The sequence below is a fragment of the Paenibacillus residui genome (genome assembly GCF_042677205.1).
In the GTDB taxonomy this organism is placed as follows: domain Bacteria; phylum Bacillota; class Bacilli; order Paenibacillales; family NBRC-103111; genus Paenibacillus_L; species Paenibacillus_L residui.
In genome coordinates this window covers 57,672-115,342 of sequence record NZ_JBHTIU010000031.1, presented here as the reverse complement: position 1 = coordinate 115,342, position 57,671 = coordinate 57,672, and the positions used below count along the sequence as shown (strand labels likewise).

General features: G+C 50.3%; 50 protein-coding genes and 1 riboswitch (2 of these 51 cut by a window edge). Of the genes, 32 read left to right on the top strand and 18 right to left on the bottom strand.

All coding sequences use genetic code 11. From position 1 onward, the window contains the following. Nucleotides 1–77: the 5' portion of a Dps family protein gene (locus tag ACFQ03_RS10560; RefSeq protein WP_379288018.1), read on the bottom strand. Its footprint begins 370 nt before the window's first position; only the first 77 of its 447 coding nucleotides appear in the window; its start codon is at nucleotides 75–77; the stop codon falls past the left edge of the window. Between the two features lie 384 nt (nucleotides 78–461). On the opposite strand from ACFQ03_RS10560, the gene ACFQ03_RS10555 reads away from it, so the two are divergent. The 4 genes from ACFQ03_RS10555 to ACFQ03_RS10540 all read left to right on the top strand — a co-directional run bounded on the left by ACFQ03_RS10555 (nucleotide 462) and on the right by ACFQ03_RS10540 (nucleotide 2,576). Next, nucleotides 462–815 (top strand): STAS domain-containing protein, encoded by a 354-nt coding sequence (locus ACFQ03_RS10555; protein WP_144934696.1) that lies wholly within the window; start codon nucleotides 462–464, stop codon nucleotides 813–815. Further along, nucleotides 812–1,264, top strand: a complete 453-nt coding sequence (rsbW, locus tag ACFQ03_RS10550) for an anti-sigma B factor RsbW (RefSeq protein WP_144934693.1) — start codon at nucleotides 812–814, stop codon at nucleotides 1,262–1,264. Before ACFQ03_RS10555 ends, rsbW begins: the two co-directional genes overlap by 4 nt. Beyond that, nucleotides 1,261–2,040 carry a sigma-70 family RNA polymerase sigma factor gene (locus ACFQ03_RS10545; protein ID WP_150960487.1) on the top strand — a complete coding sequence of 260 codons (780 nt, stop codon included), beginning with the start codon at nucleotides 1,261–1,263 and terminating at the stop codon, nucleotides 2,038–2,040. Before rsbW ends, ACFQ03_RS10545 begins: the two co-directional genes overlap by 4 nt. 242 nt (nucleotides 2,041–2,282) lie before the next feature. Next, nucleotides 2,283–2,576, top strand: a complete 294-nt coding sequence (locus ACFQ03_RS10540; RefSeq protein WP_144934687.1) for a hypothetical protein — start codon at nucleotides 2,283–2,285, stop codon at nucleotides 2,574–2,576. Between the two features lie 28 nt (nucleotides 2,577–2,604). On the opposite strand, the gene ACFQ03_RS10535 is transcribed toward ACFQ03_RS10540, so the two are convergent. After that, the gene (locus ACFQ03_RS10535; protein ID WP_260982033.1) at nucleotides 2,605–3,267 is read right to left on the bottom strand and encodes a thiamine diphosphokinase; all 663 of its coding nucleotides are present in this window, start codon (nucleotides 3,265–3,267) and stop codon (nucleotides 2,605–2,607) included. A 186-nt stretch (nucleotides 3,268–3,453) separates the two neighbouring features. Next, nucleotides 3,454–3,645, top strand: a riboswitch (cobalamin riboswitch). A gap of 164 nt (nucleotides 3,646–3,809) precedes the next feature. Between ACFQ03_RS10535 and metE the strand changes: the two genes are divergently transcribed. After that, on the top strand, nucleotides 3,810–6,104 hold the full coding sequence (gene metE / locus ACFQ03_RS10530; protein WP_379288015.1) for a 5-methyltetrahydropteroyltriglutamate--homocysteine S-methyltransferase: 2,295 nt from the start codon (nucleotides 3,810–3,812) through the stop codon (nucleotides 6,102–6,104). A gap of 568 nt (nucleotides 6,105–6,672) precedes the next feature. Here metE and ACFQ03_RS10525 read toward each other — a convergent pair. Beyond that, nucleotides 6,673–7,173 (bottom strand): DUF4825 domain-containing protein, encoded by a 501-nt coding sequence (locus ACFQ03_RS10525; protein WP_379288013.1) that lies wholly within the window; start codon nucleotides 7,171–7,173, stop codon nucleotides 6,673–6,675. 337 nt (nucleotides 7,174–7,510) lie between these two features. Here ACFQ03_RS10525 and ACFQ03_RS10520 point away from each other — a divergent pair, with 337 nt between their 5' ends. Both ACFQ03_RS10520 and ACFQ03_RS10515 read left to right on the top strand, forming a co-directional pair. Continuing rightward, complete coding sequence (locus tag ACFQ03_RS10520) at nucleotides 7,511–8,029, top strand: protease (RefSeq protein ID WP_150960486.1); 519 nt, start codon at nucleotides 7,511–7,513, stop codon at nucleotides 8,027–8,029. A 26-nt stretch (nucleotides 8,030–8,055) separates the two neighbouring features. Then, on the top strand, nucleotides 8,056–9,591 hold the full coding sequence (locus ACFQ03_RS10515) for a flotillin family protein (protein WP_379288010.1): 1,536 nt from the start codon (nucleotides 8,056–8,058) through the stop codon (nucleotides 9,589–9,591). Between the two features lie 100 nt (nucleotides 9,592–9,691). Here the strand turns inward: ACFQ03_RS10515 and ACFQ03_RS10510 are convergent, their stop codons facing one another. Continuing rightward, entirely contained in the window at nucleotides 9,692–14,725 is a 5,034-nt protein-coding gene (locus ACFQ03_RS10510; RefSeq protein ID WP_379288008.1) for a family 10 glycosylhydrolase, read from the bottom strand. A gap of 366 nt (nucleotides 14,726–15,091) precedes the next feature. Between ACFQ03_RS10510 and ACFQ03_RS10505 the strand changes: the two genes are divergently transcribed. Beyond that, entirely contained in the window at nucleotides 15,092–16,993 is a 1,902-nt protein-coding gene (locus ACFQ03_RS10505; protein WP_379288006.1) for an ATP-binding protein, read from the top strand. A gap of 139 nt (nucleotides 16,994–17,132) precedes the next feature. Here ACFQ03_RS10505 and ACFQ03_RS10500 read toward each other — a convergent pair whose 3' ends face one another. Both ACFQ03_RS10500 and ACFQ03_RS10495 read right to left on the bottom strand, forming a co-directional pair. Then, complete coding sequence (locus ACFQ03_RS10500) at nucleotides 17,133–18,428, bottom strand: polysaccharide deacetylase family protein (RefSeq protein WP_144934669.1); 1,296 nt, start codon at nucleotides 18,426–18,428, stop codon at nucleotides 17,133–17,135. A 36-nt stretch (nucleotides 18,429–18,464) separates the two neighbouring features. Further along, nucleotides 18,465–19,646 (bottom strand): MGDG synthase family glycosyltransferase, encoded by a 1,182-nt coding sequence (locus ACFQ03_RS10495; RefSeq protein ID WP_379288004.1) that lies wholly within the window; start codon nucleotides 19,644–19,646, stop codon nucleotides 18,465–18,467. A 708-nt stretch (nucleotides 19,647–20,354) separates the two neighbouring features. On the opposite strand from ACFQ03_RS10495, the gene ACFQ03_RS10490 reads away from it, so the two are divergent. Continuing rightward, complete coding sequence (locus ACFQ03_RS10490) at nucleotides 20,355–21,515, top strand: Gfo/Idh/MocA family protein (RefSeq protein ID WP_379288002.1); 1,161 nt, start codon at nucleotides 20,355–20,357, stop codon at nucleotides 21,513–21,515. Between the two features lie 254 nt (nucleotides 21,516–21,769). On the opposite strand, the gene ACFQ03_RS10485 is transcribed toward ACFQ03_RS10490, so the two are convergent. Next, on the bottom strand, nucleotides 21,770–22,114 hold the full coding sequence (locus tag ACFQ03_RS10485; protein ID WP_144934661.1) for a hypothetical protein: 345 nt from the start codon (nucleotides 22,112–22,114) through the stop codon (nucleotides 21,770–21,772). Between the two features lie 146 nt (nucleotides 22,115–22,260). Continuing rightward, a complete protein-coding gene (locus ACFQ03_RS10480) occupies nucleotides 22,261–22,740 on the bottom strand; it encodes a hypothetical protein (protein ID WP_144934658.1) in 480 nt (159 codons plus the stop codon). Nucleotides 22,741–22,991: 251 nt separating this feature from the next. Between ACFQ03_RS10480 and ACFQ03_RS10475 the strand changes: the two genes are divergently transcribed. Next, complete coding sequence (locus tag ACFQ03_RS10475) at nucleotides 22,992–23,891, top strand: hypothetical protein (protein ID WP_144934654.1); 900 nt, start codon at nucleotides 22,992–22,994, stop codon at nucleotides 23,889–23,891. A gap of 190 nt (nucleotides 23,892–24,081) precedes the next feature. Beyond that, a complete protein-coding gene (locus tag ACFQ03_RS10470) occupies nucleotides 24,082–25,275 on the top strand; it encodes a class I SAM-dependent methyltransferase (RefSeq protein WP_379287999.1) in 1,194 nt (397 codons plus the stop codon). A 408-nt stretch (nucleotides 25,276–25,683) separates the two neighbouring features. Here ACFQ03_RS10470 and ACFQ03_RS10465 read toward each other — a convergent pair whose 3' ends face one another. From ACFQ03_RS10465 to ACFQ03_RS10440, 6 genes are all read right to left on the bottom strand, one after another. Next, complete coding sequence (locus ACFQ03_RS10465; protein ID WP_379287997.1) at nucleotides 25,684–26,400, bottom strand: response regulator transcription factor; 717 nt, start codon at nucleotides 26,398–26,400, stop codon at nucleotides 25,684–25,686. Continuing rightward, the gene (locus ACFQ03_RS10460; protein ID WP_144934644.1) at nucleotides 26,372–27,631 is read right to left on the bottom strand and encodes a sensor histidine kinase; all 1,260 of its coding nucleotides are present in this window, start codon (nucleotides 27,629–27,631) and stop codon (nucleotides 26,372–26,374) included. Before ACFQ03_RS10460 ends, ACFQ03_RS10465 begins: the two co-directional genes overlap by 29 nt. A gap of 128 nt (nucleotides 27,632–27,759) precedes the next feature. Then, nucleotides 27,760–29,106, bottom strand: coding sequence for a GerAB/ArcD/ProY family transporter (locus ACFQ03_RS10455; RefSeq protein WP_379287995.1), 1,347 nt, complete (start codon nucleotides 29,104–29,106; stop codon nucleotides 27,760–27,762). Next, nucleotides 29,087–29,344 (bottom strand): hypothetical protein, encoded by a 258-nt coding sequence (locus ACFQ03_RS10450; protein WP_144934639.1) that lies wholly within the window; start codon nucleotides 29,342–29,344, stop codon nucleotides 29,087–29,089. Before ACFQ03_RS10450 ends, ACFQ03_RS10455 begins: the two co-directional genes overlap by 20 nt. 4 nt (nucleotides 29,345–29,348) lie before the next feature. Continuing rightward, nucleotides 29,349–30,530: a Ger(x)C family spore germination protein gene (locus ACFQ03_RS10445; protein WP_186328282.1), complete on the bottom strand. Its 1,182-nt coding sequence runs from the start codon at nucleotides 30,528–30,530 to the stop codon at nucleotides 29,349–29,351. Then, nucleotides 30,511–32,025, bottom strand: a complete 1,515-nt coding sequence (locus ACFQ03_RS10440; RefSeq protein WP_225312799.1) for a spore germination protein — start codon at nucleotides 32,023–32,025, stop codon at nucleotides 30,511–30,513. Before ACFQ03_RS10440 ends, ACFQ03_RS10445 begins: the two co-directional genes overlap by 20 nt. A gap of 166 nt (nucleotides 32,026–32,191) precedes the next feature. Here ACFQ03_RS10440 and cls point away from each other — a divergent pair, with 166 nt between their 5' ends. The 6 genes from cls to cdaS all read left to right on the top strand — a co-directional run bounded on the left by cls (nucleotide 32,192) and on the right by cdaS (nucleotide 38,521). Next, nucleotides 32,192–33,685: a cardiolipin synthase gene (cls, locus tag ACFQ03_RS10435; protein WP_379287992.1), complete on the top strand. Its 1,494-nt coding sequence runs from the start codon at nucleotides 32,192–32,194 to the stop codon at nucleotides 33,683–33,685. A 94-nt stretch (nucleotides 33,686–33,779) separates the two neighbouring features. Continuing rightward, a complete protein-coding gene (locus ACFQ03_RS10430; RefSeq protein WP_379287990.1) occupies nucleotides 33,780–34,235 on the top strand; it encodes a MarR family winged helix-turn-helix transcriptional regulator in 456 nt (151 codons plus the stop codon). Nucleotides 34,236–34,461: 226 nt separating this feature from the next. Beyond that, nucleotides 34,462–35,676 carry a stalk domain-containing protein gene (locus tag ACFQ03_RS10425; protein ID WP_379287988.1) on the top strand — a complete coding sequence of 405 codons (1,215 nt, stop codon included), beginning with the start codon at nucleotides 34,462–34,464 and terminating at the stop codon, nucleotides 35,674–35,676. A gap of 132 nt (nucleotides 35,677–35,808) precedes the next feature. Then, nucleotides 35,809–36,699: a PhzF family phenazine biosynthesis protein gene (locus tag ACFQ03_RS10420; protein ID WP_379287986.1), complete on the top strand. Its 891-nt coding sequence runs from the start codon at nucleotides 35,809–35,811 to the stop codon at nucleotides 36,697–36,699. Nucleotides 36,700–36,760: 61 nt separating this feature from the next. Continuing rightward, a complete protein-coding gene (locus ACFQ03_RS10415; protein ID WP_379287984.1) occupies nucleotides 36,761–37,369 on the top strand; it encodes a transglutaminase-like domain-containing protein in 609 nt (202 codons plus the stop codon). A 522-nt stretch (nucleotides 37,370–37,891) separates the two neighbouring features. After that, complete coding sequence (gene cdaS, locus ACFQ03_RS10410) at nucleotides 37,892–38,521, top strand: sporulation-specific diadenylate cyclase CdaS (RefSeq protein ID WP_379287982.1); 630 nt, start codon at nucleotides 37,892–37,894, stop codon at nucleotides 38,519–38,521. Nucleotides 38,522–38,532: 11 nt separating this feature from the next. Here the strand turns inward: cdaS and ligD are convergent, their stop codons facing one another. The 3 genes from ligD to ku all read right to left on the bottom strand — a co-directional run bounded on the left by ligD (nucleotide 38,533) and on the right by ku (nucleotide 41,256). Next, nucleotides 38,533–39,417, bottom strand: coding sequence for a non-homologous end-joining DNA ligase (ligD, locus tag ACFQ03_RS10405; protein WP_144934767.1), 885 nt, complete (start codon nucleotides 39,415–39,417; stop codon nucleotides 38,533–38,535). A 92-nt stretch (nucleotides 39,418–39,509) separates the two neighbouring features. After that, complete coding sequence (locus tag ACFQ03_RS10400; RefSeq protein ID WP_379287980.1) at nucleotides 39,510–40,424, bottom strand: ATP-dependent DNA ligase; 915 nt, start codon at nucleotides 40,422–40,424, stop codon at nucleotides 39,510–39,512. 1 nt (nucleotide 40,425) lies between these two features. Beyond that, nucleotides 40,426–41,256, bottom strand: a complete 831-nt coding sequence (gene ku / locus ACFQ03_RS10395) for a non-homologous end joining protein Ku (protein WP_150960470.1) — start codon at nucleotides 41,254–41,256, stop codon at nucleotides 40,426–40,428. Between the two features lie 460 nt (nucleotides 41,257–41,716). Between ku and ACFQ03_RS10390 the strand changes: the two genes are divergently transcribed. The 11 genes from ACFQ03_RS10390 (at nucleotide 41,717) to ACFQ03_RS10340 (ending at nucleotide 53,033) form a co-directional block, all read left to right on the top strand. Next, entirely contained in the window at nucleotides 41,717–41,920 is a 204-nt protein-coding gene (locus tag ACFQ03_RS10390; protein ID WP_144934611.1) for a hypothetical protein, read from the top strand. Nucleotides 41,921–41,978: 58 nt separating this feature from the next. Beyond that, on the top strand, nucleotides 41,979–42,158 hold the full coding sequence (locus ACFQ03_RS10385; protein WP_144934608.1) for an H-type small acid-soluble spore protein: 180 nt from the start codon (nucleotides 41,979–41,981) through the stop codon (nucleotides 42,156–42,158). Between the two features lie 324 nt (nucleotides 42,159–42,482). Further along, nucleotides 42,483–43,025: an RNA polymerase sigma factor gene (locus ACFQ03_RS10380; RefSeq protein ID WP_379287977.1), complete on the top strand. Its 543-nt coding sequence runs from the start codon at nucleotides 42,483–42,485 to the stop codon at nucleotides 43,023–43,025. Beyond that, the gene (locus ACFQ03_RS10375; protein WP_379287975.1) at nucleotides 43,018–43,335 is read left to right on the top strand and encodes a hypothetical protein; all 318 of its coding nucleotides are present in this window, start codon (nucleotides 43,018–43,020) and stop codon (nucleotides 43,333–43,335) included. Before ACFQ03_RS10380 ends, ACFQ03_RS10375 begins: the two co-directional genes overlap by 8 nt. Next, nucleotides 43,332–44,834 (top strand): hypothetical protein, encoded by a 1,503-nt coding sequence (locus tag ACFQ03_RS10370; protein ID WP_379287973.1) that lies wholly within the window; start codon nucleotides 43,332–43,334, stop codon nucleotides 44,832–44,834. Before ACFQ03_RS10375 ends, ACFQ03_RS10370 begins: the two co-directional genes overlap by 4 nt. A 594-nt stretch (nucleotides 44,835–45,428) precedes the next feature. Next, entirely contained in the window at nucleotides 45,429–46,448 is a 1,020-nt protein-coding gene (thiL, locus tag ACFQ03_RS10365; protein WP_379287971.1) for a thiamine-phosphate kinase, read from the top strand. Between the two features lie 3 nt (nucleotides 46,449–46,451). Further along, nucleotides 46,452–46,940, top strand: coding sequence for a tRNA (adenosine(37)-N6)-threonylcarbamoyltransferase complex ATPase subunit type 1 TsaE (gene tsaE / locus ACFQ03_RS10360; RefSeq protein ID WP_379287969.1), 489 nt, complete (start codon nucleotides 46,452–46,454; stop codon nucleotides 46,938–46,940). Continuing rightward, nucleotides 46,937–47,779, top strand: coding sequence for a tRNA (adenosine(37)-N6)-threonylcarbamoyltransferase complex dimerization subunit type 1 TsaB (gene tsaB, locus ACFQ03_RS10355; protein WP_379287967.1), 843 nt, complete (start codon nucleotides 46,937–46,939; stop codon nucleotides 47,777–47,779). The genes tsaE and tsaB overlap by 4 nt, the downstream gene beginning before the upstream one ends. Then, nucleotides 47,760–48,278, top strand: a complete 519-nt coding sequence (gene rimI, locus ACFQ03_RS10350; protein ID WP_144934584.1) for a ribosomal protein S18-alanine N-acetyltransferase — start codon at nucleotides 47,760–47,762, stop codon at nucleotides 48,276–48,278. Before tsaB ends, rimI begins: the two co-directional genes overlap by 20 nt. Then, the gene (tsaD, locus tag ACFQ03_RS10345; protein ID WP_150960463.1) at nucleotides 48,275–49,318 is read left to right on the top strand and encodes a tRNA (adenosine(37)-N6)-threonylcarbamoyltransferase complex transferase subunit TsaD; all 1,044 of its coding nucleotides are present in this window, start codon (nucleotides 48,275–48,277) and stop codon (nucleotides 49,316–49,318) included. Before rimI ends, tsaD begins: the two co-directional genes overlap by 4 nt. 895 nt (nucleotides 49,319–50,213) lie before the next feature. Then, nucleotides 50,214–53,033 (top strand): hypothetical protein, encoded by a 2,820-nt coding sequence (locus ACFQ03_RS10340; RefSeq protein ID WP_379287964.1) that lies wholly within the window; start codon nucleotides 50,214–50,216, stop codon nucleotides 53,031–53,033. 235 nt (nucleotides 53,034–53,268) lie between these two features. On the opposite strand, the gene ACFQ03_RS10335 is transcribed toward ACFQ03_RS10340, so the two are convergent. Beyond that, the gene (locus ACFQ03_RS10335) at nucleotides 53,269–55,194 is read right to left on the bottom strand and encodes an ABC-F family ATP-binding cassette domain-containing protein (protein WP_144934576.1); all 1,926 of its coding nucleotides are present in this window, start codon (nucleotides 55,192–55,194) and stop codon (nucleotides 53,269–53,271) included. Between the two features lie 312 nt (nucleotides 55,195–55,506). On the opposite strand from ACFQ03_RS10335, the gene ACFQ03_RS10330 reads away from it, so the two are divergent. From ACFQ03_RS10330 to tatC, 4 genes are all read left to right on the top strand, one after another. Beyond that, nucleotides 55,507–56,112: a 5-formyltetrahydrofolate cyclo-ligase gene (locus tag ACFQ03_RS10330; protein WP_379287962.1), complete on the top strand. Its 606-nt coding sequence runs from the start codon at nucleotides 55,507–55,509 to the stop codon at nucleotides 56,110–56,112. A 134-nt stretch (nucleotides 56,113–56,246) separates the two neighbouring features. Then, nucleotides 56,247–56,738: a MogA/MoaB family molybdenum cofactor biosynthesis protein gene (locus ACFQ03_RS10325; protein ID WP_144934570.1), complete on the top strand. Its 492-nt coding sequence runs from the start codon at nucleotides 56,247–56,249 to the stop codon at nucleotides 56,736–56,738. A 203-nt stretch (nucleotides 56,739–56,941) separates the two neighbouring features. Then, entirely contained in the window at nucleotides 56,942–57,196 is a 255-nt protein-coding gene (locus tag ACFQ03_RS10320; RefSeq protein WP_144934567.1) for a twin-arginine translocase TatA/TatE family subunit, read from the top strand. 126 nt (nucleotides 57,197–57,322) lie between these two features. Further along, nucleotides 57,323–57,671: the beginning of a twin-arginine translocase subunit TatC gene (gene tatC / locus ACFQ03_RS10315; RefSeq protein WP_144934564.1), read on the top strand. 404 nt of this gene lie beyond the right edge of the window; the window shows 349 of its 753 coding nt (coding positions 1–349); it begins with the start codon at nucleotides 57,323–57,325; the stop codon falls past the right edge of the window.

Here is a 57,671-nt window from a genome sequence, read left to right as displayed (position 1 = left end):
AGCTTCATGTACATCACCGACCAGTTGGCAACTTGCTGGTTCAGTACCGTCGTTACGGATGTCATCGTTTTTGGCATCTTTGTACCTCCTTGATAAGCTATATTGAACTTGCTTGACTGTTCTTTATTTACCCCAAAAACCGGTTTTTTAACCAAACCAGGAATCTTTAAGTTCTTTATTCGTGTTAATAAGATTGCGGGCTGCTGTCCCTTTTTACCAAAATTTCTTAAATAAAAAGAATGGCATGAAGAGTGAGAATGATTGACGAACCAGCTATAATTGAAAAGGAGGAAGAAGGCAGAAAATTACTATAAAAATTTACAGCCGCCCTGTTTCAAGCGACGTGAAATTCGTGTATATAATTATTGTCGGATTGTTTTGACGAAGGGAAATTTTTCAAGTGCATTAAGATGAAAAGTGTGGGGAAACAAAACTTCTAGCGGCATGGGAGGAAAACAGGCATGTATCCAGAGAAGAAGTTTAACATTTACAAGGAAGTGATGGCGGACGAAATCGTGGTGTACCTTAGCGGAGAATTGGATTTATCGGTAGCTGCGGAGATGCGTTCCGATCTGGAGCCGTTCATTAATCAGACCAAAAGAGCACTAACATTAAATCTTAAAGATTTAAAATATATCGACAGCACCGGCATAGGAATTCTGGTTTCCATCTTAAAAACCCGGGATGCGCTGCAAGCTCCTTTCGGAGTGGAGGAAATCCCGCCGAAAATTAATCGGTTGTTCGATATTACGGGAATTTCACAATATATTCACCCGATAGAGGGATCATCGGAAAGGAAAGAAGAAATCATATGAGCGACTTCCAAAATCACAGCGTCAGTTTAAAAGTTCCGGCAGACGCGGAATTTATAGACATTGTCCGGCTCACCCTGTACGGAATTGCATCAAAATGGGGATTTTCTTACGAAGAAATCGAGGACATGAAGGTGGCTGTGGCCGAAGCCTGCAATAATGCTGTTCTGCATGCCTATCAGGGAGAAGAGAAGGGGCAGATGGAAATCAGGTTTGAAATGCGGGAAGACGGCATTCGAATCAGCGTCAAGGACGAAGGAAGCAGCTTTGACTATGAGCAGAAAGAAAGCCAGGCCGAATCTCTGCATGACAAACCGTTAAGCGAAGTTAGCGAAGGGGGCTTGGGCATCTTTATGATGCAAGCACTCATGGATGAGGTCCAGGTGCATACACAATCCGGAACGGAGGTTATACTGACCAAATTTCTCCAAAGGAAAGAGGAATTGGCATGAAGCCAGAGCAAGCCACGCAAGACCCCAACAATAAAATAGCGGCTATACTTCAATACCAGCAGACGGAAGACAACGAGATAGCGACTGACCTGCTGCTCCATTACGAGCCTATTGTCAAGATGGCCGCCGGGAAAATGTCCCGGAACCGCCCCGACCTGTATGAGGATTTGTATCAGGTTGGGCAGATGGCTTTGCTGCGACTTTTCAAGCAGTACGACAGCACGCTCGGGATCCAATTTGAAGCCTATGCGATGAAGAGTCTGATCGGACATATGAAAAATTATTTAAGAGACAAGTCGTGGTACATTCAAGTTCCCCGGCGGATTAAGGAAAAAGGGCTGATGATTCAACAGGCGGTTGATGAGTTGACTATGAAGCTGGAGCGATCCCCGAACGTAGATGAAATTGCGGAATACTTGGAGCTGACGACGGAGGAGACGATTGAGGTGCTGGCCGGAAGGGAATGCTATAATTACGTTTCGTTGGATACTCCTCTGGCTAACGATGAAGGAAGCGCAACCATCGGTGATTTGATAGGCAGTGATGCGGACGACTTCGGAATGGTCGAGAAAAGGCTGGATCTGAACGAAGCGCTGCTTCTTCTGAAGGAAGAAGAGAAGAAGGTGCTGATGCTCGTCTTTAACGAAGGGCAATCGCAGAGGAGTATCGCCCAGGTGCTGGGAATCTCCCAGATGAGCGTATCCCGCATTCAGAAGAGAGCGATAGAAAAGCTGAAACAATATTTGAACGGACATCAATCATTGGTGGACAAGTAACAAGACACGTCATGGGGGAATGGCGTGTTTTGTGTTTTTTTGCACTGTTGTGGGGATTTACAGAGTTCCCTGCATGCGACTGCAGAGAAAAATGGGTGAAACAGATTCGACGAAATCGATTATAATGGGGATAAGGCTTTCAAGGATCCGATAAATACCGATAAATACTATTCATTCTGTCTATAATAGGAATAAAAATCCGGATCTGGCAAAAGGGCCGGTTAAGAAAGGATGTTGCTTCAATGGGCGTTAAATTCGGCCGAGAGTATGAGGAGATTATTGAAGAATTGACCGGAGCCATGTCCGGTGTAAGAAACTGCAACGAGCTGTTCGAGATGAGCGAAGAGGATTGGCGGGAGATGGACGAGCAGGAGCGGAAGGATTGTATAACGACATTAGCCGATGATATTTTTTATGGCTTGGGCGCGGAGCCGACGATGAGCTTCGGTTCCTGTCAAATTGTCTACGACCGGGACAATCACCTGATCAAAATTGCCGCAGAGGAAAAGGTCGTTCATATTATCCGGTTAATTTAACCGTTTACCGGGATGAGAAAAAGGAAGCCTAGTCTTCCTTGCTGCGGATGACCAGAAGCTTCCCTTCGGTAAGTGTAATGCGACCGGTATCAGCGGTCAGCACATTGCTGATTCCTAACGACTGGCCGGTCTTAAGCTGCGCGTCACACAGCGGGTACAGAAACCCTTCGAGGGTGATGCCTCTTACTTCTTCTGTGAAAGGAATAAGGGAAAGATAGGCGTATTCATTGCGATGGACAATCCATTCATCGTCTATAAGCGTGATTTCGTTATATGCATCCACGATTTTGCAAGGAACGCGGGCTTCCAGCCCTTTGGCCAGCAGTTGAAGGTTGGCCATGGAATGGTCAAGACGGGAACCCATGACGCCGACCAGGACGATTTCTTGCGGGTGAAGAGCCAGCGCTTCGTTGAAAGCCATCTCCGTATCGGTATAATCCTTCATGACCGGATCACATTCTACCCAGCGTTTGCTTGATTCACGGATCCGTCCGATCTCTTCGGGGCGAACGGAATCGAAATCGCCGATCGCCAGATCCGGGCTGTACCCATGCTGTACCAGGAAGGCCGCTCCCCGGTCTGCTCCAATCAGAATGTCTCCGCGTCCAATCTCGCGAAGGGCCCAGTCCCCCAAGCTTCCGCCGCTTACGATAACAACAATTCCGCCTGTCTTAGAAGATATGGCGTTCACAGCGCACCTCCTTCTGACCTTGATTTTCACTGAAACTAACGTATCATACGAAGGAAGACTTGAAAAGTGCCAATAAGGCTGGAGAGAGTGTTCCCGCTTTATTGCAGGCTGGACACCACTTAGAAAGATTAAGCTTGATAATATATACGAGTTGTTGTATGGTTATTACCAAGTCGCATTATTCCAATTGAATAAATGGGAATAGGTGCTTGTAGGCTATGCCTTGCAAGCTTAAAAGGGAATTCGGTGTAAGTCCGAAGCGGTCCCGCCACTGTAACAAGGAAGTCGCAGCAAGAACGCCACTGGTCGACAGACCGGGAAGGCAGCTTGTGATGATGATCTTGAAGCCAGGAGACCTGCCTGTTCCAACAACACTAAATGAAACCTACGGGAGATAGGCGGGTGTTAATTAATGTCCAGTTACCTGACATAGCTGGGACATTTTCGCCATTCATTCTTTTTCATTTAGGCGGGAATGTCCTTTTTTTGTTGCATGGATACGCGTTAGAAGGGATTTGAAAGTGAGAGAGGAGAAGAAGACGATGAATACGGAGAAGAGAAATGGGCTGACCAGCGGAAACCTCGGTTATCCGCGGATTGGCGAAAACAGGGAATGGAAGAAGCAGTTGGAGGCGTATTGGGGAGGCAAGCTGGAACAGGAAGAGCTGCTGGCTTCGATGAAGGAGATCCGTCTTAACCACTTGCGCAAGCAGCGGGAAGCCGGGCTGGATTGGATTCCGGTTGCCGATTTTACTTTATACGACACTATGCTGGATACCGCCGCCATGTTTGGGCTTGTGCCGGACCGGTTCGATTACACGGGGGGCCCCGTTCCGCTGGAAACTTATTTTGCCATGGCACGGGGCAACCGTTCGGCGGCAGCTTGCGAAATGACGAAGTGGTTCACTACAAACTATCATTACATCGTCCCGGAATTCGGCGAGCGCACACCTTCGCTTGTAGATAACCGGATTCTTGCCCTCTATAAGGAAGCGAAGGAAGAGCTGGGCATCGAAGGCCGGCCGGTTCTGATCGGTCCCTATACCTTCCTGAAGCTGTCCAAGGGATATGACCGCACTCGATTCCAGGAGGTTATGCAGAGCCTGCTACCGGCGTATGCCCAGCTTCTGCAGGAGCTGGAGCAGGAAGGAGTGCAGTGGCTGCAGATGGATGAACCGGCCTTGGTTATGTCGGTGACGGACGAGGAAATGCAGGCCGTTCGGGATAGCTACCATTATCTTCATTCGGCGGCGCCCCGGTTGAAGCTTCTGCTGCAAACCTACTTCGATTCCGCCGAGCGTTACTCGGAATTGGTGGCCTTGCCGGTACAGGCGATCGGACTGGATCTGGTATCCGGCCGCACCCGGCATTTGGACGCTCTAGAGCAATATGGATTCCCGGAGGATAAGCTTCTCGCTGCGGGTGTTGTAGATGGCCGGAATATATGGCGCACCGATTTGGATGACCGGCTGCAGCTGCTGGAATCCATCGCCCGCAAGGTGCCTTACGAGCGGATGATCATCCAGCCGTCCTGCAGCCTGATGCATGTGCCGATCAGCCTGGCGGCAGAGACGGCGCTGCCCCCGGAGCTGAGGAATGCGCTGGCCTTCGCCGATGAGAAGCTGGAGGAAATTGCGCTTCTGGCAAAAGCGATATGTCTGGGGGCGGAGCAGGAAGAGGTGAAGACTCGATTGCAAGCGAGCCGTGAGGCTCTGCGGGCATTGAAGGCATCGCCTCTGAGAGCGGCTCGGGCCGGTCAGCCGGCGGAGGCGATTCTTGCAGCGAAGACAAGGACGCCGTTCGCGGAACGCCGGAAGGAGCAGCAGAAGGCTTTTAATCTGCCGCTTCTGCCGACGACTACGATCGGCAGCTTCCCCCAGACGGCGGAGGTTCGCAGGGGAAGACGGCTGTGGCGCAAAGGTGAGTGGACGAAGGAGCAGTACGACCGGTTTATCCGTGAACAGATTCGCGAATGGATAGCCATTCAGGAGGAGATTGGCCTGGATGTGCTCGTACACGGGGAGTTCGAACGAACCGATATGGTGGAATTTTTCGGCGAGAAGCTGGCCGGCTTCGCCTTCACCGTCAACGGCTGGGTTCAATCCTACGGCTCGCGCTGTGTGAAGCCCCCGATTATCTGGGGCAATGTCGATTTCGAGGCGCCTATGACGGTGGAAGAGACGGTCTACGCCCAATCTCTAACCTCCAAGCCGGTTAAAGGTATGCTGACGGGGCCGGTGACCGTGTTGAACTGGTCCTTCGTGCGTGACGATATTCCGCGCAAGGAGGTAGCCGAACAGCTGGCATTAGCTTTGAGGAGAGAGGTCGAAAGTCTGGAACAGGCCGGCATACGCATGATCCAGGTCGACGAGCCAGCACTCCGCGAAGGGCTGCCGCTTAAGGAAGAAGACCGCGAGGAATATTTGGAATGGGCAGTGGGGGCATTCCGGCTGGCGACATCCGGAGTGAAGGACAGCACTCAGATTCATACCCATATGTGTTACTGCGAATTCAGCGATCTGATCGATGCTATCCGCCAGTTGGACGCTGATGTGATCTCTATCGAAACCTCACGCAGCCACGGAGAGCTTCTCGAAGCGTTCGAGACCGACACATATGATAAAGGAATAGGGCTGGGCGTCTACGACATCCACAGTCCCAGGGTGCCATCCGTTGACGAAATGACCGGCCTGATTGAGAAAGCTCTGCGGGTGCTGCCCGCTTCGCTGTTCTGGATCAACCCGGATTGCGGGCTGAAAACCCGGGCCAAGGAAGAGACGGTCCAATCCCTGAAGCATATGGTTCAGGCGGCCCGCCAAGCCCGCGAAGCTTTGTAGCCTATTTCATTATTGCGCTGCCGTTCCAGCCGTCGGCATCAGAAAAATAACGAAGTCTTCGAAGGTGCTTCGAAGACTTCAACGGCTTTTATCAGCAGCGAGCAGCGGGCTGGTCCACAAATTATTCTCCCATGCCTTTGGCAGCTATCCCTTTCGCTCAGTCAGATGTGCGGCAATCTATACTTTGTTCTCCCGTCCATTTGACTGTTATCCCTTTCGCTCAGAAAGATGTGGCTCCCATCCCCACACCGCTATGCCGGTCGGACTTTATTTAGGCCGGGAAAGCAGCCGCAATTTGCATAAAATCATAAGATTGATGGTCGCCTGCTCTTTACACTCCGAGTCGACTCAATTACTTTTTCTGAGTTGAAGGGATAACAGTCCAAAGGATGGCAGCAAAGATATATGCACCTGAATTGTAGAATGTGGTTAAAATACGTGGAAAAACGGCACGTAGAACCGAGTTTTTTTGCTTAGCTGTAGGTTTTCCGGTAAGTTTTAGTCTTTGCCCTTAGAGGAGCAAACTAGTTGTATGATTTCCGTTAGACGATTATGACGCCGGGCCCTGTTATTTAAAAAAATCATTCACTTTATTTTCATCTTCAAAGTATTTCTGAGTGAATTTACTGAGTTCATCTTCGCTTTTAAATTCGCTTAAATCTTTTCCGTACCAGGATTCTAATGATTCCCTCGTCACCCTATATTCTTTTTCAACGAATTTAAAATCAACCCAATCCGCATTTTTAACCAACGCAAATATAAATGTAGCATTGTATAACGCAAGCTCTTTGTAGTCCGCTGCTATTTGATCTGTTGTTTCTGCAGGCACATAATTCAAAACAATTCCATAAGGCGGTTCTGTCGTTTTCAGTTCCAACTCACTTATTTGTTCGCCTGTTGGACTTGGTAACTGTTTAGTAATATTGCCAACTGCACTGTTATCGCCAACGTAAGAATCTTTATATTGGAATAGATCTTCGTTTACGACGCCATTGGAATTAGAATTACATCCACTTAGGAAAAGAAATACCAATAATGAGATGAAGAATCCGGTTGTTATTTTTCGCATCAATTAATCCTCCTTAAAAATCGCCAGGCCTGACTACCGAGCCCCCTTATTAACATTGTCTGCTTCGTTGTTTGTACAAGGGCTGAATAATATTTTGGGTCAGGGGAAACAATCCGAAGTTATTTGTCATGTCAAATCCAATTGATATTTTCAAATATCATCTAAATAGTCTAACAGAACGTGTGTCAAAAAAACAGTTATTGTGCGGAAGGGCGAATTTTCGAAATGCTTACGCTCGAAAATCGTTTTTTTTGAAACATAATGTCGGGTAACACGTATTAATTTACAAGAAACGATCAACGACCCGCATAATATGTTCTGGAAAGAAGGGTTGATTATGCTGGAATTGTACTGGGGCTGCCTAATCTTCGGGCTGCTGTTTGCCCTCGTGACCGTTCTGCTGGGTGATGTGATGAGCCACGCTCTGGATGGACTGCTGGATTTCCTGTCGGTTGATTTTCTGCAGCCGATGGTGATTGCCGGGGGCGTAACCATCTTCGGAGGAGCGGGCATTCTGCTTACCCGGTATACCGGATGGGCGGTCTGGGCCGTATTGGCGCTGGCCGTTGGACTGGCGATTCTCGGAGGAGCGGTTATCTACCTCTTCTATGTGAAGCCTATGAACGAAAGTGAAAACTCCATAGGGTATTCCATTTACGATCTGAAAGGAAGTGTTGGCGAGGCTATCATTTCCATTCCGAAGGATGGATACGGGGAAGTCGTTCTTAAGGTAGGAGCCGGCGTAAGCAATCATACAGCAGCGAGCTTCGACGGAGAGTCCATTCCGGCAGGGGAGAAAATAGTTGTTGTGGAGGTGAAGGAGAGAACGCTGTTTGTTTCCCGATTTGACGCTTAACCATCCAGATGAGAGGAGAAGAAGCTATGGAGAATCTTCCAGATTTCTTAGTAATACCGGGTATTATTTTGGCGGTTATTGTTATTCTCGGACTCGCTTTCTGGGCCCGGTACAAAACGGTAGGACCCGATCAGGCGATGATTGTAACAGGGTCTTTCCTCGGATCCAAAAACATTCAGATAGATGAATCCGGGCGCAAGCTGAAGATCGTCCGCGGCGGGGGGGCCTTCATATGGCCGGTGTTCCAGAAGGCCGAGTTCCTGTCGCTGTTGTCTCACAAGCTTGACGTATATACTCCTGAGGTATACACCGAGCAAGGAGTGCCGGTTATGGCTGACGGGGTTGCGATTATCAAGATTGGCGGTGCAATTGAAGATATTGCTACGGCAGCCGAGCAGTATATGGGCAAGCCTATCGAATCCCTTAAGGGGGAAGCTCAAGAAGTTCTCGAAGGTCATCTGCGTGCCATTCTGGGAACGATGACGGTGGAAGAGGTTTATAAGAACCGGGAGAAATTCGCCCAGCAGGTTCAAGCGGTTGCTGCTAAGGACCTGATGAAGATGGGGCTGCAAATCGTCTCCTTCACCATCAAAGATTTAAGGGATAAACACGGATATCTGGAAGCTCTCGGTAAGCCCCGGATTGCGGCGGTCAAGAGAGATGCCGATATTGCCGAGGCCGAGGCGATCCGCGACGCCCGTATCCAGAAGGCTAAAGCCTCGGAAGAAGGACAGAAGGCCGAATTGCTGCGCGATACCAATATTGCGGAGGCGGAGAAGGAACGGGACCTGAAGGTGGCCTCCTTCAAACGGGAGCAGGATACGGCCAAGGCGGAAGCCGATCAGGCTTACTTCATTCAGGAAGCGAAATCCAAGCAGGTCGCTGTGGAAGAGCAGATGAAGGTAGAGCTTGTTAAGAAAAACCGGGAAATTGATCTTCAGGAGAAGGAAATTCTCGTTCGCGAGAAGCTGTATGACGCGGAAGTGAAGAAGAAAGCCGATGCGGACCGGTATGCGGTCATCCAGGCTGCTGAAGCGGAGAAAGCGAAGAAAATGCGCGAAGCGGATGCTCTTCAATACAGAATTGAGGCGGAAGCCAAAGCGGTTGCGGAACAGAAGCGGATGGAAGGTCTTGCTATCGCTGATGCGGAGCGGGCTAAAGGTTCGGCCGAGGCCGAAGTAGTCCGGCTGAAAGGTTTCGCCGAAGCGGAAGCGAAGGAGAAGCTGGCCGAGGCGTTCCAGAAATTCGGCGAGGCGGCTGTCCTTGACATCATTGTCAAGATGCTTCCGGAGTTGGCCGGCAAAATTGCCGAACCGCTGGCTTCGATCGATAAGCTGACGGTGGTGGATACCGGCAATGGCGAGGGAGCGACCCGTGTAAGCAATTATGTGACCCAGCTTATGGCTACCGCACCGGAGATGCTGAAGGATGTCTCGGGTATTGATTTGAACCAGCTTGTTCATCAACTGACCCACAAGAAGTCGGACAGCGCAGAAACCAAGCCGGTGCTGCCGGTTTCCGAAGCTCCGAAGTTCGATATAAATCCGACGGAAGACAAGTAGAGACGGAATCATTAGAATAAATCAAGATCGACGATGTATGAAAAATAAGCAACCTTAGCCCGGTTGGATTCCGGACTAGGGTTGCTTATTGGTTTGTTGCCTAGTTTAATGTATCCAGCATCCGCAGCAGCATCACTACAGCTTCTGCCCGTGTCGTATGTTCATTCGGTGCAAATTGATTGCCGTCCCGTCCACGGATGATTCCTTCCTGTACGGCTGCGGCTGCGTATCCTTTGGCCCAGCCGGGGATGTCGGCATCGTCGGCAAAGGACGTAGAATGGTCGGACGGTAATTCTACGTTCAGTGCGCGGATAATCATGGCCGCCATCTCCACGCGGCTGATCTGCGCATCCGGACGGAAGCTGCCGTCCTCATAGCCGTTGATTATACCTGCTTGCACCGCCAGGGAAATGGCCGGCTGCGCCCAGTCGCCAATCTGATTGCGGTCGGCAAAGGCCAGAGGCTTGGCATTGCCCTCCAACTGAAGCGCCCGTGCCAGCATCAACGTAAATTCCGCCCGGCTGACCGTCTTATCCGGTTGGAAGGTATGGTCGGGATAGCCATTGATTAGGCATTGCTGGACGGCATCTTTAATATGTTTATCTGCCCAATGTCCGTTGATGTCCGTAAAATTAACATCGACGCAGGCCGGCGCTTCAATTACCGGTTCCTCAACAGTCTTCTCAACGGCGAACACTGCGAATTTGGCGAAGTGATCGACTTCCGCAGTCACTTTTCCATCGTTCGCCGTTCCGCCAACTTCAACCCATTCACGTTTATCTTCATCGAAATAGAAGATAGACGGCATTTGGTTCTCGCCAACTTTGCTTGGATCATAAGCGATTGTAAGCGTCACTGGCTTCTTGAAATTGCCTTCAACATCCTTCACGATTTCGAAGACGGGACTGACGAGCTTATATTCAGGCATAGATACGTTTAACGGGGAGTTCCATTTCCGGATCGTTAATAATAAGTCTCGATCAAACGCGCCTTCCGGAAGGATAATGGATACTTCCTCACCGAGGCTGGCTGTTCCGCTGCTGCCTGCTTTCAACGTCACCGTGCTCGATGGCGGCAGATGGACAGCGCTCCAACTTCCGGAGCTTGCTCTTACGATGACGTTAACTGCGGCTTGGATATCATCCGGATTACCAACGCCATCCGGCAATTTCAGCTTGCCTACGAACACATATGTGCCGGCTTGATGGCCGTTGTAGGCCGGGGTGCCGTTATCCCAAGTGATTGCCGCATCTGTTGTCGTTTCATCGCTTAAGGTAACCTTAACGCTCGAAGGCAGGTTCAATTCTGAGCGTTGGGTTCCATATTGGACCGAGATATCGGCAATGGCCGATACTTCTTTCACAATAATCGGCTCAGCCTTAACGATCACCCGTACTTGTGCCTGTATATTGTCCGGATTACCAACGCCATCCGGCAATTTCAATTGGCCTGCGAACACATATGTGCCGGCTTTGTGGCCGTCATAGGCCGGGGTACCGCCATCCCAAATCACGGTTGCCTTCGTCGTGGATTCATCATTCAAAGTCACCATGACACTGGAAGGCAGCTTCAAATCGGTTATTGCGGTTCCATAGTTTACAGAAATATCATCCAGTTTTTCTGCTTTCTTCGCATAGACAGGGCCGGCTTTAACAATGACACGCACTATCGCTTGAATGTTATCCGGATTGTTGACTCCTTCCGGAATATCCAATGTGCCCGAGAATACATACGTGCCCGCTTGATTGCCGTCATAAGCGGGAGTACCGCCGTCCCAAGTCACCGCGACAGCTGCTTTAGTATCGTCGTTGAATGTGATTTCGACGCTGGCAGGCAGCTTCAAATCGGCCAACACAGTTCCGTGGTCTACAAAAATGTCGGCAAGCGCGGCAGCTTCTTTAACGATAGTCTCAGTCTCCCGGGCCTTAACGATCACCCGCACTTCTGCCTGAATTTTCTTAGGATTTTCAACGCCATCCGGCAATTCCAATTGGCCTGCGAACACATAGGTGCCGGCTTTGTGGCCGTCATAGGCCGGAGTACCGCCATCCCAGGTCACTTTGAGACTTGGCTTCGTACCGTCGTTTAAGGTCACTTGAACGGTTTTTGGTAAATCCAAGCTTTCCAATGCTGTTCCATATGCTGCAGAAATGTCGGACAATTCGGCGGCTTCTTCCACAATGGCTGCTGCTGTCGCGGTTACCGTCCTTGGTTCACTGAATTCACTTTCATTATGCAATCGGTCAACCGCTGTTACCGCATAGGTATACGTCTTGCCCAAGGTCACATCCCGGTCGACATAGGAGGCCAGATCGGACTTGCGCATTGTAGTTAAAATATGAGCAGGATTATTCCTGTCCGGCACTTGATCGCCGGAAGCACGGTAGATGACATAATAGGCCGTGCTGTCATCCGTATCTGTCCAGTTCAACTGAATGCCGCTCAGAAGAGAGAACGCTTCTATAGCGGGTGCTTCAGGCGCCTCTGTTTCCAACCAGGGCATGACCGGAACGAGTGACGGGTATTTATAGACCTCGGCGATCTTATTCCTTAAATCCGGCTTTCCTATCAAATCCCTTGTCGTAAAGTGGATGCTGCCCTTTACTTGCTCGTAGTTTAAGTTATAAATCAATTGATTCGGGATCTCGTAAGGATCCGTAAAGTTAGCGTCCGAGCCTACTTTATAATCGGCATGACCGATATAAAGATGAGTATTGGCGTTATGCTCCTCAATGAGTTCACTCCACCAGTCCACCAGAATTTCATACGCCGCAGGGGCAAACCCGAAGCTCCAATAGATTTGCGGAGCAACATAGTCTATCCAGCCTCCAATAACCCACTTGCGAATATCCGCATGGAGATTATCGTAGCTTGGCTGTCCGGCGTTCGTGTTCGATCCGTCGGGATCTACGCTTTTATTACGCCATACACCGAACGGGCTAATGCCAAATTTCACGTAATTCTTTTCCTTCTTAATTTCCCGGCTCAGGTTATAGATTAGAGTATCTACATTATGCCTGCGCCAAGCATTAATATCCCCGGGATAATCCTTTCCGTACTTGTCATATGTCGCTTGGTCGGGGAAGCCTTCTCCGTCAAATCGATTCGGGTAGAAATAGTCATCGAAATGAACGCCGTCGACATCGTATTTTTTTACGACTTCCATGACGCTATCCGTTATATATTGAATGGCCTCCGGGACGCCCGGATCGTAATACAATTTGCCGCCATAGGACATGACCCAATCCGGGTTCTGGCGTGCCGGGTGGTTTTCGACTAATTTGTCCATATCCGTATTCATGCTGATCCGATACGGATTGAACCAGGCATGGAATTCAAGATTGCGCTTATGCGCTTCCTCGATCATAAACGCTAACGGATCGTACCCGGGATCCTTCCCTTGGACTCCGGTGATCCAATGGGACCAAGGAGCCAGTTCCGATGAATAGAAGGCATCGGCCGTCGGTTTCACTTGTACGACCACCGCATTCATGCCAAGCGATTGATGAAAATCGAGCAGGTCGATGAAATCCTGTTTTTGCTGCTCAGGATCGTTTGATTTGGGCCAGTCGATCCTTTCTACGGTCGAAATCCAAGCGGCCCGCAGCTCTCTTTTGGGCGGCTGAAGATCGGGATTGTTCACGACGACAGTATAAGTGGCGTTCTTGCCGCCATACTTTGCGGTAATGATGGAAATGCCCAGCGATTTTCCTTGAATCCATCCGTTTTCGTCAATGGCGGCTACACTTGGGTTGCTGGAAGTAAAGGTGACGCCCTCCTTAAGCTCAACTTCAAAAGGTTCGATATTGTAGGTTCCTATCACCTTGGCTTGTTTCGAATCGCCAATCTCCATAGCCGTAAGTCCGGTTAACTTGATACTTTGCAGGATTGGAATCGGTATTCCGACGCTAAGCTCGAGAGTATCCGATTGGTTTCTGTAGGATGCGGTTAGAGTCGTTCTCCCTATGGAATGGGCCTCTATAAGCCCATTCTCATCGATCGTTGCCACTTTCTCATCGCTGCTTGAATATGTGACTCCGGTCAGAATTCGCACAGGCTCGGACACCCCCCTGAAGGTAGCGAACAGCTCCGTTTGAGCTTGCTCAAACATCTGCAATTCGGCGGCCCCGATCAAATCAAGATGTTCCACAAACGGGTCATCATCGGTTACGATCAATTCATAGGTTGCGTCAAAAACACCATAGGACGCTGTAATGGTCGTTACCCCCTTGCTTATCGCAGTAACGGTCCCATTCTCATCCACGGTGGCGACATTTTCGTCACTGCTTGTGAACACTATCGGCCCCTGAACTAATTGAGGAGCGGTATACCCTTCACGTGTCTCGAAGACTTGTGCGGTTTGAGTTTCGCCGGTCTTCATCGGAGTCAATCCAAGCAGATCTAATCCGTATAACCCTCCCGTATCGCCGTAGAATACGCTTACACGATCGAAGTAGGCGGTTCCCGCCGTTTTATTCAGATCGTTGGTTTGTGCTATATAGATCCGGCGAAGTTTAATCGGATCTGTAAATTCCGGTTTGGTCAGCTGTTGGGGAATGTTGACGGTCACGTATTTCCATCCCTTCCAGTTAAAGCCCGAGCTTGATGTAAAGTCGGCAACATCGGCTGTCGTATTAAACTCGGCGCGAAGCCAATGTTTATTATTCCCGTCCCCATAGACCCATAGGCCCAGCTTGGTCGGCTTGCCTTCTAAAGTCCTGTAATTTGCAGTTCCAGGATCCAAGAAGTTTACATATGCTGCTGCCGTACCGCTTTCTTGAATCAGGTTATAGGATAGTTTGGCCGAATGATTGCCATAGAGAACCGGCTCCGGTCGGCTTGCCGATTCTAATTTTCCCGTGGCTCTTATAAAAGAAGCTGTGACGTTCGCATTCCCAAAATCTTCGACCACTCGAACAATAGAAGGAGCGAGTTGGCTGTATGTAGTCTTGGTGACCGATTCCTCATCGGCTGTTTGTGGCAGGCCGTATGTAGCCATAGTAACTGAATCATCATTGGTGGATGCGGAACTAGCTGCAACAAAATTGGCACCGCTTACAAAAACGGAAAGTAAAAGTACTGAAACCATAACAAGCGAGATCGTACTTTTGGTTTGATGAAACCACTTCGCCAATGCTTATTCCCTCCCCATCTTTCACTTGTGCAGTTATTAAATTTAGTTAACTGCATAAAATTGTGAAACATTATTTCACCCCTTTGTTAGAATATAGTATATAAAACGGAAGTATTCAATCGTAAATTTCAAAATTATCCAATTTCTAGAATGAAGAATTTTACATGAAACAGTCGGTTCAACACCTTCAACGTGGAGGTACAGCTTTCTAGAATGGCTGCTGATTTATTCTATAAATGTCGAAAAGAAAACCTTAATGGTGGAATAAGAAGGATTTTGTAAAATTGTGTCGAACAATGCACATATCCACTTAATCTAATCGATGCTTTAAACCCATTATCATCTGTATGAGACGGAGTCCCCGAAATGAGACGATGGAGTAAATTTATCCGAATATTCATTTTATTTGCCGGTGTGGTTTGCATTGGTTTCTTGTTCATACGGGCAGATGCTGAAATAGCAGATCGCCTTCCATTGACGGAGTGGGAGTATTACTGGGGGGATTTCCCCATTGGCTCTGATGGAGATTTACAGTGGGAGAGCAGTGCGGATCAGGAAGGAATCCACGATAGCCATTGGCTCCCCGCTCAACAGACGATGAATCTTCCCGGAAGAGGGGACTGGAATGTACTATGGCTGAGAACGACACTTCCGGCCATCTCATGGAAAGATCCGAGTCTGATTATCCAAATATATGAAAATTTCAAGGTTTACGTCAATGAACAGCTGGTATATCAGTATGGGGACGTCGATAATAGAGGCTATAACGCTTATCAAGGGACTCCGGAAAGGGTAGTGCTGCTCCCGGCGGAGCAAGAGGGTGGAACACTTTATATTAAGATATATTCCGGGTCGCCCAATATAGGAATGCTGGATTACCCCGAATTGACGGGTTATTCGGATTATATTCTCTCACTGCATAAGCAGCAGGCGGCCCGCTTCATACTTGGCTGCTTTTACATCATTGCCGGGCTGCTGTCGCTATATCCGTTCTATAAATTGCGGCTCAAGCCGTTTCTGTCCTTCGGCGGGTTCGCGATCAGCTTCGGCCTGTATACGATCTGCCGGACGACGATTATTTATTTTTATTACGATAACCCTCAGGTATGGATGTATCTGGAGCTGGTTTCCTTGATAGCCGGAATGGCCTCGGCCATCATTCTAATTATTCAGTTGTTTGAGGATTCCCAAAGCGTCCGGCCCATGAAATGGCTTTGGAAGGTCCACCTGTTATATGGTCTCGTCTATATCTCATCGGCTTATATAGGGAAGGTGCATTTGCTGACGGGGCTGTTTTACTATCAGTTGTTATTGTTCGTCACTATGGCGGTAACTATTGTATACTTGTCGATTCTTTCCTTCAGGAGAAACAGGGAAGCGCAGATTGTGCTGCTGGGAACGGTGTGCTTCAGCCTGGCAGGAAGCATAGACATCTTGGACAGCATGTTTTTCGGTATGAATATTCCTTCGATTTCCTATCTGGGAATGCTGCTGTTGGTTCTATGCCTCGTGATTGTGCTGATCCGCAAATCGTTCCACATGATTAACCGGCTGAGATATACCGAGAAGCTGTCTCTGGTAGGCCAGTTAGCGACCGGTATAGCTCATGAAATCCGGAACCCGCTGACAGTCATCTCCGGAAATCTCCAATTGATGAACAAGCAGCCCAACAAGAGGGATACGGTGCCTCTAATGCTGGAAGAGGTTAATCGGATTAATGAAATTTTAAGTGAATTGTTATACTTGTCGAGAACGCAGCCTCCTACTTTTGAGAAATATGATTTGATTCTTGTGTTGAAATCGGTCGTTGCTTTATTCCGGAGCCAGTCCACGGAACAGCCCATCCATATTCATTTCCGGAATGAGGAGGAAGAGCCGCTATTGATTTGGTGCGATGCCAATCGGCTCAAGCAAGTCTTCGTCAACATTCTTAGAAACGGGATCGAGGCTATGCCCGAAGGCGGCAATATGGAGGTAGCGGTCCTCCGGGAGCGGGATGGGGTAAAGATCCAATTTATGGATGAAGGAGTCGGGATAGACGTTAATGATTTGCCGAGTCTCAGTATGCCCTTCTTTACGACCAAGGCTAACGGTACAGGATTGGGACTGGCCATTAGCCACAAGATTGTAGAAGAGCACGGAGGGGAGCTCGGTATGTTCAGCCGCCCCCAACGAGGGACAATGGTCGTCATTAAACTGCCGCTTCGCAGCAGAGTTAAAGAAAAGCAGGGAAGCTTGCCGATAAACGGAAGAACCTCGCAATCCTGAATCAGGAAACGAGGTTCTTTCTGTTTGTTCAAATATAAAAAAGTATAAGTCACCTTACACCGATAAACACGCGTTTTTTCCCCAGGAAGGCGGCAGCCATTTATCCTTGCTGCCAATATGAGCTTGGGGCGTTCGGTGATTATGCAATATACCGGTTTTCCAGCTCGCGGGTAGAGATGGCGATAATTTTCGGAACCAGAAGCTCATTCTTGGTTCTTAGTCTATCCCGGCCTTGCGGGTGAAGAACATACATCATAAATTTAAGATAGTATTGCGTAGCAAAGGAGAACATTCCTTTGGGCAGATCAATGACGGTAAATCCAAGCTGGCTGGTGCCCCGGTGAATGAGGCTTATTCCGTACAGCCCTTTGACGTCTTTATATTGAGGATCATTTTGTAATAAGTACAGAATTCTCGGAAGCATCGCTTCTGTCCGCCGGATCATTTGGATAGCCAGATGCACCGAGCTCTTCGACTGGCTGGTCAATTGAACGAGCAAATCGTTATTGAAATGCAGTTCGGCGATCCGGTCCCCTTTGGAAATAATAACGCCATCATTCAGCTTGATCGGGCTGCCATAGTATTCTCGGCAGCGCAATTGGAGGAGAGAGTCCTCCTCGGAAACAGGAACAATATGAAATAACCGGACAAAGCACCGCTCCCACAATAACCAGGCGGACAGCATCAGGCGTCTGATGAAGCCGAGCTCGCCGGCAGCGGGGACGGCCTTCTTCGTTTCGGGAAACATCTGATCCACTCGAACGAATTCGAAGGAATGATCCCACTCCGCCAAAGTCTCCTTCAGTGCCTCGAGCATATAATGCGGTGCCTCTTCATCGGCTCCGAAGGTATCACCGCTGTCATGGAGCAGGATGACCGATCCGTCCGTCACCCGGGTGAGCAGCAGCTTCTTCAATTTCTGCTTGGCCGCTTTGGCATTCCAGTCGCGGGCCATTAGCGACCATAATACAATCGAGTACTGCCGGCGCAGCAGAAAGTCGCCCAAGTTAAGAATCCCCCAAGGGGGGCGGTAATAAGTTGGGCGAACGCCCGTAATCCGCTCAACAATGTCGGCGGAACGATCAACGTGGTCTTTTCTTACTTTGCGGGGGGTCATCAGCCAATTGGACTTATGGGTATAGTTATGAATGCCAATTTGATGTCCTTCCTGATGAATTCTGCGGATCAAGTCCGGATTTCGCTCCGCTTTGGAGCCCAGCACAAAGAATGTGGCCTTGATATTGTACTGGTTCAGCAGATCCAGTAGCTTGGGTGTGTAATTAGGATCGGGACCGTCATCAAAAGTCAGGGCCACCTGCTTAAGCTTGCTGCCCTTGCGGTGGATTCCCCAACCGAAGACGCGTGATATGATCCATGGCAGGATCATATACAGTCCAAGGAAGGTTAACCCTACCCACAATATTTTCTCTCTCATTTCCCTTAACCCCTTCACTAAGGAAAATTAATACAGTTAGCGGACGGCGTAAACGGCTTCCGGAGGCTGATAAGCGTTCCAGGAAGTTTCCGTCCGGAGAATTTCATCCACGGCGTTAAGCGCCGCATTCTTGGCTCCGAACGTTCCGGCTTTAATCCGCATGTCTCTTAACAGCTGCGGATGGCGGAGAACGTGGGACAGCTGGGCATGCAGCTCGGCTTCCTTCCTGGCAAGAATCGCCACTCCGGAACGAACCCAGTACGCCGCGTTGTCCTGTTCTTGTCCCGGAAGCGGCTTATACAGCAGCATTGGAAGCTTCTGTGCTACCGCTTCGGATGTGGTCAGTCCGCCTGGCTTCGTTATGACAATATCGGATAGAGCCATCAGTTCGTGAACATAGTCGATATACCCGGTTAACATAACCCGATGAGGGGAATGAACCGTTTCCGACTCCAAATACTGCCTGAGCTTCTCGTTATGGCCGCAGACGACGATGAATTGGACCGGGCCGGGATGCAGCAGGTCAGACCATAGAAGAGAGGTCGATTCCTTACCGATCATACCCAGTCCTCCGCCCATAATAAGAACCGTCGGAATCGATGGATCAATTCCATATTTACGTCTTAATTCCTCCCGGTTCATCTCCTGGGAAAAATGAGGGCGAACGGGGATGCCGGTTATCGAGATTTGATACTCATGCACATGATGCCTCAGCAGGGCATCGCGCACTACATCAGAGCCTACCAGATAACGGTCGGTATACGGATGGATCCAATAGCTATGATCCGTATGATCCGTAATTGTCGTAACGGTGGGCACCTGGGTCAGACCGTGGCTTTTCAGCAATGACATAGCCGCAGCCGCCGGAGGAAATGTGCTGACTACTACCGTAGGCCGCTCCTCCTCTAACAATTTTATCATACGATTGAGATCAAACAATTTGATTTTCTTAAATAATTGCGACAAAGAATTGTCCGTTCGTGTTTTTTGAAAAAAGAAGCCGTATACGTTAGGGAAATGTTTGACCCATTGCGCATAGCAAAACTTGCCGATGTTATGAAGTTTTGTGTAATTCCATTCCATAAAATCAACAATCTTCACCTGTACATCAGGGCCGTAAAGTCGAGAAGCTTCCAGAATGGCTTTAGCGGCTTGTTTATGTCCATCTCCGAACTCGCCGGATAATATCAAAATTCTATGCTGTTGTTTTCCGTTCACTTCAAGAACACCCCATTTGCAACAATTCTCATTGCACTTATTGTAAAATACTTTTGGATGTCACGGTATTGACTTAAGACCATTTATAAACCTAGACTTAGGTCGGGTTGCCATGATGTGGACGATCAATAATTTATGTGGATGAGACGTTTGTCAGCCCCAGCGGTTTAAATTTCACATCTAAAGCTTAAGTTCAATATTAAGAAATGATTCGACGGTTCCAAAAGGAATCCTAGATACTTGATGTACACTATATAGTTCGGGAGTTCCCCGTAGATGATATGAATCAAAGGCCTCACGTCACTTCGTGGGGTAATTGTATTCTTCTACTTCTTATTTTAATACAAAATGTTAAACGAATTGCCTATCAAATCCTAAATTTTTTCTTAAGTCCATCATAAGCGGCAGGAAATTGAGGAAGGCTATTGTCAATTATTTCAAAAAAAGACCTCGATTATACTGGTTATTCTACCATAATTCCAATTATTAGGTTGAGATTCTTTTTAAACACCCGTTTGAAATGTTGGTATTCAACATTATTGTCTTACGCATGTTGCTTTTTTCCGGATGTTTTCGTTAGGGCATCTATACTAATCTTGGCTAATTTATGCCGATTCCCAAACTTAAATTATCTTTTCTTTGTTTACTGGGCGGCATGGTTTATAATGTAGTCGTAACTATTAATCATTATTAGAATAGGAGGTACCTATGGATAAGGTTCGATTTGGCATTGTCGGCATCGGGAATATGGGATCTTCCCATGCGAAGTATTTAGCCCAAGGAACCGTACAGGGAGCGAAGCTGACCGCTATTTGTGATAACAGACCGGAACGGCTGACCTGGGCCAAGGAAAATTTGGGCGAAGAGGTCCGTCTGTTTGACAATGTAGAGGCTATGTATGCTTCCGGAGAAATTGACGCCGTCCTGATTGCGACTCCGCATTATGATCACCCGACGCTGGCGATTCAGGCATTTCAGCATGGGCTTCATGTGCTGTGCGAGAAGCCGGCAGGGGTTTATACCAAGCAGGTTCGCGAGATGAACGAGGCGGCAGGGAAGACCGATAAAATTTTCGGGATGATGTATAATCAGAGAACGAATCCGCTCTATCAGAAGCTGAGAGACTTGGTTACTTCCGGCGAGCTGGGCGAAATCCGCCGTACGAATTGGATTATTACCAATTGGTATCGCCCGCAGAGCTACTACGATTCCGGCGGTTGGAGAGCAACTTGGGCCGGGGAAGGCGGCGGAGTGCTGCTGAACCAGGATCCGCACCAGCTCGATTTGTGGCAGTGGACGGTCGATATGATGCCGGTTCGGGTAAGGGCCTTCTGTGCCTTCGGCAAATACCACAATATCGAGGTAGAGGACGATGTGACGGCTTATGTGGAGTACGATAACGGAGCTACAGGCCTGTTCGTAACAACTACAGGCGAAGCGCCGGGAACGAATCGTTATGAAGTAACGGGAGATCGCGGCAAAATCGTTATTGAAGACGGCACTATGACCTTCTGGAGATTACGGGTATCGGAACGCCAGTTCAATGCGGAATATAAAGGCGGCTTCGGACAGCCGGAATGCTGGAAATGCGAAATTCCGATCGTCGGCAGAGAAACCGGGCATAGCGGCATCACCCAGAACTTTACCGATGCCATTCTGAAAGGAACGCCACTGTTAGCCCCCGGAGTCGAAGGAATTAAAGGATTAACGCTATCCAACGCAATGCATTTGTCCTCCTGGCTTGATGATTGGGTTCAACTGCCTATTGACGAAGACTTGTACTACGAGAAGCTGCAGGAGAAGATCCGCAACTCTAAATTTGTCAAGGTTACGAAAGAAATGACTATGAACACCGACGGAACTTATTGATTCCCAATTATAGTTAGTCTTCGCTTAAAGGGGCATTACGGCGATATGCCGTTATGGTTGCTTCCTTTTCTCATCAATGTTAACGTGTGCAATAAAATCGATTGTCCATTTTTTCATTTATCAGACCGATTCCTAATAGGAACCGGTTCTTTTTTTTGACAAAAGAAAAAGGAGCAATTTGCATTAATAGATTGGGATTCTCACTGAATGGATGGCAAATGAAAAAGGCGTCCGCGGACGCCTCTTACCGTAAGTTATTGTCTATAAGACGATTGACCGTAATAACGGGAACCCGCCTGCTGAGTGCTGTACGGCTGGTTCACCTGATTGATGCTGTGCATCACTTGTTCCAGCTCATTGCAAATTTGTTCAATGTGCTGCATTTGCTGCATTGCGGTATGGTGTCCTTGCAGTGCTGTTTGAATCATCTGCACCGCTTGCCGTTCTTTCTGGGCAATTTGCTCCAATTCTACAGCATTTTGCTGCTCCTGCTGAAGGAGCTGCTGATACATCATGCTGGCTTGCTCGGTTTGATGCATCATTTGACGAACGGTTTGACGACAATGGTTAAGCTGCTGGCCCGCTTGGAACGATTGCATGTAAGAAGCCTCCTAATAATATGATTGGTCCTTAGCTTGGTTAATTAACGATAACCGTTTGTATTATGGAGTGGAGCCCGTCAAAGTATACTGGTAAACGATGCCTGAGCCGTAAAAAGCGGAACCGCGCAAGATGTGGATCAGCTTCACTTATTGGACGGCTCTTCAGCGATGTGCTTCTTGCCGTTAAAAAGCGTCTCCGTTAACGACATTAATTTCTCGGCTATTTTTCCGTAACCTAGGCCTGCCAGGAAAGCAACGCCGATTCTGGCTTTTTCGTCCGGCGATACCAGAATGGGGAGAATACCGCTCTCCAGCAAAAGAATGACAAAAACAGCCGTGCCTGCACAGAGTAGAGGGCGGGAAAAATACCATAGAAACCATTGCATAGTCGATTGACAGCTATGAAATTGATGCAGCATCCTCACAGCATATAAAGTTCCTCCGTTCGCGCCGGCCCAGGCATAGATCAAATAGCTCCGGATTTCGGGAAGGCTGAGTCCCAGCCATTGCCCCTGCGGCGCTTTATTCCCCATCCAATAGAGCAGCCCGTACAAGCTGCCGGCAAACCATAGCAGAAGATAGACGAATAAGATGAGCTTCCATTTGCACCCCGTTTGAATCATCTTGTCCAACCCCCTCTTGCTATCATATTTATGATAGAGAACAAGCATTGGAATGGGACTAGTGTCCAGCAGCCGCAAAATATTAGCACACTGTAAAATGGCATGGGGGATGATCAACGTCACAGCGCCGTAAAGCGGGTCGGGAGAGTTCCGCTTTGAGCAAGAAAAAGAAGCAGCATAAAATCGGCAGGAAAATCGAATGCTAAGATTGCGTCATTATCCATTTCTCCAAAGAAAAGGGGGAAAGCAAAATGAATAAAAGCAATCGCGGAGGACGATGGCTGAAGGGGCCAATTATTCTTGCCGGCTGCCTGTGTTTATTGGCGGCTTGCTCGAGTTACCAGCAAAGTCATGGATTCAACGGATATCGGGGCAGGGAATTCAAGCAGGAGATCATGCAGGAGAATATCCGTAAACGACAAACTCCACGCATGAATGAATTAAGAAGAGCCCAGGGGGAAAGATCGGGAACCGGGCTGATTTCGCCTCATACCAATACGAGAATGGAATGGAGTCCTTATCTGGACGAACAAATTGCAGCTATGGACGAGGTCGATAACGCTAAGTCCGTCGTTACCGATAGATATGTCTATGTCTCTGTAGAGCTTAAGGAAGAGGCCAAGCGGATGGATGCGGGAACGGCGGATGGAGGAAGCGGTATGCTGAATCAGAGGGAAGAACCGTACCGTGAGCAGGTCGGCCCGGAGATACGCAGCGGAATTGCGGGCAACGGACATGACCTGGATACGAGAAGCTCCGGCTTTTCCAGAACAGGGAACCTGACCGCACACCCGCATGGCGAGCTTCATTCTTCCAGCTCGGACGCAGATTTATCCAATATGCCGGTAGCCGTTAAACAAAAAATTGTCCAACGGGTGAAAGAGCTCAGCAGTCCTTCTCTTCATCATGTATTTGTATCGGCGAACGATGAATTTCGGGCGCAGCTCATCAAGCTTCAGGAGATGGAACAACAGCAGGGACAGACCAAGGACCAAATTGTGCCCGCCCTGAATTCTTTAGCTACTCGGTTCTTTCCGGACACGGAAGGGACGGGATCTTACGGTGGCAGTTCCAGTGGCGGTAAAATCGGCCGCCCGATTACAGGCAGTGACGGAATGTACAGTCCCAGCACAGGAGTCAGACAAAGATAGCTTTGAGCGAGAGCATCCCCGCTTCACGGATGAAGGGAGGGGTGTTCTTTTCTTGCCTGGATTTCGTTCGAGGATTAAACCTGAACCTGCAATCATGTTATACTACTAATTGCAGAATGTTAACCTTTCCTGGCATGACTGGCAGGCGGAACCGTTCATACACGACCGAAAATATAAAGCGGGGAGACTTATGACAGACAATCTAAATGACGACAATCTATATCGGCTAGCCGTTGAGTTGATCCATAATGAAACACTCCTCCAAGCCACATTGAGCAATAAACGGAGGAAGGAGCCGCAGCATGCGGATAAAGTGAAGATGAAGCCGGTTATTCTCAAGGGAGAGCGGAAATACCAATTCACATATCAGGTCGGACCGAAGGTCATACATGAAAACCGGAATGCGGATCAAGCGGCAGGCCACTTAACGCAGCTTCTTCGTGAACAGTTCAAGCAAGGCTTGTGGCAAACAGCAGAGGCGGACTATCAAATTTTGGTGAATAAAAAAGGCAAGGCCGCTATTCTTAAAAAGCCGGCTACCAAAAAGACAATAGAATTATCTCATAACCGGAAGAAAAAATATTTGTTGGAGGAAGGAACGCCCGTTCCTTATCTGGTTGAGCTGGGTGTGATGAATGCCCAAGGGAAGGTTCTTGCGGCGAAATACGACAAATTCCGGCAAATCAACCGCTTCCTCGAATTGGTGGATGATGTTGTCAGTGAGCTGCCCCGCAACCGGCCTATAACGGTAATTGATTTCGGCTGCGGCAAATCTTATTTGACCTTTGCCATGTATCATTATTTAACCTACATAAAGAAATTAAATGTACGTGCCATCGGTCTTGATCTTAAGGAAGATGTCATTGCGCACTGCTCGGCTCTGGCGGCTAAGCTGCAGTATACGAACTTAAATTTCTATGTCGGCGATATCAGTCAATATAACGATATTAATGAAGTGGATATGGTCGTCACCCTTCACGCCTGTGATACGGCGACCGATGCCGCTTTGGACAAAGCTGTCCGCTGGGGAGCCCGGGTCATCCTGTCCGTGCCCTGCTGTCAGCATGAGCTGTTTAAGCAATTGGATAACCCGGTGCTGGCTCCCATGCTGGAGCATGGGATCATTAAGGAGAGGCTGTCGGCTCTGGCCACCGATTCCGTAAGAGCCAGACTGTTGGAGCTGGTTGGCTACAAATCGCAAATTGTAGAGTTCATCGATATGGAGCATACTCCCAAGAACCTGCTGGTTCGGGCGGTGCGGCAGGCTGTCTCCGAAGAGAGCCTCCGGAAGCTCGCAGCGGAGTATAAGCAATTCAAGCAGTTCCTGCACATTGATCCTTACCTGGAAAGAGCCTTGCAGGATCGTCTGGAGGGCCTCCTATAGGCGAAGGCCGGAGCAAGCTCCGGCCTTTATGTGCTTCCACGTCTTTTTGGAGAAAACCGCGGAGTGCCCTATTCTAGAGCAATAATGCACGTCTTTTTGGAGAAAAGCCGCCACATACCTGATTCTAGAGCAATAATGCACGTCTTTGGAGCGATTTTTGCGAAATGGCCCCATTTTGTGAAAAAGACCTGCACATTTGAGCGTCTTTCGCCTTCTTTTTGGAAAAAGGCACGATTTTAATGTATTTCTGCTCGTCTTTGCGATGTCTTTACTGACCCGGATGCGACGTATAGCTTTCCCTCAGGGCTCCGATAGGAGTTTTTCTCATAGTATAAGTTTTCGTCTATACCTGTTCTTATATTTCATCGGTAAACGCACCTGTTCTAAGGACGGCATAGCTGTTTATCCTCATAGTATTCCTTCGTCGTTCGCTTTTTTGGCTGCCTGCATCCGATCACGAACATCCATCTTGGAATAGATGCTGGAAATATAGTTCTTCACGGTGCCCTCGGATAAAAATAGCTTGACGGCAATTTCCCGGTTATTCAGGCCTGCGGAAATCAACTGAAGCACCTCCAGCTCCCGTTCACTAAGCCCGTAAGAGAGCTTGGGCAATTCTTGCGGTGCTTGCAGCAGTTGGGCGCTATGGCTTCCGTGTGAATCGGTGGCTGAGCTGTTTCTGCCTGCTTCGGCGGATTCGCCGTTTTTGATCTCTTTCACCAGCATTTTTGCAATATCCTGCGGAATGAGCGTTCCCCCGCTATGCACCCATTTGATGCCCGAGACCAGCTCCTTCGGATGAATGGCCTTAAGCAAATATCCTTCCGCTCCCGCATCCAGCGCCTGAACGACATAATCGATTTCCTGGAACGTAGTGAGGATGATAACCCGGATATCCGGCCACTGCTTCTTAATCTGCCGGGTAGCTTCCACTCCGTCCATCTCCGGCATATGAATGTCCATCAATACGGTGTTGGGCTGCTTGCTGGAGCACAGGTCCACAGCTATCCTGCCATTCTCGGCGAGCCCGACGACTTCGATCTCCGGATCCATGTCCAGTACGATATGGAGACTCTCGCGGATTAAATCCTGATCGTCAACCAGAAGTAACCGAATCTCTTTCATCTATGGTTCCCCCTTGTGATTTGATACCGGCCCGCGAATACGGGATAGTGCAGGTGACGGTCGTCCCCAGCCCTTTATGAGAGTGGATCTGCAAATTCCCCCTCCAGGCGGCGAGCCTTTCCTTCATGCCGTTCAGACCGAACCCCGTATGGATTTTGTCCGAGCCGAGGCCGTCATCCTTCACCTTCAAGGAAATTTGTTCATGGAGATAATTGATTTCAATGAGCACGGATGCAGCTTGTCCGTGCCTCTTGGCATTCGTAAGAGCTTCCTGTAAGCAGCGGATAATGGTCAGCTTCAGCTGCTGGGGGAATTCCCCTTCCTCCCCGGACGTATCTACTCTGACCGAGGTTCCGGTATGAACCGCGAATTCGTTGGCCAATCTGGAAATTTGCTGAGTCAACGGCGCGTTATCTTCCAGTGGAGCAATCTGGTGGATACTCTTGCGGACTTCGTCCAATCCGTTGCGCGTAACCTCCCGCAGCACCTCCAGCTTGGCCTTGGCTTTGTTCGGATCCAGCTCGATCAAATAGGATACGGCATCCATCCCCATAATGACAGAGGTGAACGTATGGCCTACCGTATCGTGAAGCTCCCTGGCCAAGCGGTTGCGTTCCTCCAGCAGGGTCAGGTTTTCCACCTGGCGGGCATACTGCTCCAAGGCTTTGTTTTGCTGGCGGATGAGATCGTATTGCTTAACGTTCTCTCCATACAACTGCTTCATTCTCAGGTGGGAGGTCAAGATTCTTTGAATCCCCAATCCCATCACAAAGCTTACTCCATAGGAAGTGAAAATTTGGAGAATAGCCAGCAGCCCGGGCTGATCCATCAACCAAATCGATATAGAAGGGTGAATGACGAGAAAGCAGGGCACTGTCCACCAAATATTCAACCGGTTAGAGAGAAATCCGACGATAATGAGCGGATAGGAGAGCAGGTCAATCATTTCCAGCTTATTGAAGTATAAATAATGCTGAAATCCCCCTACTGTCAGAAGAACGGTTAGGGGAAACCCCAGCATATGCACATAACCCGGTCTCCAGAAGAGAAGCGGGAGCATAAACAGGGTGAACAGCAGCGATGCATACTCCCAGGGCCGAAGCGTCGACATACTGCCCTTATCGAACATGAAGCATGTAGTGATACTGCCGATCACCCATACAGCGTAAAATCCGAGCATAATCCATTCGGACCAGTGCCATCTTCTGCGTTGAACCATTTCCTGAGCCATAAGCTGAACCACCCGAAGAACCGTTATTTCCTTTATTGTACTCGAAAAATAACGGTGGCCATAGTGATTCCGGTCACAAATCGTTTTCCTCCGTCATATGACTTTCGTGGCCAAAGAAATGCCGGGGGTTACCCGGCTTCCGCCCTTTTCTTCTCTTTGACGACACTGAACAAGGCTAGTATCAGGCAGGCTCCGTAGCCAATGGCACAGAAGGACCTAATCCAGGGGGAGATATAGGAGATGGTCATACCGAGTATTAGTAACAGCATAGAGGAGAGAATCGAAATATTGGTCACTCTGATCCAATAACCAAGCGGCTTCGGAGGCTTGCCCGACCGGTTGTTCCGCTGGTCCGCGGTTGACGATTTGGATTGGGATGCCGTCTGTGGAATCGGAACCGACGGATGCCGCTTCGCAAGAAAAAACAGCAGCAAGAACAACAGAGGCTGCACGACAATGACGTAGGCTGGATACGAGTAAAAGGTGAACCGGCCAAGCTCGACAAAATTAGTGAAGGTTATCAGTATGGTCAGCAGCAGAAACCATCCAGTCGAAAGAGAGAGCAGAGTCGGGTCGTTCTTGGAGGTAAAGGCGCTGATCCCGGTAATAAAAGCAGTAAAGGAGACCACGACGTTAATGATCGCTGCCGGGAAATAGATGCTGAAGGCAAATACATCTACCCGGTCCATGAAGTCCGTAATGTTGATCTGGGCGACCAAAGAGTATATCGGAAAATTCAATCGGGCCAAAATATCGGCCCCAAAGACGGCAATAGCTGTTGCAATAACGATGGTTAACGAAAAAGCCGACAGGATGACACCCAAACGGAAGCCGGTCAGCAGATGCTTCGCGTTCTGGACCGTATGGAGAAAAGCTCCAAAAACAATCAGATCCCCGAAGCGAATGGAATTTAAAATGCTCCCCAGCGCCAATTGTGCGGGGGTTTGGGTAAATACCGGCTCCCATTGGCTGACTTGAATTTCATTAACCAATAGAAGCGGAAAAAAGAGAATGATCACGAAGGCGAAAGGAAATACGATTTCATTCACCCTCGAGATGACCTCTATACTCGATTTTCCGTAATAAACCATGACCAAAATGAACAGCATGATCAAGATTTCCGGCGGTGTCTTCTGCAGGAGCGTAGCCCGCAAAAACATCGTCGTTGCGAAGGAATCCCGGGCAAAGATGAACCAGATGTTAAGCAGCACCAGGATGTTGATTATGCCGCCGCCCCATTTCCCGGCCACAATGAAGCTGATTTCGAACAGATTCTTGCCGGGAAATTTCTTGGACAGCGAATAGAAGAAATAACAAACTATGAAGGAGAGCAGCAGCGACAACGAATAGGTGAAAATAGCATCGTGGCCGGTGCTGCGCGCCAACTGCTGGGGATCGACAATGATCCCGGCCGTAATAATGGAGGAAGCGATAATTAAGGCCAGTTGGCGGCTGCTAATGACCTGACGTGACATAGTAAATTCCTCCTGTCCAGGCTTTGACCCAATAATATACCGTATTGTTCATTAGCGATACGGGAGTAGGAGGTCTATACTGCATAAATAAGGCGAAGAACAGCAGAAGGGTTAGCGTATTTATGGTAACGAATATAGCCATCATTGATTTCGATTTTGATTGTTTGATTTTACGGAAATCGATGGCGATCCAAATCAGAAAACCGATTATGAACAAAACTTGAAAAATCGGATCCATAGATTTACCCTCCTCTCACAATATTTTCGGAGATCAATCCGAACTCGCTGATGTCCGCCTTCACTTTGACGTCAAACTCCGCTTCCTTAAGTAATTCTCTCCAATTCGGCTCTAGCTTTTTCCATGTTATCGGATCTTTGCGGAACAGCTTCAATCCGAGTTCCGCGGAATCCGCCCCCGATTTCTGAATTAACCGGATCGTATCCATCACCTGAAGCCGTATATTGTCGGCAGCGTGTTTCTTCACCTTCTCCATGACCAGCCGGTTCGTCAAATCTTCCTTCGATTTATTCTCGTTCAATCGCAACCTGGCATCTATACGGATATCGAATCGGAGACGGCCGTCCTGCTCCACGATAGGCTCTATTTTGGCATTGGAACGAATAACGGTAAAAATAAGGTTCTCCGGTTTGTTCAAATTAACGACGACGGTGATCGGCCGAATGTTGTTTTTCAACCAGGATAATCCCATGGCGGATTCCCGCGCCATCACGTCTACCATTCGGTCCTCCAGAAATTGGGCGTACCCGAGCAGTTCAATTTCCTCGGTTCCCTTGCTGTCCTTTTCCTTCAGCTTCTTTACTCCCATATATGGGAGGACCGCATCGCTCCCATAATGGCTTAAGGACATGGCGGTATTCTTTACGTTAGTCGGCACGATTTCTCCCTGCTTAACCATTTCCCGGATGGCTTCGCCGGAGAACCTCTCCAGCTTGGGCTGGGATTTCATCAGGCTTTCTGCCGTCCCCTTGGCCACAATCATGTAGGAGGAAAGCCGGTTCTCCGGTCTTCTGGCAACGATATCGAAGACGTCCTCTATCCCGCTCCTCGCCATCTCTTCTCCTATAATGAGAACCCGGTAATGACCGAATTTCAGTCTGCGTGACATCCGGTCCTGTAGCTGGGCATAAGCTTGAACAAAAGTAGGGGCAATTTCCGAATCGATATAGTCGGCTCTGCCGCTACCGCCCGTGCCTCCCCCGCCGCCTTGAGTGCCTCCTAATTGGGAAGCCAACGGAATCTCTAGACTCACCCGTATGTTTCCATCCTTCTCCTTATCCACCGCAATGGCCAGTACGATGGCAATATCATTAATTTCAATGCGGTCCCAGCAACCGGTCAACAGGAGAGATATAGACAAGACCAGTGCCAGGAGCTTTCTCCGGTTAAGGGTTCGGATCATCATCGGAAGCTCCCTCCTGATCATTTTTCTGATGGGGGTGCGAAATGTTCTTCCCCTTTAAGCCATTATCCCGCTTAATAGTCTCGGGCAATTCTTGGCCGATTCGGATTTGATCCTGAGCCCCTACGAAGCTGGGACGGGTGGTAAGCTCCCATTGCGGCGCACGGATCAGAACGTCCTTGAGATCAGACCACTTGGTCGGGCCTAAAGGAGATAAGTAGGGGACGCCGAAGGAACGCAAATTGGCCATATGTCCGAGGACGATCATTATGCCGAACAGGATGCCGAAGATTCCGAAGATGGAGGCCAGAATCAGCATCGGAAAGCGCAGCATGCGGATAGCGATAGCCCCGTTGAATTGAGGAATCGTGAACGATGCAATTCCCGTAATCGACACTACGATAACCATAGGGGCGGAGACGATTCCGGCTTCGACCGCCGCCTGCCCGATCACGATAGCCCCAAGGATACCGACGGCGGAACCGACCGATTTGGGCAGGCGGACACCGGCTTCCCTCAAGGCCTCGAAGATGACCTCCATAATGAAGGCCTCGACAACCGCGGGAAACGGAATGGCTTCTCGGGATGCGGCTATACTGAGCAGCAGGGAGGTCGGGATCATATCCGGATGAAAAGTCGTAATCGCAACATATAGTGCCGGTGTAAACATCGACGCAAAAAGAAATAAATAGCGGAGCCAGCGAATTAAGGTTGAAATCTGGAACCGTTCGTAATAATCCTCCGCCGTCTGCATCAACTGCATGAATATGGTCGGAAGAATCAGGGCGAAGGGGGTACCGTCCACCATGATTGCTATCCTTCCCTGCAGCAGGGCGCTGGCCAGCACATCGGGCCTTTCCGTATACTGCATCTGCGGGAATGGAGAATAGGCGCTGTCCTGGATCATTTCTTCGATGTAGCCGGACTCCAGTATGCCGTCTAAATCGATTTTTTCCATCCTTTGCATGACTTCATCGATCAATGCCGGGTCCGTTAATCCGTCGATATAGGAGACAATTACGTTCGTATTGGTATGCTGTCCTAACACCAGGGGCTTCATTTTTAACCGCGGTGATTTGATCTTGCGCCGCACGAGAGCCGTATTCGTCCGCAGGTTTTCGATGAAGCCTTCGCGCGGCCCGCGAATGGTGATTTCGGTGTTTGGTTCCGAGACAGACCGGGTGTCCGGCCCCCGGATACCAAGCAGAATCGCTTGATCATTGTCTTCTACGAAGATTCCGGTATCCCCGCCCAGAACGGCGATCAGAAACTCGCCGTAATTGTCTTCCGTCGAAATCTGTGAAACCGGAAGCGTCGTAGCGACGATTCGTTCGATTTCCGACTCATTGCCCTCCATAACCATTAGAGACCGGAGAGCGTCATCCAGTACATCGGAGATGACCAGACCGTCGACAAAGACGGCAAGGGCTTGAATGTTTTTCTCGATGACAAAAGGACGGATGACCACATCCGAGCAATCGACGAACAGCTCCTTCATTAACCTTTTATTCTCTTCCAAAGAGGGGAGAATGCTCTTCTTTTTCAGGTCGTTGAGGAAATGATAATCGAGAATGTCTTCTATGGGCGATTTTTTATTTTGACGGTTTTTTGGGTACACTGGATAACCACCTAGCATTAAACTTCTTAGTTGTCGAGGTGAAGCTGTGATTTGGTTAGGCGTTCTGCTGCTTGTCATTTATCTCCAGGCCATCGTCATGGCGAGTCTGGAGTACCGCCATCCGGCCAAAGCCGTGGCATGGCTGCTGGTTCTGTTTATTTTCCCCATTGTTGGCTTTATTATGTATTATTTTATCTCCAGACGATTCTCTCACCGGCGCCATTTGCCCGTCCGGGGTACCAGCCACTTGGAGGCGGCAGCTTATGAAGGAATTACAGGAACCGAGGAGCCTGCCTCCGGGGCAGCGGGGAACTTGGAAGGGAACATAAAGGATAAGGACGGTTGTTACCTCGAGCATGGCGGTACTGCAAACCGCAAACCGGCCGCCGCAGGGGATCAGCAATTGGACAGGCTGCTGTGGTCGGTTCCCGGGCCCGGAATGACTTGTCATAATGAAGTCACCGTATTAACTAATGCTGAAGAAGCTTATAAAGCGATATTGGAAGCTATCGGAATGGCGGAAGATCATATCCATCTGGACTATTACACCATTCGCAACGACGGGATTGGCCGAAGGTTCAAGGAAGCCTTGATCGCGAAAGCGAGGCAGGGGATTGAGGTGCGGGTCATCTATGATGGAATCGGCAGCTACGAACTGGATGAGGCTTACCTCGGGGAGTTGCGGGCGGCCGGAGTAGAGACGAAATGCTTTCTTCCCGCACTCATTGCTTTCCTTGACAAAAGAATTAACTACCGGAATCATCGCAAGATTGTTGTAGTGGACGGCAAGGTTGGTTTCCTGGGGGGCATTAATATCGGAGATGAATATTTGGGCGGCAATCCGAAGCTTGGATTCTGGCGGGATACGCATCTTCGTATCAGTGGAGAGGCAGTCCTTTCTTTACAGGGGACATTTCTAAAGGACTGGGAATACGTAAGCGGCATTCGGATTAAGGACGAGCGGTATTTTCCTCCGCAAAGCTCAGAATCGAGCCAGCGGGTGCAAATTGTCAGCGGCGGGCCGGACGCGGAGGAAGATTCTATTCTGGCGGTCACTTTCGCAGCTATCGGGGGGGCCAAGGAACGGATTTATATTGCCACTCCTTACTTTATTCCGAATGCCGGTATCATTCAGGCGCTTAAGGTCGCTGCTCTAAGCGGAGTCGATGTCAGAATCATCCTTCCCGGAATTCCGGATACCCGGATCGTCTATTGGGCGTCTTTATCCTATGCCAAAGAATTGCTTGGGGCAGGGGTGAAGTTCTATCAATATCAGAAAGGGTTTATGCATGCGAAAGTCATCCTCGTCGATGATCGGCTGGCCTCGGTCGGAACGGCCAATATGGATTTGCGCAGCTTCTACAAAAACTTTGAACTAAACGCGATCATATTCGATCGATCGACGGTTCACAGGCTCGAGCGGGATTTCCTGCAAGATCTGAAGGATAGCAAGGAGCTGAGGCCCGAGCATTATGCCCGCCGGTTTGGTCTTCATTCATTCAAGGAAATCTTGGCACGACTGCTGTCCCCATTATTTTGAAGAGCGGCCGGATCCCCGGGACAGCTTGACAAGAGCCAAGGAGTAGACTTAAGATTACCCTTAATTCAAGATAACGGACAGGAAGGTATTGATTATGGATCCCATTCAGCAAGAATATGAATTGTCTTTAAAATTGTTTGTTGTCTTTTCCCGGGCCAACCGGGCGGTGGTGGACCGGATTAAGGAGGATATCAAAAATTATGGCCTCAACCCGACGGAATTCGCTGTTCTGGAGCTGCTATTTCATAAAGGAGACCAGCCCATTCAAAATATCGGCAAGAAAATATTGCTGACCAGCGGAAGCATGACTTACGTCATTGACCAATTGGAGAAGAAGGGACTGCTGACGCGAAAGCAGTGCAAGGAAGACCGCCGCATCACCTATGCTTCTATTACGGAAGAGGGACGGCTCTTAATGGAGGATATTTTCCCTAAACATCGGAACGTCATTCACGACATGTTCAGCAGCCTGAACAGAGAGGAACAGGAGCAGATGATTCATCTGTTAAAAAAGCTGGGCCTGCAGCTGGGCAGCCAAAGCATCGACTAAGGGATAAATATGCTTGGTTCGGAAAAAGGATAAGCTATTTCATCTAGCCTTTGAATAATGCAAATAAAGGGATTGGAGCCGTTTCCGTCGAAAGATAAGGAACCGGCTCTTTTTTCATGGCTCTTATTGGATTTCCTTTCTATTTACTTTCCTGTATGAATTGCGATAACTTAATCTCATATGCCCTATGAGCGATTGAATGGGAACAAGGAGGACACATGGGAAAATGCGGGTATCGAAAAGTATGCTTTCTATAATCGGGGGATGGCTTGCGTTGGCGGTTTGGGTCCTGCTGGTTCCATCCGCAACCTTCGCAAACTCGAATAATGTCGAACTGCTGCAGTCCGGGCATGAACTAGTGGACGGTAAAATGATGGTGACTGCCGACGTACGTGTGAAGTACGAGGAGAATGTCTCTCTCTTGGTGGTTGGGTACGACGCAGAGGGGGAGATCATAGAAATAAAGAAGGAAGACCACTTTATAGCGGGCGGCCAGACCAAGGCCATTCAACTGCCCATGGAGCATGGGGAGGAGCTTCAGAAAGTGGATGTCCGGGCACTGGGTTCCATTACAGAGCCGTATAAAGTGCTGGAGGAAACGACGGTGGCCAAGAGGGATCAGATGGAGGCCGTCGCAGCTATCAAGAATGGAGGCAAGCCCCAACTGATTAATGTGGTGGCTACGGCCTACAATGCAAACGGTAAGGTAGTGGAAGTGCGGGGGACCTCAAATTACGTAGTAGAGAATCGGGTATCCATTTTTAAGATCCATCTGGATTCAGTGCACGAAATCGACGAGGTTAAATTTACGGTGCTGACCGATGATCGAACCTATTTGGTTGATTCCGGGACCTACATGAAGGACGGACAGCTTGTTTTTACTTCCGTAGTCAAGAACGGGGATCAGCCGCAGAAGCTTACGGCCAGGGCAACTCCCTATTCGGCCGATGGCAGGGAGTTATCCATCCAGACCGCTGCGGACTTTATTGAAGCTAACCGTTTATTTAATCATCGCATGACGATTAAAGATTCTAACGCCACCAGGGTGGCTGCGAAATATTACGATGAGACGGGCAAACAGGAAATTGAAAAGAGAGGGACGCTGGTCACCGTAAACGGTAAGGGGGTGGCTATGGAGCAGTCACCCGTCAATTTGGAGGGGAATGTCGTTGTCCCGATAAGGGCCATTACTGAGGCTATGGGGGCGGGTCTGGAATGGGAGCAGGAAACCCGGTCGGTGACGGTTACCCGCGGGAGCAGAGTGATTAAGCTGCAGAACGGGTCGGATATAGCTTATGTAGATGGACAAGAAATCACCCTTGCCGTTCCACCCCAAATCATTAATAATCATACTATGGTCCCTGTAAGGTTTATCAGTGAAGCATTGGGGGCGCAGGTATTCTGGGATCAGAATTCCCAGATCGTGCTGATCGTCCGATAACATATTACCAAGATGCCGGCGTGAGAAAATTGACTATCGATGAAGCATCGATCCGGGAGGGTCCGGGGAAGGTCAGTTGCTCCGCCGGCTTTTTTGCCATATATAATGTTTAATACAAGAGGAGGACCTGTCATGAAGGAAGTAAATGTTTATCATTACGATGCTTTTTCTTCGATCCCCAACAAAGGCAATCCGGCGGGAGTGGTTCTGGATGCGAATGGATTAAGCGAGGATGAAATGCAGCATATTGCCCGTAAGGTCGGCTTTAATGAAACGACTTTTGTTCTCAAATCTGATAAAGCAGATGTCCGGTTGAGATTTTTCACTCCGGGTCACGAGATGAATCTATGCGGCCATGCTACCATAGCCTCTCTGTTCTGCCTGCAAGAAAGAGGAATGATTGACTCGGCGAATAATATCAATATTGAGACCAATGCCGGCATTTTACCTATTGAAATCATTAATGATATTAATGTAACCACTATAAAAATGAAGCAGGCAAACCCGCAATTCGGCTCCTTTAACGGAGATATCGAGCGGCTGGCCCACTCCATCGGTTTATCCGTTGAAGAACTGGACGACAGGAACCCCATCGTATATGGCAGCACCGGCATCTGGACGTTGTTAATCCCTGTGAAAAGCTTGAGCAGCTTTAGGCGGATGCTCCCGAAGAACGAATTATTTCCGGATATACTCACCGGGAATCCGCGATGTTCGCTTCATCCCTTCTGCCTCGAGACCATAGATCAGAATGCAAAGATGCATGCCAGACATTTTTCTTCCCCCTATTCGGGAACCGTGGAAGACCCCGTTACGGGGACCGCCTCCGGAGTTATGGGGGCCTACTATTTAACTTATATGGAGCCGGAGCTTCAGGAGGCCGCCTTCACCGTTGAACAAGGTCTGGAAATGAATAGGGATGGGAGAGTGAAGGTGGAAGTGCGCAGGGCTGGTCCGGGGCAAATGGATGTACACATATCCGGAACGGTCGTGAAGGTGAACGAGTTCCGGGTTAGTTTGTGAATGAATTGGTATAAGCCTGGGAGATGGGTTAGGGATGCCGCCCCCGGAAGGAGGAAAAGGTGTGGAATTAATATGTGAATCGGCCAACAAGGAGGATTATCTGCAGGAAACGGAGGAAGTCGATTTCGGTCACTTGGTCATAAGAGAGCAGGTCCGGAAGTGGGGCAGAATGGCGCTGAATGAGCCGGAGCTGGTGAAAGAGGTGTTTGAATATGTGCGTGACGAAATAGCGCATTCCTGGGATATTCAGAGCACCCGGGTTACACGGAAGGCTTCGGAGGTTCTCATATTTAAAGAAGGAATTTGTTATGCCAAATCGAATTTATTTGCCGCCTTTCTTCGCGCGTTAGGCATTCCCGCAGGGTTTTGCTACCAAAGACTGACCATCGGGGACGAGCCGGAGTCCGGATATTGCATTCACGCCTTGAATGCGGTGTACTTGTCGAGCCATAAGAAATGGGTCAGACTGGATTCCCGGGGAAATAAGGAAGGAGTTAACGCCCAATTTTCCATTGAAGAGGAAAAGTTGGCATTTCCGGTGCGAGCCCACTATGGGGAAGCCGATTATCCGACCATCTACGTCCATCCAAATCATAGAACTATGGAAGCTCTCATGAATCATTCGAATGCTCTAGATATGTATCTCCATCACCTTCCGACGGAAATTTAATGATGACTCCATGATTTTAGTGTGATTGGCAAATATAAGCTTGGTCATAGCCAATTGCCATAATAGAAAATGCTGATGAAAAGGTGTAACGGTTGCTGCAATCGTTATTCCGACAAAAATGCATTGGTGTACAACCAAATATCATGCGAAAACCTACACGGTTTGGTTTTAACGGATCTCAGAGACCTTAATTACCCCAGAAGAGCCTTTCGGTAATTTTAACGGAACCTGATGACCTTATTCCCAAAAAATACTCACGAAAGTAGGAGAATTCTAAGCAATAAGCGCAACTGTTTCCGTTAGTCTAAAAAAACCGCCTATTTTGACGAAATAGGTTCTCCCAGTTCCGTTACATTTTCGCTGTTTAACCATTACAAGAAGGTCATGATCAGGTGGGCCATAGGACTATGACAAACCTGCCGGTCTGCTGAGAAAATGGGTCTGAAACCAACATTCCTGCTGAATGTGAGTGATGGTAAACGGTCATACTGTCATAAAGGGCAAAAATAGGGATGTGATGATATGACCAATGAAGTAAAAACTCCGAAGGCGGACTGTGATTTTTCTCCCTTAAAAGAGCAGTTGAAGCTTGATTTACAGCAAATGAAGGAAGATATAGAAGCAAGTCTGGAAGTTTTCAACAACGAAGATCGATGTGTTCTGGGGCAAATTGAAACTTTCAAGGAACGGTTGATCCAGCTGGAATCCAGGGCCGCGACCTTTTATCTGAACTGTTATTTGGCTCCATTTACCGATAAATACGTCGATTTGTCAATAAGCATTAGACATTTGTCTGAGCGTAGGCACGGGGCCTTGATAGCGGTTGAACGCAGCGAGCCGCTGGAATGGTTAGTGCAGCCCGGTACACCGATCGGTGCGGCGATAACTTATACGCTTCTGGAATCGATTTTCTACCCGGGCAACCCGCTTCATGACGGGGCGGTGCTGGTACGGGCGAATCAAATTATTTCCGCTGCCAACGTTCTCCCGCTCACCAATACCATGTTCGGACAGAGGAAGCTGGGAACCCGGCATCGCGCCGCAATCGGCCTATCGGAGAAAAGCGATGCAATCGTTCTGGTCGTCTCCGAAGAAACCGGGCGATCCTCCTTTGCCTATAAAGGGCAGCTTTATCCGGTGATCAACCCTTAACCTCGCAGGAGTTAGGTAATAATTTTCAGAACATGATCCAATGACTGCGGTTCAACTCGCTCGATTAAATCCCCGTACTGCTTCAGCCGTTCCTCAATGGTCAACAGATTGAATTGACGGATATCGCAATCCCGGCGGACCTCCTCCCAGAGTAAAGGAGTAGAGACGGTGGCGTGTTCCCGAGCTCTGGGAGTGTACGGGGCCGACAGAGTCTTGCCGTACCAATGCTGCAGGTAGTCGACATAAATGAGATCGCCGCGATTTTTTTTGAGCCGTTCAATGGTAAATAAAGCGGGATACTTCTGCACCAAATATTTGCCGATAAATTCTCCGATGGCACGAAGCTGTTCGAAGGTGTACTTGGGAAGAATCGGGATGAAAATTTGCACGCCGGACGCTCCTGAAGTTTTGGGAACAGATCGGATGTTCATCGAATCCAGCACGTCACCGATCAGGCTGACGGCGTACATAATGCGGGGCTCGTGATCCAAAGACGGATCGATATCCAGAATCCACTCGGACGGCCGTTCGCTTCCTATATGATGGAAGGAAGAATGGAATTCCAGACAGGCTAAATTTCCGAGCCACAGCAAGGTGGGGACGGAATCCATATTGACATAGCGGATGCCTTGGAGCATGGCCGTCTTGACGAAAGCGGGAGTCGGCTCCGGGCAATTTTTCTGATAGAACGATTTGTCATGAATTCCATGGGGATACCGGATCGTAGTCAAATAGCGATCCCGGCAATATTTCAGCAAATAGGGAGAAAGGACAATGAGCTTCTGCAAATAAGTCAGCTTGGAGATGTTCTGCTCGGGCCATAAAATTTTGTCCGGGTTGGTAATCGTCAAGTCATGCCCTTCAATTTGAACCACTCCTTTGGTGGCGCTCTTCATAGGCATGGCGCCGTATCGCCGTGCGCGATGCGCTGGCAGGCGCCCCCCTCCTCTCATAGCTTTCTATACTGCCGGTTCAAGTCTGCAGCCTTTCACTGCCGGGTCATCGGACCGAAGGTAACGATTTTGGGATGGCGCAGCAGTCCGGCATCGGTAATTTCCAGGCCGGTGACTACAATGGCAAAAGGAGTCTGCAGCCAAATGAGCCGATCCCGCCTCAAATCGGAGGGCAAGGAGGCGAAGGGGGACTGCCGTGCGCTGTCCGCAAGAGCGAAATCTAGAAGCTGACGCTTCATCTGCTCATTTAGTCCCAGTGATACCTTGCCTAAATAAACTCCGTCCATCACCATAACGAGGCTGGCCAGACGTCCTTCTCTTATCGTTACGCCGACGATCATCACTTCCAGCTGCAGTGCTGTTTTTTTCTTGTACCAATCTCCGTGCTTCTTTCCTTCCCGGTAAGTGCTGGTCAAGCGCTTGCTGACAACGCCCTCCCATTGATGCTCTTCAACCCACTTCCATAAAGACTCGCCATCTTCATACAGGTCGGTAACGAAGAACAAGCCGTTCTTGTCCGGAAATTTGTTAAGCAGACGCTGATGTCTCTCCTGATAGGGAAGTCCGGACAGGTCCTCCGATCCGTCCTGAAGAAGATCGAACAGCACGTATTGCACCGGCTGCCTGGAACCGGCCTGGGAAATCGTCCCGGGGCTCCGCATTCTTTCCCTCTGAAGAACTTTCTGAAACACGGGACGCTGCTTGACCGGGTCGAATACTATCGCTTCCCCGTCGAGCACACACCTGCCGCCTACCGCGGACAAAGAAGCGGCAAGCTCCGGGTATACCGAGTTTTTGGAGAGCATTTTGCGCGAATACAGCTCGACCCGTCCCGCGTCGATATGGGCAATCAGCCGGACCCCGTCCCATTTCAGCTGATACCCCCAATCGGTTCCTTCGGGAAGCTGTTCGCGAAGAATGGGGGACATGGGATCAAACGGAGGGTGCATGTCAGGAAACGGTCTCCTTCGCTTTTTTGCCCCGCCCTTTGGGAGCCTTCGGCTTCGTTTCCTTAGGCTTGACGGCATCCAAACTGGCCTGCAGGGCGGCCATCAGATCGATAACATTGGTTTTAGGCTGCTCCGGAGCGACCCTGACCTCCTGGCCGGCGATTTTTTGCTGAATGGCATCCATCAGGGCGCTTCGGTAATTATCGCTGTACTTATCCGGCTCGAAAGGACCGGACAATTGCTCGATGAGCATTTTTGCCATATCCAGCTCTTTTTCATTAATGGACGCATTCTCGGGAAGGTTCGGCACTTGGGAAGTAGAGCGGATCTCGTCCGGGTAGAAAATGGTCTCCATGGCAATGCAATTGTTAATAATGCGGATGGCGGCAAGACTGCTCTTGGAACGGATGGAGACGGTCGCTATACCGATTTTGCCCGTTTGCTTGATCGATTCGAGCAGCAGGTTATAAGCGTTCGAACCGGTATCCCCCGGCGACAGGTAATAAGTTTTTTGAAAATAGATCGGATCGATGTCCTCCAAATCGACAAAATCCATGATTTTGATTTCTTTGTTAATCTCTGAGGAGAGACTCTCCAGCTCATCCTTCTCAAACAGAACAAAATGCCCCGGCTCATACTCATAGCCTTTAGTAATTTCCTCCCAATCAATCTCCCGGTCGCAGGACTTACACTTGCGGACGTAGGAAATAGGCGTACCGCATTCCTTGTGGATATACCGCATGCTGATATCTTTGTCTTCCGTGGCGGCGAACATTTTTACGGGAACATGGACAAGACCGAAGCTGATGGCTCCTTTCCAAAGCGTATGCATCCCTGGTACCCTCCTTTAAAACTAAATTGAAGTGAAGCGAAAAAGAATAAGGACTCGACATAAGTTCCGGGGCTCCCCGCAAAGTACCCGGAATAAGCTTCGAAGGCATACTTCACTTTGTGGGGTATTTACAGGGCTCCCCGCAAAGTACCCGGAATAAGCTACGAAGGCATACTTCACTTTGTGGGGTATTTACAGGGCTCCCCGCAAAGTACCCGGAATAAGCTACGAAGGCATACTTCACTTTGTGGGGTATTTATTATTATTTCCAAATAGAACGGCTTCTAAAAGCGGTAAGACCGGAATTCCTGCCCCTGGTCTGTCCGTCACGAAAGAGGCTCCGATGTTAGTATGTATCCGGCTGTCAGGATTATGAATGGTTCGGGTGGATCGGGGATAAAGTAAGCTATATTGGCACAGAAAATTTCAACTAAATGTTAATGAAAGGCGGGCTTAGAGTATGGCGGAAAATAAAGAGGATAAAAGAAAGCAGGATGAGTTAAACGAAGGAAGAGACGAACGCTTCATGGATATTGACCGGATGGTTAACGAAGGGTTAGGCGGGGGAAATGTAACGGTGGACAACGGATGGATTGACGAGTCGACCACGGATACTATGGACGAAGAGGAATCGTTCTTGAACCTGGAGGAAGACGAAGACTGAGGTTCTTTTCGCAGTCAACTCAACGATCCGGACATATCGAGAGAAAGGAGGGGATATCATGGATTTGCTAAGAGCCAAGGAAATTCTCGATTCCGAGAACAAAATTAATGTAGAAGTAAACGGCCAACGGGTCTGGATCGACAGTGTGGATACGGAGAGCCGGACGGCCAAAGTTCATGTGGAGCATAAGCCGGAAGAGATGAGGTTTGTTCCGCTGGAAGAGCTTCATGAAGTTTAGGGAGAAGATCCCGCGCCTTAATTGGCCGGGGTCTTTCTTTTTTTGAAATATAGAAGTATCAATTCCTGTTCTTACCACATTAGAAAATTTAAGTTCATAAAGCATTAAAGTGGAACAAACTTTCTAATTGGCATAAAAAGCTTCCTCTAATACCGGGTTATTCGTCTTCGAAGAGGCTCCGTTAGAAGCTTTTTTATATGTCATCGGTAAACGCGCCTTTCCAAAAGGACGGCGAGTCGTTTATCCTTGTTACGACTAAATTAAATTGCAACCGAAACAGAGGCTTACCCCGTCTAATATAGAGAAGGGGTGGGAGGGTAAAGGATGAACTCGGAACAGGAATGGATAGACAGACTTCAGAAGGGGGACGGTTCCGCATTAGCTTGGCTTATGGACCGTTACGGGACCAGCATATACCGGACTGCCGCGCTGCTCTTGAAGGATCGGCACCTGGCCGAGGACATCAGTCAGGAGGTCTTTCTCAAGGCCTATCAAAAAATAAGCCAATACAAAGGGCAGGGCAGCTTGCAAAGCTGGCTGACCCGGATCGCCGTTCATCTATGCCGGAGCAGGATGAGGCTGGCTTCCTGGAAGAGGCTGTTTATCCGGGATCCGATAGAACAAGAGATCGTCGGAACGGATTCCAACATAGAACAAATGGTGGAAGAACAAACTCTGTGGAACCACCTGCAGAGAATTCCTTATTCGTATAGAGAGGTTATTGTTCTGCATTATTATCAGGATCTATCGATTCGGGAAATAGGGGAGATCACCGGAGATAAAGAAGGAACGGTCAAAAGCAAGCTGTCCCGAGGCAGGGCCATGCTGAAGAAGGAATTAATCCGGGGAGGGTGGGAAAATGAATAATTGGACGAAAGAGGAAGCGGCAAAGATTAAGGAACAACTGGACAAGGAATTGTCCGCCGTTCAATTTACGGACTCGATGAAAGCAAGCGTCCTCCGGCAAGCGAAACGAACCTTCTTGGAGAAGGAGGTATATATTCCGCATCCGTTTGTAGCGGCTGTGGTCGGATTGATGGTTCTTGCGGCGGTTCTTATGTTTAACCCGGTATCCCGGGATCAACAGCCGGAGGCGCCTGCCGGCCCCAAGCTTGTCGTGCTGAACAGCGGGGTTTTCTATGAGGAACAGTTGCAGGAAGGGGGAGATCGGCCATGAGGGTAAAAATAAGAACGATAGCCATAGCTGGATCTATCCTTCTCCTTATGGCTATAGGATTGGTTGTGTCACTTCCCGGCTGGCTGTTGAAGATGGAGAAATATGACGCGCTTCTGACTTGGTTTCCCAAGAGTCCCGAAGCTCCCGAAGCCTTGTTTTGGTCGGCTGATAAGGCGATGAGAGGAGCTCAAACCAACAAGGTGGACCGGATTTATATTTTTCCTAATAGCTCCTCTTACTCTCGTTCAGAGACGGCTGCCCAGTTAGGCTTGGCGATAGACCGATGGGAAAGGCTGCTCGCTGAATATCCGGATTACCGTGATGCGGAGCAGGCGAGACGCAGATTGGCGGAAGCTTATTTTGCCCAAAATAACTGGCCGCAGGCCGAACGTGTCTACGAGCAACTGGCTTCCTCCGAGAACCAGTGGGTCGGAAAAGAGGCGCAGGGGTATTTGGAGGCAATCAGATCCAGGCAGCCCCGTCCCGGAGAAGAACCGTCAATAACCGGCCGGGTAATTGTAGGAGGTAAGGGAGTCGAGGATGTTTTTGTCATATTGAGGAAAAAAACAGAAAATAATACGTGGTATTCCAATCCTTTCGGGTATTATCCGGTAGCGATAACGGATTCGGATGGAACTTACCGATTTTATGATGTGGAGTCTGGTCATTACGAAGTGGGAGTCGGTATCGGAGCGGATGCCGTCAGCGGGTTTTACCGGACCGGACAAGAGGAGCCGGTGGCAGAGATAAGTGAACATTCGACAGCCGGCTACGATATCGTCTTTCTGCCGAAGGTGGAGACGATCTCGCCGGTTAACCGGGAATTAATAGACGGGGATGCTATCCGTTTTGAGTGGGAGCCTTATCCTGCGGCTTCTTATTATCAACTGGGCATCACTTCCATAGACCGTGATAAGCAGGGCAAAGTGGCCGGGAGCTCTACAGTATTGCTGAATGAAAAATGGACGGAAACCACCGCCGAATATGATTTGGATACACTCCGGAATTATCGGCGGGGAATTCCCGTGTCTTACAGCCAGGATGAGATGTGGCTGTCTACACAGGGAGTTCTGGGAGCAATCTTCCCGGGAGGGGAGTTTACCTGGTACGTGGATGCATTCGATGCCGTAGGGCGTAAGATCAGCAGCTCCAGCGGTTATTATTTGTTAAATGACAATCAGGTTCCTTACTTCACGATCGATGACCGGGAGCAGTTGGAAGGGGACCGCTACGTCATGGAACACCGGTATGAGGAGGCTGTCCAGGCTTATGAAAAGCAGCTGGACCATCCTTATGCCCTGCGGGCGCTCGCCCGGCTGTGGTTTACCGGCTTCCGCTACGGGGAGGAAGGGGATAAAGCCAAGGCGCTTACTTATCTCGAACGATTGGAAAACCCGACGGTTAATGATTATGAGCTGATGCTGCATGCCTACGAAGCTGCGGGGAACGAGGAAGCGAGCCGCCGAATTCAACAGCTTCTTGATGCTAAACAGCCGTAATCCGTAGTTGTTCAATGGTTGGAAATAATAAGGGGGAGATTGAGGCTGTCGATTAATGGTGTACAACCAAAGATCATGCTAAAATCCTGCATGGTTTTTGGTTTTAACGGACCCCAGGAGACTGTCGATTAATGGTATGCAACCAAAGATCATGCTAAAATCCTGCATGGTTTTGGTTTTAACGGAACCAGATGACCTTAATCTCTCCAAAAGGGCCTTTCGGTCATTTTAACGGAACCAGATGACCTTATTCCCTAGAAATGCTCGCGAAAGTAGGAGAATTCCAAGCAATAAGCGCGCCTGGTTCCGTTAGTTTAAAAAAACGGCCTAATTTGACGAATTAGGGTCTCCCAGTTCCGTTACATTTTCGCGTTTAACCATAACCAGTTTCATTGGTACTATACCAATTGGGCTTTTCACTATACATCCTGTTGTACACCTTTCCTACAAATGAAAGACAGCCTCAGATTTAGCCCCACTTATCGGTTTGGCGGCGGACGGCGGTCTGATTCGGTAATTCGACAGCGCTTCTTGCGGCATCTTTAACAGAGGGCTATAATATGTTCAATACTGAATGAGGGTGGCCTTGAAAGTATGGACGAATTTGCTCTTATCCGTCGCCTGACCGAACGCAGGACACGAACCGGGGCGGCTCTTCCGCCTCTGGCGGTCGGAATCGGAGACGATGCGGCTGTGGCGGATTGGCCGTCCGGATCGCAAATCGTCATGTCCTGCGATACGATGGTGCAGGAAGTTCATTTCAAGCGAGTGACTATGAAAGACAGTGACGTCGGATACAAGGCCATGGCCTCTAACATTAGCGATATCGCCGCCATGGGCGCCATTCCGCGATATGCTTTATTGTCGCTGAGCGCACCCAAGAACGTACCTGTATCCCGGTTGGACAATCTGTACGAAGGGCTGTACGAATGCGCCGAACAATTCGGAGTTACGGTGGCGGGCGGGGATACGACTTCAACCCCGGGTGAAATAGTGCTTGCCGTTACCATTATAGGAGAGATCGAGCAAGGGCGGGCGTTAGTCCGCTCTTCTGCCCGTCCGGGTGACGCGGTCTTCGTCACCGGCTATCCGGGCTGCTCCGCCGCCGGCCTGCACTATCTGCTCGGTAGGCAGCAGGCTGCCGATTCCATCGGCGAGCTTACGCAGCCTTACCGCTTTCTTGTGCAGGCGCATCAGAGGCCGCAGCCGCAGGTGAAAGCCGCCCGAATGCTGCTGCAATCCGGCTTCGCCGGGGCGCTGAACGATGTTAGCGACGGCGTGGCCAGCGAAGCCGCGGAGATTGCCGAAGCGTCCGGCGTCGGTCTGCTGCTGGAGGAAGGGCGGCTGCCGGTGCATCCGGACTTGGCGGAATATGCGCGGCTGGCCTCCCGGGAACCGCTCGATTGGATCTTGGGCGGCGGCGAGGATTATCAGCTGCTCGGAACGGTGAGGCCCGAGGGAGTGAACGAGTTGGCCGCGTTGTTCAGCCGACACGGCATTCCGCTGGCGATCGTCGGCGAGGTGAGCGAGCGGTTCACGGGCGTCCGGCTGCTTCGCCGCAGCGGAGCTATAGAGCCTGTGGACAAGCGGGGCTATAATCATTTTGACAATTAGGGGATGATGACTACGCAGCCGCAGTATACTTATGGGTCTGCTAACGAGCAGGACACGTCACGCTTGGCCGAAGCGCTGGCCCCGATGATGACGCCCGGTACCGTGCTGGCATTGGACGGCGATCTCGGTGCCGGGAAAACAACCTTCTCCCAGGCGTTGGCCAGGGCTCTGGGGGTGGCGGATGTGGTCAACAGCCCGACCTTTACCATCATTAAAGAATATTCGGGAGAATCGCTTCCTTTTTATCATATGGATGTGTACCGGATAACCGAGGAAGAGGCGGATGAGCTCGGGCTGGACGAGTATTTTTATGGCGACGGGGTAACGGTCGTGGAATGGGCCAGCCGGATCCCGGATTTGCTTCCGGAGGAGCGTCTGACGATCTATATCGAAACGACCGGCTTGCAGGAGCGAAGGTTCCTGTTGACTCCGGAAGGGCCGGTCTACAGGCATTGGTGCGAGACGTTGAAACAGAACGGAGTTTTCATATGACAGAAGAAACCAAGATACAGAATACAAGCGGAAGATGGCTTGCCCTGGATACCTCCACCTCTGCGATGACCGTCGCGGTGCTGGAGGGAGAACGGTTATTGGGCGAACGGAATTCGCGGGCGGAGCGTAACCATTCGATGTATTTGCTGCCCACCATTCACGAATTGTTGGCTGAGCTCCAGCTTCGTCCGGCTGATCTGGACGGCTTCGCTGTCGGACGGGGGCCCGGCTCCTATACGGGCGTTCGAATCGGCATCACCGTGGCGAAGACGATGGCGTGGGCGCTGAAGCAGCCGGTCATCGGAGTGTCCAGCCTGGAAGCGATGGCCTTGGGCGCTGCCGAATCGATGGCCGGGACGGAAAGGGAAGCGCAAGTCCGTGAAGACAGCCAGCCGGGTCCATCCTGGATCGTTCCTCTGATGGATGCTCGCCGGGGACAAGTCTATACGGCTTTATTTGCTTCCGGGTCCGGACGGTGGAGTAGAATTCGCGAGGATGGAATCCGACTGCTGGAGGTTTGGGTAGAGGAGCTGGCGGAGGCGGCCCGGAACGAGCCGGAGGAATCCAGACCGCGGCAAATCCGGTTTGTCGGAGAAGTTGGGGCCTTCGCCGATGCTATAGGACGCCTGGCGGAGCAATGGAGCGGAGAATCAGGGGCATACCCTCATGATATCCATGCATATGATGTCGGTAGGCTTGCTCTACGGCTTCATGCGGCCGGAATTCACGATGACGTGCACCGGCTGGTGCCCAATTACACGCAGCTGGCCGAGGCAGAAGCGAAGCTGTTGGCCAAAACGTCCTCGGGAGGAAAAAGGGATGGAGAAAAGCGTCCATAACGACACCTCGCCCAAGCTTGTTTTTCGCTTGATGCAGGTGGACGATATTGAGCAAATCTGCCAAATCGAGGAGGAGGCTTTCCCTACTCCCTGGACGGCAGCCGCTTTTTATAACGAGTTGGTCAATAATCACTTCGCCCGTTATATGGTGATGGAATACGATGGGGAAGTGGCCGGCTATGCCGGGATGTGGCTGATTATGGATGAAGCTCATATTACCAACATAGCGATCAGGGAGAAATACCGGGGCATCAAGCTCGGTCGGAAGCTGGTCGGCGAGCTGCAGAAGACCGCAGCCTATATGGGCGCTTCGCGAATGACCCTGGAGGTCAGGGAATCGAATGCCATCGCCCGGAATCTGTACCGGAAAATGGGCTTCGAGGACAGCGGGGTCCGCAAAGGATACTATACCGACAACAATGAGGACGCTATTATTATGTGGGCGGAATTGAATAAGTCCCCTCAGGCATCCAAGAAAGGAGCAGGTGGAGGCGAATGAAGCCGGCGGAAGAGCTGCGAAAGCAGCCTTGTTATATAGTTGCCATTGAGACAAGCTGTGATGAAACCTCGGTGGCTGTCGTAGAGGATGGAACGAAGGTCAGATCGAATATCGTCTCCAGTCAAATAGAGACCCATCGCAAATTCGGAGGGGTCGTTCCGGAGGTGGCCTCCAGGAAGCATGTGGAGACCATTACATGGATTATTGAAGAGGCCCTTAGGGAAGCCCGCGTGAGCCCGGCCGAGCTGTCGGCAGTGGCGGTTACTCACGGTCCGGGGCTTGTCGGTTCGCTGCTTGTAGGGATGGTGGCGGCCAAAGCATTGGCCACGGCGCTTGAGCTTCCGCTAATCGGAGTGCATCATATCGCCGGCCATATCTATGCGAACCGTCTGGTAGGAGAGCTGGAGTACCCGTTGGTCGCGCTGGTCGTATCGGGAGGCCATACGGAAATTGTTCATGTGCAGGAGGAAGGGCGCTTCCGCATTCTCGGACTGACCCGGGATGATGCGGTGGGAGAGGCCTTCGACAAGGTGGCACGGGCCCTGCAGCTCCCCTATCCTGGCGGACCGCATATCGACCGGCTCGCTCATGAAGCGAAGGAGAGCATTACGCTGCCAAGAGCTTGGCTGGAGCCGGGCTCATACGATTTCAGCTTCAGCGGCTTGAAATCGGCCGTTCTGGCCGTCCTGAACCAGGCGAAGATGAAAGGGGAGGCTTTGGACCCCGCACATGTGGCCAGAGGCTTTCAGGAGTCGGTCATCGACGTGCTCGTGGAGAAAGCGGTGCGCGCCGTTCGGGAGACAGGCGCACGGCAGCTTCTTCTGGCGGGCGGAGTGGCCGCGAATCGCGGGCTGCGGACCGAATTGGCGGGACGCTGCGCCGAGGAGGGAATTCCTCTGGTCATTCCCCCGTTCGAATATTGCACGGATAATGCGGCGATGATCGGTGCGGCTGCGTATTTGAAATATACGCGCGGGCAGTTTTCATCCTTTGATATGAAGGCCGAGCCGTTACTTTCATTAGAAGAATGGTCGGTTTAGACCAAGGTATTTGCACGGCAGCTCCGGCCATCGTCGATGGCAAGAAGACTAATTGGGACGCACAATCGTTTATCCACAACTTAATAATGTAAGAAATCTACCGTTTGCCTCACCCGTATGGGGGGCAGACGGTTTTTTTGCAGCTTCATGTAGAAAAATGACGAGGTAAGGACTCTGTGGACATAGTTATCCACAACCTATGTGGACAATGTGAATAGAATCAAAAAGTCTATGGGAGAGTAAGGGCGACAATTATCCCCGCTTCGGGATAGTTTTTTCAACAAAAACTGTGGATAATGTGGATAAAGTTGTTGATAGTCATGTTTTTTTTCTAATTTTCCTTTGATTTTTCGATTATCCACTTGTGGATAACGATGTGGACATTTTTGTTCATATTCGGGTAGTAAAAGAAACCAGGCGAAAGCTCGCAGCAGATACACGGTTAGGGCTTTTTTTTAGCGGGTGGATAGCTCCGGGAAGGATGAAAAAATGCACAAAGGGATTAAACGAATACCTGAAATTAGCCAACCACTCACCTCGTGTCGATTTCTCCATCGGAAGGCTTCGCGTCAGCGGCATGGGGACTACCTTGAGAAATCCATCTATTTTCATTTTTGCCGGTGCCGTACCCGGAATGACGCGTCTAATTGGAATTCAAGTGCGTCCGTTGTTTAGATTTGGCGCGAGAATCGGGTTATTGCCGGGGCTATTCTTGGAAGGTATTTGTACGGAGTATGTCTGCAGGGATTCAAGACGAGACTAGGAATTGGCGGATCTATTCAAAGCTCCAGATTAAGGTAAACGTCTATTGGCCGAAGTCATGGGGCGATGATTGGAAGTCATCTTTATTTTCAAGTAACCTCTGGCGTACTTTCACAAGACCGGGAGGAAGAAAATGGGGTCCCAATCCAGTGTTCGTTCTTTCTTGCTGTTACTTACAGGGCTGTTGGTATCGGCCGGGTACATATTGTTTTTCGCTGTTCTGGGGCATCTGGGACAGGTTTATCTGAAGGACAACATAGCGCGGCGAAGCCCTGTCTCCGGGCAGCCGGTTCATCGTGTGAACTCGTCCGAAGAGAGGGAGTCAGCGGAGCGCTTGACGATTATCTCTATCCCCGGTTTGTCTTTCCTGGAGCTTCGGGAGCCCAGCTTAAGGGTGATGCCGGAGTTGAGCCGGCTATTGCAGGAAGGAGTGCTGGGGGCGGTCAATGCAAGGCTTGCGGGGCAAGGGGGCAAAGACAGCTACGCTTCCATCGGAGCGGGAAGACGGAGTGTGAGCGGCGGTGCTCAGGGGTATAACCGTTGGGAAACGGTAGAGGAGGTTCCGGCTGATGTGCTATATCAGCGATACACCGGACGCCCTTCCGGGAAGGAAGCGATTTTCGTTCCCGCTATTGAAGGGCTGGCGAGTACGAACCGGGCCACTTCTTATGGAGGAAGGCCGGGTTCGTTGGGAGACATTTTAGGAAGGAATCAGGTTCAGACCAATGTCTGGGGCAATGCGGATATAGTCTCGGAAGCCGATCCGGCGAAAGGTCTTCAACGGTACGCGCCATTGGCGCTAATGAATCTGGAGGGAACCGTGGCCCAGGGGGATGTCAGCCGGTCTCTGTTGAGATCATCGCCCTGGCGTGCCGGAGGGGTAAGCACGGACTATTCGGCCATCCTGGATCAGTGGAAACAGAGGGACAATCGTTCTGTCACGCTTATTGAATTGGGGGACTTGCAGCGGTTATATGCTGTTAGATCCTTTTATTCGGAGGAAAGCTTCGCGGCCCAAATGCAGGATGTACTTAAGGAAATGGATTCGTTCATAGGAAATGTTCGCCGGGAGATTGCGGATAAGGAAGATCTGTGGATCTTATCCCCAGTAGTTCATTCGGATGCTGCCAAGAGGAAGCTGACGATGGCTCCATGGATTATGCATCGCAACGATGGCGGAAGGGGGTTGATTTATACGGAGTCCACCCGCCGGGATGGAGTTGCCGTCATGTGGGATCTGACCCCGTCCGTTACCGAGCGGTTAGGTTTGGCCGGAGCTGCGGAATGGACGGGAAAAGCCGTTCAGATCAAGCCGCATGCCGACCCGCTCGCATACCTGCTGGGGGAAATAGGGCGGATGGAGGCGGTTTATCGCGTCAGGCTCCCTTTGTTATCCGTTTTTACGGTATATGAAATTGGGGTGTTATTAATCGGGCTTTATTATGCGTTGTCCCGTAAAAAAGAGGGGCGGCCCTTGGTGCGCGGCCTGTTGTGGTCGATTCCGGCGGCCCCCTTGCTACTGTTTGCCTTGGGCCCCGGGTTGAATGGGACCTTGTCTATCCATGGCCCGAAGCCGGGCGTCGGAGGCTTATCCCTGGCCAGCGCAGAGGGTACGGCGTTATGGAATGCCGCGCAAATAGCGCTGCTGCCGGTTGTTTTGGCAGCCATCAGTCTGTGGCTGGTCCGGAGGAGCCTCTGGGCCGGCTGCACCTGGATCGGCCTCGCCACGGCAGCCGTGCTCATGCTGGACGGCTGGACCGGAGCGAACGTCATGAAACGCTCGGTGCTTGGTTACGATCCGATTATCGGAGCCCGGTTCTATGGAATCGGCAATGAACTAATGGGGGTGCTGGTAGGGGCGGCTGTGTTGGGAACGATGGCATGGGCCCAACAGCGGCAAAGCCTGCCCGCGGGTTCTATGCCCGGGTCCGCTTCAGTTGCGGCCGGACGGTCTGGCCGGCCGAAGCGCCCGGCGTCTCCCGCAGCCGCCCGGTCTGGCCGCGCGATCGGCCCAACAGCTCCTGCAGCCGATCGGTTGTTCCGTTGGGGACTGGCGGCTTTGTATGTCGCACTGCTGATCTATCTGGCTTCTCCGGTCGGCGGGGCTAATGCAGGTGGTGCCATAACGGCCGCAGTGACCTGCGGGGCGGCCTGGTTCGGCCTGCGCAGAGGGGAGCGATGGTCCTCGCCGCTTTCTGCTTGGCCGGAAAAGCCATCGCTGCGGGGTGGAGGGCGGATGCCGAAGACAGGCGCAGGCGCTGTCCGTTATCTGGGCCCTCCCATTCCCTTGCGAAATCTGCCCGTACTTAGAGAAACGCCCCGATCCGGGCAGCCGGAGTTAGCTCACACTGACCGGGCATCTATTGGGCGTCAACCCGGGCTGGGACAATACGTACTAACGGTTTCTGGAGGGGAAGAGTTCGGGCGGACGACGTCCCGGTCCGGAAAGCCGGTGCCAAAACAGCCGGGACATGAGTTCCAGGCGCGTGGGATGAAGCTGCGGACAGCGGTTCTTCTGGGACTTCTGCTGGTGGGTGGCATTCTGGTTCTATGGGTGGCCAATGTATGGTTTAAGGGAGGGCAGCATAGTCATATCGGGGAGGCTTTTCGGTATTTGGCGGCGGGAGATCTGGCGGAGATCAAGGACATTCTCGTGAGGAAGCTGAAGATGAACGTGCACCTGCTCGGGGCGTCCATCTGGAGCAAAGTGGTTCTGACCTGCGTTCTGGTCATGCTGGCAATCTTGGTGAAGCCGCCGCGGAGATTCCGCAGGTGGAGAAGGCTTTATCCCGCTTTCCTCAACGGCTGGGCGGCCATAACCATCGGAACGGTTACGGCATTCCTCTTCAATGATTCGGGCATTGTCGCCGCGGGGACGATGATGACCTATGCGGCCGTTCCCCTGCTGCTTCTTTCCTTGGAAGAGCAGGTGGAGGAGTCGTCCGACGGATGAAAATGCTTCCGCACATTTATTCAATTTTGACTAAGACAAGCGTCATTTTAATCAATTACTTAACGAATCAGTGACCGGCATAGCGATGCCTGCTGGATGATAAAGGAAGGCAAGCTTTTCGCTATTGGGGCCCCCATCAGCTATTGATCCAAAAGCCTCGAAAAAGGGGATAGTCCCTTTTGGACCATCCCCCGACAAGGTGCGCCGCAGACGAACGAATCTCGGCACGTCAAGCCTATTCCATCCATTCTGCCCATTGCTCGTACAGCTGCTCGAGGTGCACTTTTTTCTGTTCCAGGTCGTTGTTCTTCTGCTGTACGAGGACGTAATCGTTAAAGATTTCCGGCTGAGCGAGTTCCGCCTCAAGATCGCTTATCTCCTGCTCGACCTTGGCGATCTCCTGCTCCAGTTGTTCCAGCTTGCGCCTGCGGGTGCGTTCCTCCCGTTTGGCTATTTTATCCGCTTCATAATCGTTCTGTGGTTCAACAGGCTGCTGTCGGCCGCCGTTCGTGGGCTTCTCTTGTTCGCTTTCGGCCTGCAGCTCGGCAAGCTCCTGCTTTTTCTCCATATAGTCGTCATAATTCCCCAAATAACCGGTAATCCCGTCGCGGGACAGCTCGAGAACGCGCTCGGCCATTTTATTCAGAAAGTACCGGTCATGGGAAATAAACAGCAAGGTTCCCTCATAATCGATCAAAGAGGCCTCCAGCACTTCCTTGCTGAACAGATCGAGATGGTTCGTGGGCTCGTCCAGGATTAGGACGTTGGCGTTCAGCAGCATCAGCTTGGCCAGGGAAACCCGTGCTTTTTCCCCTCCGCTTAAGGCGGAAATTTTCTTGAACACATCTTCCCCGCTAAACAAAAAGTTACCAAGCACCGTGCGGATACGGGCCTCTTCCAAATGGGGGAAGGCATTCCACACTTCCTCAAGGACGGTATGATTGGGATTAAGTCCTGACTGGTCCTGATCGTAGAAGCCGATAGTGACGTTGCTCCCCCATTCATAGGTTCCCCGCTCCTGCTTCAGTCGGCCGGTAATGACTTTCAGCAGAGATGATTTGCCGACCCCGTTAGGGCCAATCAGAGCCACGGTCTCTCCCCGATTCAGGTGCAGGGAGACATTCGTGAACAGCTCATGCCCATCGTAAGCAACGGCTATTTGGTCGGCGCGCAGCACTTCCTTGCCGGACGTTCGATCGATTTCGAAGGAGAAGGAGGCTTTCTTTAAATCGCCGAGAGGCTTGTCCATCCGTTCCATTCGTTCCAATGCCTTCCTGCGGCTCTGGGCACGTTTGGTCGTGGAGGCACGGGCAAGATTGCGCCGGACGAAGTCTTCCATTCGGGCGATTTCTTCCTGCTGTTTCTCATAGTGCTTAAGCTGAACGGCATAGTCGGCTGCCTTGATCTCGATATAACGGGAGTAGTTCCCCGTATACCGGCGGGAAGAGTGCCTCTCGATTTCATAGATCGTCTGGACAAGGGCATCGAGGAAATACCGGTCGTGAGAGACGACCAGAATCGAGCCCGGGTAGCCCCGCAGGTAATCCTCAAGCCAGGTTAGTGTAGCGATATCCAAATGGTTGGTGGGCTCATCGAGCATCAGCAAGTCGGGCTCCTGCAGCAGAAGCTTGGCCAAGGCAAGTCTTGTCCGCTGCCCTCCGCTTAAGGTGCTCACCACGGTGTCCGGAGGGAAGTCTCCGAAGCCCATCCCATGTAGAACCCCGCGAATTTTCGCTTCCATTTCATAGCCGCCCTGCTCGCGGAAAGTCTCCGAACGGGCCGCATAACGATTCATGGTTTCTTCATAAAGCTTCTCATTGTTCAGAAGCTCGGGATCAGCCATGCGGACTTCCAGTTCGCGAAGCTCTTGCTCCAGCTCCAGCAGATGAGAGAATACCGTTCTCAGCTCTTCATAGAGGGTCCGTTCCGAGTTCAATCCGCTGTTCTGGGCCAAATAACCGATCCGTGCCTCTTTGGATTTGAACAGTTCCCCGCTGTCATAGGAAAGCTCGCCGGCCAGAATTTGCAGAAGCGTTGATTTGCCCGCTCCGTTCACACCGACCAGGCCGATTCGTTCCCTTTCCGAAATTTGCAGGGAGATGTTGGTGAGCACAGGGCGAACACCGTAATTTTTACATAAATTTGAAGCTTGAAGCAGCATTTATATTAACCTCCGGAATAGATACTTGCATCGGGATAACTACTATCTAGTTTAACTGATGGATGGGCTTCGGACCAGTACCGGAAATCGTCGGTTCAGAAAGCGGGAGGAGTGCCGGATAATCGAAAGAGGGGAGGGTCTTCCAACCAAAAGTGCTTGGCTGCCGCCACGGCCTGTATGTTATTTGACAGTTGATATTGACTGGATAGCGCTCTTTCGGAAACGGCTCCAAAGTAGCTATTCTTCCATATGGCCGTTATGCTACAATTAGTCTACAAGATCAATCGAGGACAAGAGGGGCATGCATATATCATGACCGATATGGACCGGAAACGGCGGCTTCGCCGGGAAGCCGAGGCGCGGCGATCCGGCCTCGCCGAATCCGAGCGCCGTTTGAAATCCGAAAGGATCTGCCAAGAGGCTATCCGGTATTTAACGGAGGAGTCTTCTTTGTTGTCGGAGGGACGGGCATTATTTACTTACCTCCCCTTCCGAACGGAGCTTGATGTTACGCCGATTATAGAATGGGCCTGGGGCCGGCATATTCCCGTAACCGCTCCGCGATCTAACCCGGTTAGCAAGGAGATGGAGCCGGTCATGATCTCTTCCATGGAGGAAGTAGAGGAGAACGGCCCTTGGGGGATCCGGGAGCCCAAGCCGGATTGCCCGGTATGGACGAAGCTCGACCGGATCGGATGTATTCTTATGCCCGGCCTGGCCTTCGATGCCTGCAGGAGACGGTTGGGGTACGGCGGCGGATTCTATGATCGTTTTCTCTCCCGGTACGGGCGGCAAGGATTGATGATTCCCGTCAGGCTGGCTCTGGCCTTCGATGTGCAGATCATTCCGGAAGTGCCGGAAGAAGAGCACGACTACAGGGTGGACGTTCTGATTACGGAAAGCGCCGTTATCCGCTAACCGACAGTACAGGTGTTGATTGCGGCGCCCGTTATTTATATGATGGAAGAAACCGGTCTTGCCTCTAGGCAACGGCCGGACAGGAAGTTCCGAAGCGAAAATCATCAAACAGTTATGGAAGAGGAGGAGCTCTCATGCGCTGGAAAGTGGCTATTCTTACCGCCAGTGATAAAGGATCCAGAGGCGAGAGGGAAGATACCAGCGCCCAGGTTATCCGTGAATTGGTTGAGGAAGAGATGAACGGAGAAATTGTGGAGTACCGAATTGTTCCCGATGAATTGAAGGAGATTATGGCGTCATTGATCGAGATGACCGACTATTATCAAGCGGATCTTATCTTTACGGCAGGCGGCACGGGACTGGGTCCGCGGGATGTCACTCCCGAAGCGACGCTGCAGGTCGTAGACAAGCAGGTTCCCGGCTTGGCGGAGACCATAAGAATGAAGTCGATGCAGAAGTTTCCGGAAGCCATGCTGATGAGAGGTGTGTGCGGGATCCGCGGATCGACTCTAATTATCAATTTGCCGGGACATCCGGAAGGTGTTCATGAGGGAATGAGAGCCATTATCGAACAGCTTCCGGCAGCACTGAATGCTCTCGGCAGGAAGAATAAAGAAATAATGTAGCTTTAGCATATTCTGGTCATGATTTGTTCAATGGACGTTCATATTTTGTTGATTGTACATCCAACAGGGTTGGGGGTATAATAGAATCAATTATTGCGGCAGACGCCCAGGAATGGTTTGTCTGCAGATATGATTGAAAGAACTGCGGATGCTTTAACCGGCATCCCCGGTGCAAGATATAAAGCAGAGAGGAGTTGCAGAGGATGTCAGGAATCGGAACTACTGGAATTATATTGATTATTCTGGTCGCGCTCCTGTTGTTCGGACCGAACAAGCTTCCCGAGCTGGGACGGGCCTTCGGCAGAACGCTTAAGGAATTCAAGAACGGAGCGAAGGATATTATGCCGGACGATGATCAGCCCAAGCGTAAAGAGGTGTATCAGGAAGATACCCAATCTCGCGCTTCCATGTCTGAAGACTCCGATCGCACTCGCGATACGAAAAGACTCCCGGACTGATCCGGGCTGCGGTTTTTCGTGCTGACGCATAAGGTTTAAGTTCAATCGGCCCGGCACTGATTCTGCTGCAGGTCATGAAGGCGGGTTGGACAGCCTTCACAGAGAGAAAGATCGGTTGGTGAAGCTATGCAGGAAGAATCGATGACCCTGGTCGAGCATTTGTCTGAGCTGCGCAGACGCTTGATCTGGGTAATTGTTGTTTTGGTCATCGCGATGATCGGCGGCTTCTTTGCGGCGATTCATCTTTTGGAATATTTTAAATCGGTGCCGCCCGCTTCGGAGATTGAATGGAATGCTTTCTCCCTGTGGGATGGTATCCAGGTTTATATGCAGTTTGCTTTTATTATTGCTCTTATTGTGGTCCTGCCCTTTACTTTGTATCAGATTTGGGCTTTCGTCAGACCCGGCCTGCGGGAAGTGGAAAGAAGGGCTACCCTGAGGTACATCCCGTTTACGGTTGTGATGTTCCTTCTTG

Bases quoted from the DNA above. Each gene is read 5' to 3' on its own strand.
- ACFQ03_RS10555 (WP_144934696.1), top strand. From the start codon at position 462: ATGTATCCAGAGAAGAAGTTTAACATTTACAAGGAAGTGATGGCGGAC.
- rsbW (WP_144934693.1), top strand. From the start codon at position 812: ATGAGCGACTTCCAAAATCACAGCGTCAGTTTAAAAGTTCCGGCAGAC.
- ACFQ03_RS10545 (WP_150960487.1), top strand. From the start codon at position 1,261: ATGAAGCCAGAGCAAGCCACGCAAGACCCCAACAATAAAATAGCGGCT.
- ACFQ03_RS10540 (WP_144934687.1), top strand. From the start codon at position 2,283: ATGGGCGTTAAATTCGGCCGAGAGTATGAGGAGATTATTGAAGAATTG.
- metE (WP_379288015.1), top strand. From the start codon at position 3,810: ATGAATACGGAGAAGAGAAATGGGCTGACCAGCGGAAACCTCGGTTAT.
- ACFQ03_RS10525 (WP_379288013.1), bottom strand. From the start codon at position 7,173: ATGCGAAAAATAACAACCGGATTCTTCATCTCATTATTGGTATTTCTT.
- ACFQ03_RS10520 (WP_150960486.1), top strand. From the start codon at position 7,511: ATGCTGGAATTGTACTGGGGCTGCCTAATCTTCGGGCTGCTGTTTGCC.
- ACFQ03_RS10515 (WP_379288010.1), top strand. From the start codon at position 8,056: ATGGAGAATCTTCCAGATTTCTTAGTAATACCGGGTATTATTTTGGCG.
- ACFQ03_RS10505 (WP_379288006.1), top strand. From the start codon at position 15,092: ATGAGACGATGGAGTAAATTTATCCGAATATTCATTTTATTTGCCGGT.
- ACFQ03_RS10500 (WP_144934669.1), bottom strand. From the start codon at position 18,428: ATGAGAGAGAAAATATTGTGGGTAGGGTTAACCTTCCTTGGACTGTAT.
- ACFQ03_RS10490 (WP_379288002.1), top strand. From the start codon at position 20,355: ATGGATAAGGTTCGATTTGGCATTGTCGGCATCGGGAATATGGGATCT.
- ACFQ03_RS10485 (WP_144934661.1), bottom strand. From the start codon at position 22,114: ATGCAATCGTTCCAAGCGGGCCAGCAGCTTAACCATTGTCGTCAAACC.
- ACFQ03_RS10480 (WP_144934658.1), bottom strand. From the start codon at position 22,740: ATGATTCAAACGGGGTGCAAATGGAAGCTCATCTTATTCGTCTATCTT.
- ACFQ03_RS10475 (WP_144934654.1), top strand. From the start codon at position 22,992: ATGAATAAAAGCAATCGCGGAGGACGATGGCTGAAGGGGCCAATTATT.
- ACFQ03_RS10470 (WP_379287999.1), top strand. From the start codon at position 24,082: ATGACAGACAATCTAAATGACGACAATCTATATCGGCTAGCCGTTGAG.
- ACFQ03_RS10465 (WP_379287997.1), bottom strand. From the start codon at position 26,400: ATGAAAGAGATTCGGTTACTTCTGGTTGACGATCAGGATTTAATCCGC.
- ACFQ03_RS10460 (WP_144934644.1), bottom strand. From the start codon at position 27,631: ATGGCTCAGGAAATGGTTCAACGCAGAAGATGGCACTGGTCCGAATGG.
- ACFQ03_RS10455 (WP_379287995.1), bottom strand. From the start codon at position 29,106: ATGTCACGTCAGGTCATTAGCAGCCGCCAACTGGCCTTAATTATCGCT.
- ACFQ03_RS10450 (WP_144934639.1), bottom strand. From the start codon at position 29,344: ATGGATCCGATTTTTCAAGTTTTGTTCATAATCGGTTTTCTGATTTGG.
- ACFQ03_RS10445 (WP_186328282.1), bottom strand. From the start codon at position 30,530: ATGATGATCCGAACCCTTAACCGGAGAAAGCTCCTGGCACTGGTCTTG.
- ACFQ03_RS10440 (WP_225312799.1), bottom strand. From the start codon at position 32,025: ATGAAGGAGCTGTTCGTCGATTGCTCGGATGTGGTCATCCGTCCTTTT.
- ACFQ03_RS10430 (WP_379287990.1), top strand. From the start codon at position 33,780: ATGGATCCCATTCAGCAAGAATATGAATTGTCTTTAAAATTGTTTGTT.
- ACFQ03_RS10425 (WP_379287988.1), top strand. From the start codon at position 34,462: ATGCGGGTATCGAAAAGTATGCTTTCTATAATCGGGGGATGGCTTGCG.
- ACFQ03_RS10420 (WP_379287986.1), top strand. From the start codon at position 35,809: ATGAAGGAAGTAAATGTTTATCATTACGATGCTTTTTCTTCGATCCCC.
- cdaS (WP_379287982.1), top strand. From the start codon at position 37,892: ATGACCAATGAAGTAAAAACTCCGAAGGCGGACTGTGATTTTTCTCCC.
- ligD (WP_144934767.1), bottom strand. From the start codon at position 39,417: ATGAAGAGCGCCACCAAAGGAGTGGTTCAAATTGAAGGGCATGACTTG.
- ACFQ03_RS10400 (WP_379287980.1), bottom strand. From the start codon at position 40,424: ATGCACCCTCCGTTTGATCCCATGTCCCCCATTCTTCGCGAACAGCTT.
- ku (WP_150960470.1), bottom strand. From the start codon at position 41,256: ATGCATACGCTTTGGAAAGGAGCCATCAGCTTCGGTCTTGTCCATGTT.
- ACFQ03_RS10390 (WP_144934611.1), top strand. From the start codon at position 41,717: ATGGCGGAAAATAAAGAGGATAAAAGAAAGCAGGATGAGTTAAACGAA.
- ACFQ03_RS10385 (WP_144934608.1), top strand. From the start codon at position 41,979: ATGGATTTGCTAAGAGCCAAGGAAATTCTCGATTCCGAGAACAAAATT.
- ACFQ03_RS10380 (WP_379287977.1), top strand. From the start codon at position 42,483: ATGAACTCGGAACAGGAATGGATAGACAGACTTCAGAAGGGGGACGGT.
- ACFQ03_RS10375 (WP_379287975.1), top strand. From the start codon at position 43,018: ATGAATAATTGGACGAAAGAGGAAGCGGCAAAGATTAAGGAACAACTG.
- ACFQ03_RS10370 (WP_379287973.1), top strand. From the start codon at position 43,332: ATGAGGGTAAAAATAAGAACGATAGCCATAGCTGGATCTATCCTTCTC.
- thiL (WP_379287971.1), top strand. From the start codon at position 45,429: ATGGACGAATTTGCTCTTATCCGTCGCCTGACCGAACGCAGGACACGA.
- tsaE (WP_379287969.1), top strand. From the start codon at position 46,452: ATGATGACTACGCAGCCGCAGTATACTTATGGGTCTGCTAACGAGCAG.
- tsaB (WP_379287967.1), top strand. From the start codon at position 46,937: ATGACAGAAGAAACCAAGATACAGAATACAAGCGGAAGATGGCTTGCC.
- rimI (WP_144934584.1), top strand. From the start codon at position 47,760: ATGGAGAAAAGCGTCCATAACGACACCTCGCCCAAGCTTGTTTTTCGC.
- tsaD (WP_150960463.1), top strand. From the start codon at position 48,275: ATGAAGCCGGCGGAAGAGCTGCGAAAGCAGCCTTGTTATATAGTTGCC.
- ACFQ03_RS10340 (WP_379287964.1), top strand. From the start codon at position 50,214: ATGGGGTCCCAATCCAGTGTTCGTTCTTTCTTGCTGTTACTTACAGGG.
- ACFQ03_RS10335 (WP_144934576.1), bottom strand. From the start codon at position 55,194: ATGCTGCTTCAAGCTTCAAATTTATGTAAAAATTACGGTGTTCGCCCT.
- ACFQ03_RS10330 (WP_379287962.1), top strand. From the start codon at position 55,507: ATGACCGATATGGACCGGAAACGGCGGCTTCGCCGGGAAGCCGAGGCG.
- ACFQ03_RS10325 (WP_144934570.1), top strand. From the start codon at position 56,247: ATGCGCTGGAAAGTGGCTATTCTTACCGCCAGTGATAAAGGATCCAGA.
- ACFQ03_RS10320 (WP_144934567.1), top strand. From the start codon at position 56,942: ATGTCAGGAATCGGAACTACTGGAATTATATTGATTATTCTGGTCGCG.